The sequence below is a fragment of the Streptomyces sp. NEAU-YJ-81 genome (genome assembly GCF_017592595.1).
In the GTDB taxonomy this organism is placed as follows: domain Bacteria; phylum Actinomycetota; class Actinomycetes; order Streptomycetales; family Streptomycetaceae; genus Streptomyces; species Streptomyces hygroscopicus_B.
Window position 1 is genome coordinate 57,672 of the sequence record NZ_JAGFNO010000007.1, and the last position, 57,671, is coordinate 115,342.

Genomic DNA, 57,671 nt, shown 5'->3' on the forward strand with positions numbered 1-57,671 from the left:
ACGTAGGACGGCACCGCGATCTCCAGGGAGGTCTTGTCGTACCACGACCCGACGTCGACCAGATTCTTCTTGTATCTGTCCCAGTACTGTTTCTGGGCGACCGGTAGCCAGCCGTCGAACTCGACATCGACCTGCCCGGTGCTCATTCCGGTGAACATGGAGCCGACGTCGTACTGCTTGATCGACGGCTTGTAGCCACGCCGCTCGAGGACGTTCTTCCACAGGTAGGTGGTGGCGACGTCCTCGTCCCACGGGAAGTAGCCGATCTTCGGCGCGGCTCCGGCGTCCTTGCCCTTCTGCTCGCCGCCGGGCACCGGGGCCAGCTTGTTGACCAGGCTGGGGTTCTTCTTGAGCCAGGCGCGTACGCCCTCCTGCTCCTTGCCCTTACCGGCGTCCTGGATCGCCGCCTCCAGGCTGGTGAGCTGCTTCTCGTCCAGCTTGAAGTTCTTGATCCACTTGGCGACCTGCGGGTTGTCCTTGGAGAAGCCCTTGCGCGCGAGGGAGTCGATGCGGTCGCCCTTGCCGAAGGCGCCCTTGGGGTCCTTCAGCTTGATGAGGTTGTACTTGTTGTACGCCCAGTGCGGGGACCACAGGGTGACCGCGATCGGCTCCTGCTTGGCGTAGGAGCGGTCCAGCTGGGAGAGCATAGCCGCGGTGGAGCCCTTGACCAGGGAGAAGTTCTTGTTCAGGCCGTAGCCCGGCATGACCTTGTCCTGCATCAGCTTCATCTCACCGGCACCGGGCTCGATGCCGACGATCTTCTTCTTGAAGGTGCCGGACTTCTTCTCGAGGTCCTCCAGGGTCTTGACGCCCTTGACGTACGAGGGCACCGCGACCTCCAGGGAGGTGGGGCCGTACCAGGAGCCGAGGTTCTCCAGCTTGTCCTTGTACTTCGCCCAGTACGAGGCGTGGGTGGTGGGCAGCCAGGAGTCCGTCTCGAAGTCGATGTTGCCCGCGGCCATACCGGTGTACAGCGCGCCGACGTCGTACGACTGGACCTTGGGCTTGAAGCCGCGCTGCTCCAGGAGCTCCTTCCACAGGAAGGTGGAGGCGACGCCCTCGTCCCAGTTGATGTAACCGATGTTGACCGACTGGCCCTTGCCGACGTTGGCGGAGACCTCGGGTCCCTTTTCGTCGTCGCCGAACATGCTCATGCCGCCGGCGACGAGTGCCAGGACGACGACGCCGACCATGGCGACGGAGGTCGCGGGGCGCCAGTGCAGCACCTTGAGGCCGCTGAGCGCCTTGGCCTTCTCCTTGGCCAGCGCACGGCGGGCCAGCGGGGAGACGCGCTGGTTGAGCGCGCTGGTCATCCGGTCCAGGTACATGGCCAGGATGACCACCGCGATACCGCCCTCGAAGCCCATGGCGACGTCGACGGAGCTGATCGCCTGGAAGACGGTGGAGCCCAGGCCCTCGGCGCCGACCATGCCGGCGATGACGACCATGGACAGCGCCAGCATGATCACCTGGTTGACGCCCGCCATGATGGTGGGCAGGGCCAGCGGGAGCTGGACGCGCAGGAGGGTGCGGCGCGGATGGGTGCCGAAGGCGTCGGCCGCCTCGACCAGCTCCGCATCCACCTGCCGGATGCCCAGTTCCGTCATGCGGACGCCCGGGGGCATCGAGAAGATGACGGTGGCGACGACGCCGGGGACCACCCCGAGGCCGAAGAAGAAGATGCCGGGGATCAGGTAGACGAAGGCGGGCATCGTCTGCATGAAGTCCAGCACCGGACGGATCACGGCACTCACCGCGCGGTTGCGCGAGGCCCAGATGCCCAGCGGCACCGCGAACACGATGGTGATCACACCGGCGACCAGCACCAGTGCGAGGGTGTTCATCGCCTCGCCCCACAACTCGATCGAGTCGATGAGGGCGAATCCCAGGAAGGCGAGCACGGCGGGCAGCAGCCCGCGCAGCCACCAGGCGAGCAGCGCCAGGATGCCCGCGAACAGCAGCGGCTCGGGGCCGCTGAACACGGTGTTCAGCCCGTCGTACATGCCCTGGACGACGCTGGAGATGAAATCGAAGAGCCAGCTCAGATTGTCTCGGAGCCAGTTGACGCCGGAGTTGATCCAGTCGCCGAGCTGAAGTCTAGGCACCGGTGATCACCTTCTTGACGGCCTCGGGCGCGTCCGGGGTGTCGGTCGGCGGCTGCGCGCCGTCGGGTCCGGCGTCCGGCTCGCCGAGGACGGCGAGCAGCCGGGCACGGGTGACGACGCCGACGAGCGCACCGTCGTCGTCGGTGACGGCGACCGCGACCCCGCTGAGCGAACAGGGCCGGAACAGCTCGATGATCGGCGTGGACTCGGGGACGGTGGCGGGGGCGGCCGCCAGCACGTCCTGCTCGGTGCGGAGCGTGGTGCCGTCGTCGGTCTTGCTGCCCAGCGCCTCGCTCGGTTCGGCCATGATCGCGCCGGCGGTGAGCACCCGGCTGCGGTCGACGTCCTGGGTGAAGGAGGCGACGTAGTCGTTGGCCGGGGTGACCAGGATGTCCTCGGCGGTACCGATCTGGACGATGTGGCCGTCGCGCATCACGGCGATACGGTCGCCGAGCCGCATGGCCTCGTTCAGATCGTGGGTGATGAAGACGATCGTCTTCTTGAGCCGCTTCTGCAGCTGGAGCAGCTGGTCCTGCATATCGCGCCGGATCAGCGGGTCGAGCGCGCTGAAGGACTCGTCCATCAGCAGCATGTCGGCGTCGGTGGCCAGGGCGCGGGCGAGGCCGACGCGCTGCTGCATACCGCCGGAGAGCTCATCGGGCCAGGACTTCTCCCAGCCGGCCAGGCCCACCATCTCCAGCGCCTCGGTGGCGCGCCGGATGCGCTCCTCGCGCGGCACACCCTGCACCTCGAGGCCGTAGGCGGCGTTCTCCAGCACGCTGCGGTGCGGGAAGAGGGCGAAGTGCTGGAAGACCATGCTGATCTTGCGGGACCGCACCTCGCGCAGGTCCTTGGGGCTGAGCACGGTCAGGTCGTCGTCGTCGAAGAGCACGCGTCCCGCGGTCGGCTCCAGCAGCCCGTTCAGCATGCGCAGCAGCGTGGACTTACCGGATCCGGACAGACCCATGACGACGAAGATCTGACCCTCTTCGACGGTGAAGGAGGCATCGATGACCGCTGCTGTCGTCCCGCTCGCGCGGAGCTCTTCACGGTCCGCGCCGCTCTCGAGCTGCGCCACCGCCTCATCGGGTCGTCTGCCGAACACCTTGTATAGGCGTTCGGCTCGCAATGTGGCCACATGTACCTCTCAGATCGCACCAAAAAACGACCCGCCACCCCCGCCGGCGGGTCGTGGAGCGGCACGGCATCGGACCGCGGACCGCCGCAATAGTTGAAGTACTGAACGGGTTCGCTCCGGGGGCGCGCCTGCCCTGATCGGTTTGGCGTAAACCAAACAGTGATCCAGATCACATTATCCCAGGAATTCCGTCCGTCGGGTAGTGCATGATCGGGGGGTGACGCGACGCCTGATGCTCCTCGACACCGCCTCCCTCTACTTCCGGGCCTATTTCGGAGTGCCGGATTCGGTCCGGGCTCCCGACGGTACGCCGGTGAACGCCGTGCGCGGGCTCCTCGACTTCATCGCCCGGCTCGTCCAGGACCACCGCCCGGACGACCTGGTGGCCTGCATGGACTTCGACTGGCGCCCGGCCTGGCGGGTCGCGCTGATCCCCACGTACAAGGCCCACCGGGTCGCCGAGGAGGCCCCGGAGGGCGCCGGGGTGGACCAGGAGGAGGTGCCGGACACCCTCTCCCCGCAGGTCCCGGTGATCGACGAGGTGCTCGACGCGATCGGCATCGCGCGGGTGGGCGCCGCGGACTACGAGGCCGACGATGTGATCGGCACGCTCACGGGCCGGGCGAGCGGCCCGGTCGACATCGTCACCGGCGACCGCGATCTGTTCCAGCTGGTGGACGACGAGCGCGGAGTGCGGGTGCTCTACCCCGTCAAGGGCGTGGGCACGCTGCAGCCGATCGACGAGTCCTACGTACGCGAGAAGTACGGGGTCGACGGCCGGGGGTACGTGGATCTGGCGCTGCTGCGCGGCGACCCCAGCGACGGGCTGCCGGGGGTGCCCGGCGTCGGCGAGAAGACCGCCGCCAAGCTGCTGGCCGCCCATGGCGACCTGGCCGGGATCATGGCAGCGGTCGACGACCCCGCCGCCAAGCTGACCCCGACCCAGCGCAAGCGGCTGGACGAGGCGCGGCCGTATATCGAGGTCGCCCCGAAGGTGGTGCGGGTCGCCTCGGATGTGGCGCTGCCGACCTTCGATCCGGCGCTGCCACGGTCACCGCGCGACCCCGGGGCCGTGGAGGCGCTGGCGGAACGGTGGGGCTTGGGCGGATCTTTGCGGAGATTGCTGTCCGCTCTCGAGGGGTGAGCTGTTAGGTTAGGTATACCTAACTCTAATTGATCAGGGAGGTGCCATGGCGGACCGTCCGGCCCGTAAGACGCGCACGCCGCATCGCGCACAGGTGGTGCGCACCGACCGGCTGACCCCGCACATGGTGCGGGTCGTCCTGGGCGGCGACGGCCTCGCCGACTTCCACGTGGGCGAGTGGACCGATCACTACATCAAGCTGCTCTTCCCGACCGGGGGCGCCACCTACCCCGAGCCGTTCGACCTGGAGCGGATCCGCGCCGACTTCCCGCGCGAGCAGTGGCCGGTCACCCGGACGTACACGGTCCGGGCCTGGGATCCGGCGGCCCGCGAGCTGACGGTGGACTTCGTGACCCATGGCGACGAGGGGCTGGCCGGGCCGTGGGCCTCCCAGGTCCAGCCGGGCGAGGAGATCCACTTCATGGGGCCGGGCGGCGCCTACGCCCCGGGCGCCGAGGCCGACTGGCATCTGCTCGCGGGGGACGAGAGCGCGCTGCCCGCGATCGCCGCCGCGCTGGAGCGGCTCACCGACAGCCGGGCGGGCGGCGCGGCCGAGGTGCCGGTGCACGCGTTCATCGAGGTGGCGGACGAGACGGAGGAGCTCAAGCTCACCGTGCCCGAGGGGGCCCGGGTGAGCTGGCTGCACCGGGGCGCCGCACCGGTCGGCGAGGCGCTGGTGGCGGCCGTCCGGGGGCTGGAGTTCCCGCCCGGGCAGGTGCACGCCTTCGTCCACGGCGAGGCGGGCTTCGTGAAGGAGATCCGCCGCCATCTGCGCCTCGAGCACCAGATCCCGCGCGAGTGGCTGTCCATCTCCGGTTACTGGCGGCGCGGCCATGACGAGGACGGCTGGCAGGCGTCGAAGCGGGAGTGGAACCAGCAGGTCGAGGCGGAGCAGGAGAAGGCGGAGCCCGAGGAGGCCGCGGCGTAGGGGACGCGGCGCGTACGACCATCAGGCCCCGGCCGGGAGCATCCGGCCGGGGCCGTTGTGTATTCCGGCGCGTGTTCCGGCCCCAGCAGGCACGGCAGAGTACCGGCGTCGATCCGACGGCGGAGAGCGCACTCCGGCTCACAGGAGATGGCTGCGAAGCCTTGACATATGGTCATATGAGCTCCTCACACGCCTTTTTCACACCTTCCGCATCTATCGCTCTTTTGGTTCACTCACAACGAGCGAGAGTTCCGGCACCGCGGTAGATCTCGGCGCCGACCAGTTCTCCGCACGACTCGCCCTACTGCGGCCGGCCCCAGGCACGAGTCACTCTCAAGTCGCCAGCACCGGTCATGCCGTCTCCGCTGAACGCCGTGGCGTCCCGGGCCGTGGGGTCCGTCTCCCTGCCACCCCTCTGTACAGCGGAACCCAGTGCGGTCAACGGCCGCGTTGCCCATCCCTCCCGCTTCCGGCACACCCACACACCAGAGCAGGACGATCGAACAGGAGAAACCTCATGCCCATCACCTCCCTCACCCCCAGCCAGGGCGCGGTCGGCACCAGCGTCAGCATCAACGGCACGGCGCTGGGCACCACCGTCTCGGTGAACTTCGGCGGCGCCGTCGTCAGTCCGGCGACGGTCTCCAACACCCTGGTCACCTTCGTGGTTCCCTCCACCGCGCCGTGCTCGGGCCAGGTCTCGGTCAGCACCAACCTGTCGAACGGCACCAGGACCAACGCGGTGCCGTTCTTCGTCATCGCGAGGCCGACGACCACAGGGCTGAGCGAAACGTGCCTGCCCGCCGCCGGTGGTGCGCTCACGGTCTTCGGCACCGGCTTCGCGGCCGGCGGCACCGTCAACGTGGGCGCCCTCACACCAGTCGCGTTCGCCGCCGGCGGCAGCAACACCTCGGTCACCGTCACCGCTCCGGCTCACGCACCGGCCGGCTGCTTCGACTCCCAGGGGGTCACGGTCACCACGGCCGGCGGCACGGGCACCGCGGGCACCACGCTGGTCGACTACTACAACGCGCCGTCTCTGACCGCCGCCACGCTGGCCCCCGCCACGGGCCCGGCGGGGACCGAGACCACCATCTCCGACGCCACCTGCCTCATCGGCGTCACCGACGTCACGTTCACCGACTCGGCGGCCACCGTCTTCGCGGGCCTGCTCTTCACCCCCATCGACGACACCTCCCTCGTCACCGCGGTGCCCGCCGCGGCGGCCGCGGGCGCCGGAGCCTTCACGGTCACCACATGTGGTGGCACATCCGGCCCCGCCGCCTTCACGGTCACCTGATCCACCGACCGTGGCCGGGTAGGAACGACACCCCGCACGGTCCCCGCTCGGATCAACGCCGCACGGCACACGCTGAGCGCCGATCCCCCGCGCCCTGGCCGACAGCCGCCGGTCAGGGCGCGGTCGTCCTCATGGCACAAGAAGGAGAACGAGCATCATGGCTCCCGTAGTGAGCAGCGTGACTCCCTCTCAGGGCAGTCCATCGGGGGGCACCCCCGTCACGATCAACGGTTCCGGTTTCACCGGCGCCATCGTGGTCAGGTTCGGCTCCAACCTGGCCACCAATGTGGTCGTCGCGAGCAGTACGCAGATCACGGCCAGAACACCCGCGGGAAGCGGCACCGTGAAAGTGACGGTCACAGGACCGACGGGGACCAGCACCCAGAACGTGTTCTTCCTCTACACGACGGTCGCGGCACCGGTGCTCACCGCGCTCAGTCCGGCCTCGGGGCCTACCAGCGGCGGCAATACGGTCACCATCACCGGCACCAATCTGGCCGGGGCCACCCAAGTCCTCTTCGGCGCCAACCCCGCCACCATCCTCACCAACACCCCCACCCAAATCACCGCCACCGCCCCCGCAGGCACCGGCACCACCAACGTCACCGTCACCACCCCAGGCGGCACCAGCAACCCCCTCGCCTACACCTACACCACCATCTCCACCCCCACCATCACCAACCTCAACCCACCCAACGGCCCCACCTCCGGCGGCAACACCGTCACCATCACCGGGACCGGACTCTCAGGTGCCATCCAGGTGCTCTTCGGCGCCACCCCTGCCACCATCCTCACCAATACGGCCACCCAAATCACCGCCACCGCACCGGCGGGGCCGCCGTCCGTGGTGAACGTGACCGTCACCACGCCGGGGGGCACCAGCAATCCGCTGCCGTACGTCTATGTCGCCGCCCCGGTCGTCATCGGTGTGAGCCCACAGTTCGGTCCGGACACCGGCGGTAACACCGTCACCATCACCGGCAGCAACCTGGCCCTGGCCAGCGCCGTCAACTTCGGCCCCACCCCCGCCACCGGCTTCACCGTGATCTCCGACAATCAGCTGACGGCGACCGCTCCTTCCGGAACCGGCACGGTCGTGGTCACCGTAACCACACCGGGCGGCACCAGCACTTTGGGCCCCGGCAGCCCGTATTACACCTACCTCGGTGCTCCGGTCATCAATACGCTTGTCCCGAACCAGGGCTCGGAGTTGGGCGGCGACTCCGTCACGATCAACGGGTCCAACCTCACGTACACCGACTCCGTGACCTTCGGGGGAACCCCGGCCTCCTTCAGCGTGCTCTCGGACACCCTGGTCGTGGCGACGACGCCGACCCACGCGGCCGGAACGGTCAATGTCCAGCTCCACACCCCCGCGGGCAACAGCAACACCCTCCCCTTCACCTACGACCCGGCCTGAGCCCACCGAAGTGAGTGACAGGCTCAGCCGACCGAGGAGTACGCCACAACCCCGCGCAGCAGTTCGTCGACCGCGCGGCGGGCGTTCCGCGCCACCGTGCCCTCCGGGGCCGCCGCGGCGATCTGGCCGAGCACATCGATCAGTTGCTTGGTCCAGCGCACGAAGTCACCGGCGGGCATGTCGATTTCCCGCAGCACCTCGTCGAGCCCGTGGCCGGACGCCCAGCGGTAGGCGGCCCAGGCGAAGCCCAGATCGGGCTCGCGCTGACCGACGCCCTCCGCCTGGTTGATCTTGTGCTCCTCCTCGAGAGCGTCCAGCCGCCCCCATATGCGGACCATCTCGCCGAGCGCGTCCTTGGCCCGGCCCGGGGGCAGTTTGGGCGGCAGCGCGTCATCGGCCGTCCGCGCCTCGTAGACGAGCGCGGAGGCACAGGCCGCGAGCTCGGCGGGGGGCAGCCCCTCCCAGACGCCCTCGCGCAGACATTCGCTGGCCAGCAGGTCCAGCTCGCCGTACAGCCGCGCCAGCCGCCTCCCCACGTCCGTGACCTCGTCGCCGCGCAGATAGCCGAGCTCGCTCAGCAGGGAGCAGATCCGGTCGAAGGTGCGGGCGATGGTGTTCGTGCGGCCCTCGATGCGCCGCTCAAGCTGCCGGGTGTCGCGCAGCAGCCGCTGGTAGCGCTCGCCCCAGCGGGCGTGGTCCTCGCGGTCGCTGCAGCCGTGGCAGGGGTGGGCGCGGATGGCCGCGCGCAGCCGGGCGATCTCGGTGTCGTCGGCGGCGGCCGAGCGCTCCTTACGGCGGCGCCCCACATCGTGGTGACCGGCCTTGGTGCGCAGCGCGGACGCCAGATCGCGGCGGGACTGGGGGCTGCGCGGATTGAACGACTTGGGGATCCGCATCCGGTCCAGCGGCTCGACCGGGACGGGGAAGTCGATCGACGCCAGCCGCTTGACCTGCCGCTCGGCGGTGAGCACCAGGGGCCGCGGCCCGTCGTGGTACTCCATGCCGCGGTGGCCGCCGACCCGCCCGGCGGGCAGCCCGGGATCCAGCACCAGCGCGAGCCCGGCGAACTTGCCGGTGGGCACATGGATGACATCGCCGGGGCGGAGCTTCTCCAGGGCGACCGCGGCGGCCGCACGCCGCTGGGCCGCGCCCTGCTTGGCCAGCTCGGTCTCGCGGTCCTTGAGCTCGCGGCGCAGCCGCGCGTACTCCTCGAAGTCGCCGAGATGGCAGGTCATGGAGGCGCGATAGCCCTCCAGCCCCTCCTCGTTGCGCTGCACCTGACGGGTGATGCCGACGACCGCCTTGTCGGCCTGGAACTGCGCGAAGGAGGTCTCCAGCAGCTCGCGCGAGCGGTGCCGCCCGAACTGGGAGACGAGGTTGACCGCCATGTTGTACGACGGCTTGAAGGAGGAGCGCAGCGGATACGTCCGGGTGCCGGCCAGTCCGGCGAGCGCCGCGGGGTCCATAGTGCGCTGCCACAGCACCACCGCATGGCCCTCGACATCGATACCGCGCCGCCCGGCCCGGCCGGTCAACTGGGTGTACTCACCGGGGGTGATGTCCGCGTGCTGCTCGCCGTTCCACTTGACGAGCTTCTCCAACACCACCGAACGGGCGGGCATGTTGATGCCGAGCGCGAGGGTCTCGGTGGCGAAGACGGCCTTGACCAGGCCGCGGACGAAGAGCTCCTCGACAACTTCCTTGAAGGTGGGGAGCATTCCGGCGTGGTGGGCCGCGATGCCCCGCTCCAGCCCCTCCAGCCATTCGAAGTACCCCAGCACATGGAGGTCTTCGTCGGGGATCCCGGCGGTGCGCTCCTCGACGAGGGCCCGCACCCGGGCGCGCGCCGCCTCGTCGTTGAGCCGCAGCCCCGCGTGGAGACACTGCTGGACGGCGGCCTGGCAGCCGGCCCGGCTGAAGATGAAGGTGATGGCGGGGAGCAGCCCCTCGGAGTCGAGCCGGTCGATCACCTCGGCCCGGCCGGGGGTCCAGATCCGGCTGCGCTGACGGCGCTCGCGCTCCCGGTCGGCCTCGCGCATATTGCGGCCGCGGCGCTTGTCGCGGCCGAAGGTGGGGCGGCTGCTCTCCATCCGGGCCAGCCGGACGAGATCGGGGTTGACCTCGCGGCGCCCGCTCTGGTCGCCGTCCTGGCCGCTCTTCTCCTCGAACAGGTCGTACATCCGGCGCCCGGCCAGCACGTGCTGCCACAGCGGCACGGGGCGGTGCTCGGAGACGATGACCTCGGTGTCACCGCGGACGGTGTCGAGCCAGTCGCCGAACTCCTCGGCATTGGAAACCGTCGCGGAGAGTGACACCAGCGTCACCGACTCGGGGAGGTGGATGATGACCTCCTCCCAGACGGCGCCGCGGAACCGGTCGGAGAGATAGTGGACCTCGTCCATCACCACATGGCCGAGGCCGAGCAGCGACTGGGAACCGGCATAGAGCATGTTCCGCAGCACCTCGGTGGTCATCACGACCACCGGGGCATCGGAATTGACGCTGTTGTCCCCGGTGAGGAGACCGACCTTGTCGGCGCCGTAGCGCCTCACCAGGTCGGTGTACTTCTGGTTGGACAGCGCCTTGATGGGCGTGGTGTAGAAGCACTTGCGGCCCTGGGTCAGCGCCAGGTGGACGGCGAACTCGCCCACGATGGTCTTGCCCGAGCCGGTGGGGGCGGCGACCAGCACGCCCTTGCCGGACTCCAGGGCCTTGCACGCCTCGATCTGGAAGGGATCCAGCTCGAAGTCGTACATCTCGCGGAAGGGGGCCAGCGCGGTGGCCTGCTCGGCGGCCCGGGCGCGGGACGCCGCATAGCGCTCGGCGGGAGATAGCTCGTCGGTCATCGTATCTACGAGCCTACCGGCCACCTCCGACAGCGCACGCGATCTTTATCGGGGCTTTGTTCGGCCCGCCGCAGCTTCGTTCGGTCCGCCGGGCCGGGACGGGGCCCTGGAAGGCTGCCCTGCCCGTGCCCGGAGCGGTTACGGACGGCTAGGTGACGTCGTCGTAGCCGTTGCGCCGGGTGGTGCCGCCGGAGTCATCCCCGTCGGTGAGCTCCGGCCTGGCGCTGGGCGCGGCGACGGCCTCGGGGGTCAGATCCAGCTCGGACGCCTCGTCGTCGCTCAGGCCGAAGTCCGGGTCGGCGGCCCGGCGGCGCGCCTTGCGCCGGTCGTTGAGCAGGGAGACGCCGACGGCGCCGAAGTAGAGCACGACGACCGGTCCGGCCAGGGCGAACATGCCGATCGGATCGGTGCTGGGGGTGGCGATGGCGCCGAAGACCGTGATGCCCATGATCATGGCGCGCCACCAGCCGAGCATCCGGCGTCCGGTGAGGACGCCGGTGAAGTTCAGCAGGATCAGCAGCAGCGGAAGCTCGAAGGCGAGCCCGAAGACGACGATCATCCGGGCGAGCAGATCGAGGAAGTCGTCCAGCGGGAGGAGGTTGTTGGCCCCCTCGGGGGTGAAGCCGATGAGGACCTTGGCGCTGGTCGGAAGGATCATGTACGCGAAGTACGCGCCACAGACGAAGAGCGGTACGCCGAGCCCGACGAAGAACAGGCCGTACTTCTTCTCGTTGCGGTGCAGCCCGGGCGCGAGGAAGGCCCAGAGCTGGTAGAGCCAGATCGGGGTGGCCACCACCAGCCCGGTCGTGAAGGAGACCTTCAGCATGATCGTGAACGGCGACAGCAGACCGTTCACGGTGAAGTAGGCGCAGTCGTGCCCCTTGCTCCCCTTGCCGGAGAGATCGGACAGCGAGACCCCGCCACAGCCGACGGCGTCCAGCACCGGCTGCATCAGGAATTTGGCGATGTCCATGTAGAAGAACATCGCGACGATCGTGACCACGCAGATCGCCAGGACCGACTTGAGCAACCGGTTGCGCAGCTCACGCAGGTGCTCAGCCAGGGGCATCCGCCCCTCGGGGTCCTTCTCCTTCGTGCGGGCAGACTTGAGCAACCCACGTCCTCATCTCGTGCGTCCGGTGGCGGCCTTCCAATGCCGCCTTCAAGTGGCCCTGGGTCAGCGCTTGGTGGTGTCGCTCGGCTCCGACACCGGACGCGAGCTGGTCACGTCTCCGGGCGCGGCCTGGATCGTACGATGGGTGGACTCGTCCTGGCCGGGCTGGGGCGGGTCGGCCGGCGTGGTCTGCTGCTGCTGACCATCCGACTTCATGGCCTTCGCCTCGCTCTTGAGGATCCGGGCCGACTTGCCCAGCGAGCGGGCCATGTCCGGAAGCTTCTTGGCACCGAACAGCAGCAGCACGACGACAAGGATGAGGAGAATCTCGGGAACGCCGATCTTTCCGAACAGCATAAGCGTCTTCCTTCTCACCGAGGCGGCTGGGGGTGGGGCTGCCCGACCGGTCGGACAGGTGTCCGGCAGCCGTGCTGTCAGCGATCGTAGCGCGCAGGGGTAAACCGGAGGCAATCCCCGTGCGGACTCCGGGTTGCGACCCTCCGCCTCGCTACCAGGGCCGCGAAATCTCAGCGTACCCCGCTTGGCTGTGGCGCAGCAGAGCGCCCATCACCTGCGGTCCGTGCTCCTGGAGCGGACCGGGCTCTCACTCGCGACGCAGAGCGTCCACCGTTGATCCCAGCGGAACCGAGGCCCGCTCCAGGTCCTCGGCGGCCCGGGTGATCCGCTGCGAGCTGTCCGACACCTGCCGGGCCAGCCTGCGGACCTCCGCGTAGACCCGCACCGAGAGCACGGCGAGTACGGCGATTCCGCAGAAGGCGAGGGCGAGGGCGAGCATCGGCCAGAGCATGCGGCAGAGCCTAGACGGTGGAGTGCAGCCGCAGCGTGCGCACCCCGCCACCGGTGAGCAGCTCCACGATCCGCTCCCCCGCCGGTTTGCGCACCATGGTTCCGCAGTCGGGGCAGGTGAAGGAGTAGAAGGTGGTGCGGTCGCTGGCCCCGATGGCCAGCCGCAGCGCACCTGCGGCCAGCTCGAACCTGCCCCGGCACTCCGGACAGGCTGCCTTGAAAACCACCGAAGCGGCACTCCCCCGTGCGGTCACCGTGTGTGTCCCTTCACTCACCGTACGCCGCGAGCGCCTGCCGCGCCGCGTCCCGGGCACTGTCCGCGAGACCCTGCGGCGAGACGATCCGGCCGTCCCTGCCCAGCCGCAGCGCCAGGCGCCGCAGCGAGCCGGGGTCGGGCGCGCGCAGGGTGATCCGGAGGCCGCCGTCGGGCAGCTCCTCCGCGCTGTCGTGCGGGTAGTACTCGGCGACCCAGCGCCCGCCGGGGCCGACCTCGACGACCACCTCGGGGTCCTCGGCACCGGTCTGCACCAGCGCGGAGGACAGGTCCGACAGATCGCGCAGCTCGATGGGCGGCGGATCGGACGCCTCGTCGAGCAGCTTGATCTCGACGACCCGGTCGAGCCGGAAGGTCCGCCGCGCCTCGGAGAGGCGGCACCACGCCTCCATATAGGTGCGGCCGACGGCGAAGAGCCGGATCGGGTCGACCTCGCGCTCGGTGATCTCGTCGCGCGCGGGTGAGTAGTAGCGCAGCCACAGCCTGCGGCGCTCGGAGATGGCGCGGTCGACGTCGGCGAAGACGCCGCCCTCCGACTCGAAGATCACCGAGAGCCGGGAGCTGGCGCCCGCCACCTCGCCCGCGGCGGCCTCCAGCTTGGCGGTGGCCCGCAGCAGCGCCTCCCGGTCGCCCTCGCGCAGCCCGGGAAGGGTGGCGACGGCGCGGGCGGCGACCAGCAGCGCGGTGGCCTCGTCGGCCGCCAGCCGCAGCGGCTCGGCGACGTCGTCGGGGTTATGCCACCAGATCCGCTCCCCGTCGGTGTCGATGTCCAGCAGATCGCCGCCGCGGAAGCTGGTGCCGCACAGCGGCAGCACATCGAGGTCGGCGATCAGCTCGTCCTCGCTGATGCCGAAGGCCCGGGCGACATCGGCGACGCGGGCGCCGGGGCGCTCGCGCAGATATGTCACCAGGGAGAGCATCCGCCGGGTCTGGTCAATGGCGTTTCCGGCCATGATGAAGTGATCCGTCCCCTCAGCCCTTGGCGACCGCGCGCAGCCGGTCCACGACATCCGCCCGCAGCTCGTCGGGCCCCAATACGACGACGTCCGGACCGAACTCCACGAGCCAGGCGTCCAGGCCGTGCCCGTAGGGAATCTCCAGCTCGTCCCAGCCGTCGTCGGCCGCCCGGGTGGACAGCGCCCTCGCCCGCAGCGGATAGCCGTGGCCCGAGCGCAGCCTGATCCGGGCGGTGCCGGTGGCGGTCTCGCCCGCCCAGGTCTCCACGGTCTCCCGGACGGTGACGTGGTCGGGCACCTCGGCGGTGAACGCGTCGGACCGCAGCCGGACCCGTCCGGTGATCCGGGAGAGCCGGAAGACCCGCTCGGCGGCGCGCTCACGGTCCCATCCGGCGAGATACCAGTGGCCGCGCCAGGACTCCAGGGTCCAGGGCTCGACCTGCCGCTGCTCGGGGCGCGCGGCGTTCGACTTGCGGTAGTCGAAGAGAACGGGGCGGCGGTCGCGGCAGGCGAGCATCAGCGGCTCGAAGGCGGCCTCGTGGACCGGGATGCGCGGCTCCAGCGCGCTGTGCCCCGGCGTGTCGTACGGATCCTCGGCGACCGGCATCCCGGCGGCGCGCAGCTTCTGCAGCGCGCCGCTGGCGGCGCCCGCGAGCCGGGCCTGCTGCCAGACCTTGGCGGCGAGGCCGAGCGCGGCGGCCTCCTCGGCGTCGAGGGTGATCGGCGGGAGGCGGTTGCTGTCCCGGCGGGCGAGATAGCCGATCTCGCCGTCGAGGCCCTCCACCGTCTCGATGATCAGGCCGAGTTCGCGCAGGTCGTCCTTGTCGCGTTCGAACATGCGGTTGAACGCTTCATCGTTCGCCGCGTCGGTCTGGAGGTACGCCTCTATGGAGCCCCGCAACTCCCGTTTGGTCAGCGGACGCCGCGTTCCCAGCAGGCACAGGGCCAGGTTCATCAGCCGCTCGGCCTTGGCAATCGCCATCGACGCCCTTTCTTCGTGACCTTACGCACGTGACCGTACCGCTACGGGGACGCGCGGCAAAAGCCGAGGGCCCCTGCCCATTGGCAGGAGCCCCCGGCGCGACGGACCGCCGTCTCAGACGGAGACCAGATCGCAGACGAAGATCAGCGTCTCGCCCGGCTTGATCCGGCCACCGCCGGCGCCCCGGTCCCCGTAACCGAGGTGCGGCGGGACGATGAGCTGCCGGCGACCGCCGACCTTCATCCCCTGGAGTCCCTGGTCCCAGCCGGAGATGACCTGGCCGACCCCGAGCTGGATCCGCAGCGGGGTGCCGCGGTTGTAGCTCGCGTCGAACTCCTCACCTGTGCTGAAGGAGACGCCCACATAGTGCACGGCGATGTTGTCGCCGGCCTTGGCCGTGGGCCCGTCGCCCTCCCAGATCTCCTTGATCTCCAGCTCGGCCGGCGGCTCGCCGCCCGGGAAGTCGACCTCGGGCTTCTCGATGCTCACGAAATTGCTCCTTGTGACGTTGTGGGCAACCCGCACAGGTTACAGAACCGCCAGGATGTCCACGGAGAACACCAGCGTGGAGTTGGCGGGGATGCCCTTCTGGGCCGCCTTGCCGTAGCCCAGGTCCGGGGGCACGACGACCAGCACCCGGCTGCCCACCTTCTTGCCGGTGAGCCCCTGCGACCAGCCCTTGACGACCTGCTGCAGCGAGAACTGGGCGAGCTCACCGCGCTTGTAGGTGGAGTCGAACTCCTTGCCGCCGTCCCACAGCACGCCCTTGTACTGGACGAGCAGGGCATCGGTCTTCTTGACCTCCTGGCCGTCACCCTCGATGACGTAGTCGGAGACCAGCTTCTTCGGCGCGGCCTTCTTGGGAAGGGTGATGGTGGGCGCCTTGCCGTCGGTGTTGGCGGACACCTTGGGCAGGTCGGCGTCGGTCTGCTCCACCTTGCTGCCCTTGGCCGAGCTCTTGGCGTTGAAGGCACCCACGAGGTCGATGACGAAGACCAGCGTGTCGGTCCCCTTGATACCGGCCTGCGGCTGGCCCTGCTTGCCGTAGGCGTACGCGGGCGGGACGGCCAGCTCGAGCCGGCTGCCGAGGTTCCGGCCCAGCAGTCCCTGGTCCCAGCCCGGGAGGACCTGGCCCTTGCCGATCGGGAAGGCGGCAGTCTTCTTCTTGTCGAAGGTGTTGTCGATCGCCTTACCGGTGTCCCAGATCTGCGCCAGGTAGTTGATCTGGACCCAATCCCCCTTGACCGTCTTCCTGCCGTCCCCTTGGCTGATCGTCTTGACCGCGAGATCGTGCGGCGGCTTACCCGTGCCCTTGGCCACCTTCGGCTTCTCACCGAACTTCTTACCGGCGGTAATGGGCGGCACCGGTCCGGAGACGATCTTGCCGCTGGGGGCCGGTGAGGGACTCTGGTTCGTCGGCTCCTGTGACGGCTTGGTCTTGTCGGACCCTGATTCGTCATCACCACAGCCGGCGAGTGTCAGCAGGCCCGCGGGCACGGCAAGGAGTACGGAGCGTCGGCGCACGGAGTCCTCGTTAGGTAGATCTTGCGATGGCCAATGCGCGCCACTCTACGACGTGACTCGGGCCCCGTCCGGAGAACGCACGGGGCCCGAGGGCAAGGTAAGCCGTACGCCGGTCACATACCGGCGATGAGTTTCTCCACCCGGTCGTCGACCGAACGGAACGGGTCCTTGCACAGCACGGTGCGCTGTGCCTGGTCATTGAGCTTCAGATGTACCCAGTCGACGGTGAAATCGCGGCGCTGCTCCTGAGCCCGGCGGATGAAGTCGCCGCGCAGCCGGGCGCGGGTGGTCTGCGGTGGCACCGACTTGCCCTCGAAGATTTTCAAGTCGTTGCAGACCCGGGCCGCCTGACCGCGCTTCTCCAGCAGGTAGTAGAGGCCGCGGCGGCGATGGATGTCGTGGTAGGCGAGGTCTATCTGGGCGATCCGCGGATGGGACATGGTGATGTTGTTCTTGGCTCGGTACCGCTCGATGAGCTTGTACTTCATCACCCAGTCGATCTCGGTGCCGATCCGGTCGAGATCCTCGGTGCGGATCGCGTCCAGGGTGCGGCCCCACAGCTCGAGGACGCGCTCGACCATGCCGGTGCGGATGCCGCGGCGCTCGCAGAAGTCGACGGCCTTCTCGTAGTACTCCTGCTGCACTTCCAGGGCGGACGCCTCGCGCCCGCTGGCGAGCCGCACCTTGCGCTGCCCGGTGATGTCATGGCTGACCTCGCGGATCGCCCGGATGGGGTTCTCCAGGGTCAGGTCACGCATCACGGTGCCCGCCTCGATCATGCGGAGCACCAGATCGGTGGCGCCGACCTTGAGCAGCATGGTGGTCTCGGACATGTTGGAGTCGCCCACGATGACATGCAGCCGGCGGTAGCGCTCGGCGTCGGCGTGGGGTTCGTCGCGGGTGTTGATGATCGGCCGGGAGCGGGTCGTCGCGGAGCTGACGCCCTCCCAGATGTGCTCGGCGCGCTGGCTGACGCAGTAGACGGCGCCACGCGGGGTCTGGAGCACCTTGCCCGCACCGCACAGCAGCTGCCGCGTCACCAGGAACGGAATGAGAATGTCGGCGAGCCGGGAGAACTCGCCGTGCCGTGCCACCAGATAGTTCTCGTGGCAGCCGTAGGAGTTGCCCGCGGAGTCGGTGTTGTTCTTGAAGAGATAGACGTCGCCCGCGATTCCCTCCTCGTGCAGGCGACGCTCCGCGTCCACGAGCAGACCCTCGAGAATGCGCTCGCCTGCCTTGTCGTGGGTGACCAGCTCGGTCACGTTGTCACACTCGGGGGTTGCGTATTCCGGGTGCGAGCCCACGTCGAGATAGAGGCGGGCGCCGTTGCGCAGGAAGACATTGCTGCTGCGGCCCCAGGAGACGACACGGCGGAAGAGGTAGCGCGCCACTTCGTCAGGAGACAACCGGCGCTGTCCCCTGAATGTGCACGTGACGCCGTACTCGTTCTCCAGCCCGAAAATGCGGCGGTCCATGCCTGAACATTACGCCTGATGGCGTGCTCTGAAACCGGGTTCGACGGCACGGTTGCGATCATTTTCCGCGCAGGGTTCATCCGGAGTTGGGTGAACGGTCGGCCGGACGACGGGGCGTGGCCGGTCCAGGAGGAACCGCTGGGCGGCCAGCAGCACCGCCAGCGCGGCCACTCCACCGGCCGCGGGCACCGCGAATCCGGGGGCCACTCCGCCGAGCTGGACCGCCGGTCCCGCCACGGCGGTGCCGACCGCGTTGCCCACCACGAACGTGGTCACCAGCCAGGAGAACGCCTCGGTGACCGTGCCGGTGGGCGCGTGGCGGTCCACGACGACGAACGCGCAGGCCAGCGCCGGGGCCAGGAACACCCCCGCCACCCCGGCGAGGACGGTCATCATGACGACGCCAGGCACCAGCATCAGCGGCAGATAGCCGAGCGCCAGTGCGGCCACCAGCAGCCGCAGCCGCCGTTCGGGCGCGCCGGGCCAGGTGCGGCCGCCGTAGACGATGCCGCCGGCCAGCGCGCCCACGCCGAGGGCGGAGAGCAGCGCGCTGGAGACCGCGCCGCCGCCGTGCTCGTCGGCGTACGCCACCGCGGCCACCGCGATCGCGCCGAGGGCGAGCCCGATGAAGAAGAACGAGCCGAGCAGCACCAGCAGCCCGGGCGAGCGCAGCGCGCCCAGCCAGTGCGCCTCGCGCGGCGCCGAGCGCCACTGCCGCGACGGCCGCGAGACCACGACCCAGAGCGCGCCCGCGACCCCGATGGCGTTGATGACCAGCAGCGCGGCCGCCTCGGACCACACGGCCACGCTCAGGGTGACCAGCAGCGGGCCGACGGCGAACATCACCTCCTGGGCCACGGCGTCCAGCGCGTACGCCGCGTGCACCTGGTCCTCGCGCCGCAGCACCGAGGGCCACAGCGCCCGCAACCCGCCCTCCAGCGGCGGGGTGAACAGCCCGGCGATCAGCATCGCGGCGTACGCCACGGGCAGCGGGTCGAGCCCGACGACGGCGAACAGGACCATCCCGAGCGCGGAGGCCACGGCGGCGGGCAGCATCACCCAGGGCTGGCCGAAGCGGTCCACGGCCCGGCCCAGCAGCGGCTGGCCCACCGCGTTGGCCACGCCGTAGACGGCCGACAGCCCCCCGGCGAGGGCGTAGCTGCCGCCCTCGGCGCGGGAGAAGAGCAGCACGGCCAGGGCGGCGGTGGCGTTCGGAAGCCGTCCCAGCAGCGTGCCGATGAGCAGCCGTGCCGCGTGCGGGGTGCGCAGCAGTTCCCCGTAGCCAGCCGCCATTGCCTGCCCCTTCCTTGCCAGGTCCGCTTCAGGTCCTGCTTCAGGTCCTGCGGGTTTCTGTGGGTTGTCGCGAGTGCGTCGCGGGTGCGTCGCGGGTCGTGTGTGACGTTGTACGTATAACTGCCAGCGTCATACGTACCATGGCCGCCACCGCGGGTCCACTCGCGGGCCGAAATGAGCAGCCGGCTGCGAGACGCGTGGCGGCGGAGGGAGCGGAGGCGATGGTGGCGAGCGCGGACCGCGCCCACGCGGCGGACGGGGCCGCCGGGAAAGGTTCCCGGGGAACCGGCCGGACGGGTGAGTCCGCGCGGCGCGAGGGCCCGGGCGGCGGCGGGACGGCCGCTCGCCCGGCGGACACGGCTGCCGCTGGACCGGGGGCCGGGGCGGGCGCTGGACCGGGGGCCGGGGCGGGCGCAGGACGGCCGCTCGCGGGACGGGCGACGAGCCGGGATGTGGCACGGCTGGCGGGCGTGTCCCAGGCGACCGTGTCCCTGGTGCTCGGCGAGAAGTGGTCCGGACGGGTCTCCGAGCGCACCGTGGAGGCCGTACGGGCCGCCGCACGCGATCTCGGCTACCGCCCCAACCTCGCGGCCCGCAGCCTCCGCCTGGGCCGCACCAGGACCGTGCTCATGGTGGTGCCCGCCCTGACGACCGAGTTCTTCGCCCGTGTCTACACCGGCGCCGAGCGGGTCGCCGCCGACCATGGCTTCGGGGTGGTGCTCTATCCGTCCCCCGAGGGCGTGGGCCCGGCCCGGGACCCGTTCGACTCGGCGCGCGCCTCGCTCGACGGGGTGATCGCCTCCTCCATGGCGGCCGACGCGCTGGCCGCGGTGCGCGGCGGCGGACTGCCGCTGGTGATGCTCGACAGCGACCCGGACGACGCGGCCGCGGCGGCCACCGTCAACCTCGACATCGCGGACGGGGCGCGGCAGGCGGCGGGGCATCTGCTGGCGCTCGGGCACCGCCGGGTGGCCCATCTCGCGGCGGCGGTGGACTCCTGGACCTTCCAGGTCCGTGCCCGGGCCCTGGCGGAGGCGATGGACGAGGTCCCGGGCACCGCGTTGGGCACCGAACCGGCGGGGCTGACCGTCGAGGAGGGCCGCCGGGCCGCCGAACGCGTCCTGGCCCGCCCCGGGCCCCGGCCGACCGCGCTCGTCTGCGACGACGACATCCTGGCCGCGGGCGCCTGCAAGGCGGCCCGGCGACTGGGGCTGCGGATCCCGGACGACATCTCGGTGACCGGCTTCGACGATCTGGCGCTGGCCACGGCGGTGGAACCGGAGCTGACGACGGTGCGGCTCCCGGCGGAGGCGGTGGGTGCGGCCGGTATGCGAGCCCTGATGACGCTCATGGAGGGCGAGACGCCCCGGGACACCGTGCTGCCCGTCGAGCTGATCCCCCGGGGCTCCACGGCCCCTCCCCCACGGTCCTGACCGGCCTCGGGGCTACCGCTCCGGTCGTTGCGCGGCCTGGGTGCGGGGGCCGTGTGGGCTCGTCGCCGCCACAACGTCGCCGCCGCCCCGGGTGGGCCCGGGGCGGCGGCGACGGAGAAACGAACGGCAGCGGCTGGGTCAGTCCTCGGACTCCGAGGTGGACTCCTCGGCCCCGTCGGATTCGGCCGACTCCTCCGAGTCCGCCGCGCCCTCTCCCGACTCCAGGAGCCGGGAGAGCTGGCCGCCGAGGACGCGCTTGAACTTGCGCTTCTGGGGCCGGTTGCGGTCCAGGACCGCGACCTCGAGCTGCTCGGCGGTGAGGCTGCGCTCCCCGCCGTTGTTGTCGCGGGAGAGCGAGTCGACGGCCAGCTTGAGGGCCTCGGCGAGGGTCATGCCGTCCCGATGGCGCTGGTCGAGATAGGTGCTGATCTGGTCGGCGTTGCCACCGACGGCGACCGAGCCGTGCTCGTCCACGATGGAGCCGTCGTGTGGGAGGCGGTAGATCTGGTCGTCCTCGGGGCCCTCCCCGACCTCGGCGACGATCAGCTCGACCTCGTACGGCTTCTCAGCGGCACTGGAGAAGATCGTGCCCAGGGTCTGGGCGTAGACATTCGCCAGTCCGCGGGCCGTGACATCCTCACGGTCATAGGTATAGCCACGCAGATCGGCGTAACGGACACCGCCGATGCGCAGATTCTCGAATTCGTTGTACTTACCGACCGCCGCGAAGGCGATCCGGTCATAGATCTCGCTGACCTTGTGCAGCGCGCGGGACGGGTTCTCCGCAACGAAGACGATGCCGTCGGCGTACTGCAGCACGACCACGCTGCGGCCGCGTGCGATGCCCTTACGGGCGTATTCGGCGCGGTCGGCCATGGCCTGCTGAGGAGAAACATAGAACGGCGTCGTCACCGGCTGTCCGTCCCTTCTGTCAATGGCGAATGCATTCCGGCTGGACCGTCCTCTCAGAGAAGGGCGGCGCGGGGGCCGTCCGGCTCTTCGAGGCGCCGTTCATAGATGGCACGGGCGAGCTCGGACACCTCGTCCTCGCTGAACCTCTTGAAACCGTCCTCGGTGAGGGAGGTGATGATCGGGTAAATACGGCGGGCGAGATCCGGCCCTCCGGTGGCCGAATCGTCGTCGGCGGCGTCATAGAGCGCCTGGAGCACGGCAGTGGCGGCCTGCTCCTCGGTCAGGTCCTGGCGATAGAGCTTCTTGAGCGCGCCCCGGGCGAACATCGAGCCCGAGCCGGTGGCGGCGAAGCCGCGCTCCTCCGAACGCCCGCCGGTCACGTCGTAAGAGAAGATGCGGCCCTTCTCCCGGTCGACGTCCCACCCCGCGAAGAGCGGGACCACGGCAAGGCCCTGCATCGCCATGCCGAGGTTGCCGCGGATCATGGTCGAGAGCCTGTTCGCCTTGCCCTCGAGCGAGAGGACGGTGCCCTCGACCTTCTCGAAGTGCTCCAGCTCGAGCTGGAAGAGCTTGACCATCTCCACGGCGATACCGGCGGTCCCCGCGATCCCGACGGCCGAGTACTCGTCGGCGGGGAAGACCTTCTCGATGTCGCGCTGCGCGATGACATTGCCCATGGTGGCGCGGCGGTCACCGGCGAGCACCACGCCGCCGGGGAAGCTCACCGCCACGATGGTGGTGCCGTGGGGGGCCTCGATGGCGCCCTGCACCGGGGGCAGCGGACGGTTCCCCGGAAGCAGCTCGGGCGAGTGCTCGCCCAGGAAGTCCATGAACGACGAGGAGCCGGGCGTCAGGAAGGCAGCCGGCAGACGCCCTGTGCTACGAGTGTTGGCTTCCACACGTTTCCTTCCACCAGATCTTGAAATACTGCACGGACCATACCCCTGGCCATGGAAGTCATCCGTCCTGCGCCCCCTTCGCGGGGACGCAGGACGGAGAAGACGCGCTTTACTGCCCGCCCTTCTGGACGAACGACCTCACGAAGTCCTCCGCGTTCTCCTCGAGCACGTCGTCGATCTCGTCCAGCACGGAGTCGACGTCGTCGGAGAGCTTCTCCTGCCGCTCCTTCAGGTCGTCCGCGGCCTGCGCGTCCTGCGCCTGCTCCTCGACCTCTTCGGTCGAGCGCGACGCCTTCTGCTGACCGCCGCCGGTGTCCTTGGTCGCCATGTCCCTCACCCCGCTCGGTTCGCCCGCTGATTCGATCGGTCTCAAGATCAGACCCTACAAGCCGGGTCCGACATCGGCCTCCCACTCGCTACAACGTACGGAGGCCACCTCGATGATTCCCGGCTGGGGGGCATTTCAGCCGCCGGACAGCACCCGGACCAGGTCCTCGGCCGTGCGGCAGCGGTCCAGCAACTCCTTGACGTGGTTGCGGGTGCCGCGCAGCGGCTCCAGCGTGGGGACCCGTTGCAGAGAGTCACGACCCGGCAGATCGAAGATCACCGAGTCCCAGGAGGCCGCGGCGACGTCGTCCGCGTACTGCTCCAGGCAGCGGCCGCGGAAGTAGGCGCGGGTGTCCTCCGGGGGCTTGTTCTGGGCGCGGGCGACCTCCTGGTCGTCCAGCAGCCGCTTCATCTTGCCGCGCGCCGCCAGCCGGTTGTACAGGCCCTTGTCGGGGCGTACGTCGGCGTACTGCAGGTCCACCAGATGCAGCCGGGCCGCGTCCCACTCCAGGGTGTCGCGGCGGCGGTAGCCCTCCAGCAGCTCCCGCTTGGCGATCCAGTCCAGCTCGCCGGACAGGCTCATGGGATCGCGCTCCAGCCGGTTCAGCACGTCCTCCCAGCGGGTCAGGACGTCCCGGGTCTGCTCGTCGGCGTCCGCTCCGTAGCGGTCCTCGACGTACTTGCGGGCGAGCTCGAAGTACTCCATCTGGAGCTGCACCGCGGTCAGTGTGCGGCCGCTGCGCAGCGTGATCAGACGGCGCAGTGTCGGGTCGTGCGAGACCTGGTGCAGGGTGCGCACCGGCTGGTCCACCGCGAGGTCCACGGCGATGAAGCCGTCCTCGATCATCGACAGCACCAGGGCGGTGGTGCCCAGCTTGAGGTAGGTCGAGAGCTCGGAGAGGTTGGCGTCCCCGATGATCACGTGGAGCCGGCGGTACTTCTCGGCGTCGGCGTGCGGCTCGTCGCGGGTGTTGATGATCGGGCGCTTGAGCGTGGTCTCCAGGCCGACCTCGACCTCGAAGTAGTCGGCCCGCTGGCTGATCTGGAAGCCGTGCTCATGGCCGTCCTGGCCGATGCCGACGCGGCCGGCGCCGGTGACGACCTGGCGGGAGACGAAGAAGGGCGTCAGGTGGCGCACGATGTCCGAGAAGGCGGTCTCCCGCTTCATCAGGTAGTTCTCATGCGTGCCGTAGGAGGCGCCCTTGTTGTCGGTGTTGTTCTTGTAGAGGTGAATCGACTGTCCGCCGGGCAGCTCGGCGGCGCGGAGCGCGGCCTCGGCCATGATGCGCTCGCCCGCCTTGTCCCAGAGCACCGCGTCCCGGGGGTTGGTGACCTCGGGGGCGGAGTACTCGGGGTGGGCGTGGTCCACATAGAGCCGTGCGCCGTTGGTGAGGATCACATTGGCCAGGCCGATGTCCTCGTCCGTGAGCTGGCTGGAGTCGGCGGATTCGCGCGCGAGGTCGAAGCCGCGGGCGTCCCGCAGCGGGTTCTCCTCCTCGAAGTCCCAGCGGGCGCGACGCGCCCGGTGCATCGCCGCCGCGTAGGCGTTGACGACCTGGGATGAGGTGAGCATGGCATTGGCGTTCGGGTGCCCGGGGACGGAGATCCCGTACTCCGTCTCGATACCCATTACGCGCCGTACGGTCATGCGGCCCTCCTTGCCCGGCGCCGCCCCCGGCTGAGGTCGGCGCTCAAGTACCGCTGCGCTCCCGGTCCATATGCGGCCCCCGATCCCCCGTGCCGCGATCGTGCGGTACCGAAGAGCCTAGAACGGCCAAGCGGTGCTGCGGAGATCATTTCAGTCATTGCTCCGGTCGGGCTCGTAGGACTCATACGAAGAATGCGGTCCGAAAAGCGCATCCGGCTGCGGATGCCCCGTCCAGGACATCCGCAGCCGGACTGCGGTGTTACAGGTACTGACCGGTGTTCGCCACCGTGTCGATGGAGCGTCCGGTGTCCGCGCCCTGCTTTCCGGTGACCAGGGTGCGGATGTAGACGATCCGCTCGCCCTTCTTGCCGGAGATCCGGGCCCAGTCGTCCGGGTTCGTGGTGTTCGGCAGGTCCTCGTTCTCCTTGAACTCGTCCACGCAGGCGGCGAGCAGATGGGAGACGCGAAGGCCCTTCTGGTTGTGGTCCAGGAAGTCCTTGATCGCCATCTTCTTGGCGCGGTCCACAATGTTCTGGATCATGGCGCCGGAGTTGAAGTCCTTGAAGTAGAGGACTTCCTTGTCGCCATTGGCGTAGGTGACCTCCAGGAAGCGGTTCTCCTCGGACTCGGTGTACATCTGCTCGACCACCGACTGGATCATTCCGCCGATCGCGGCCTTGGGCGACTGGCCGTGCTCGGTGAGGTCGTCCATGTGGATCGGCAGGGACTCCGTGAGGTACTTCGAGAAGATGTCCTTGGCGGCCTCGGCGTCCGGACGCTCGATCTTGATCTTCACATCGAGGCGGCCGGGGCGCAGGATCGCCGGGTCGATCATGTCCTCACGGTTGGAGGCACCGATCACGATCACGTTCTCCAGGCCCTCCACGCCGTCGATCTCGGAGAGCAGCTGGGGGACGATGGTGTTCTCCACGTCCGAGCTGACCCCGGAGCCACGGGTGCGGAAGAGGGAGTCCATCTCGTCGAAGAAGACGATGACGGGCGTGCCCTCGCTGGCCTTCTCCCGAGCCCGCTGGAAGACCAGCCGGATGTGCCGCTCCGTCTCACCGACGTACTTGTTGAGCAGCTCGGGACCCTTGATGTTGAGGAAGAAGCTCTTCCCCGCGGGCTTGCCGGTCACCTCGGCGACCTTCTTGGCAAGGGAGTTGGCCACGGCCTTGGCGATGAGCGTCTTGCCGCAGCCGGGCGGGCCGTACAGCAGCACACCCTTGGGCGGCCGCAGTTCGTGCTCCTTGAAGAGGTCGGGGTAGAGGTAGGGGAGCTCGACCGCGTCGCGGATCAGCTCGATCTGGTTTCCCAGACCGCCGATCTTGGTGTAGTCGATGTCCGGAACCTCTTCGAGGACGAGCTCCTCGACCTCGCTCTTCGGAACGACTTCGTAGACATAGCCGGACCGGGACTCGAGCAGCAGGGCGTCACCGGGACGGATGGTGGTGTGCAGCAGCGGCTCTGCCAGCCGCACCACCCGCTCCTCGTCGGTGTGCCCGATCACCAGGGCACGCTCGCCGTCCTCAAGGATCTCCTTGAGGGTGACGATGTCCCCGGCGCGCTCGAACTCCATGGCCTCGACCACATTGAGCGCCTCGTTGAGCATGACCTCCTGGCCGCGCTTGAGGTCGTCGAGCTCGACGCTTGGGCTGACATTCACCCGGAGTTTGCGGCCCCCGGTAAAGATGTCGGCCGTACCGTCTTCGTTCGCCTGCAGAAAGGCTCCGAAACCGGCCGGCGGCTGGGCAAGCCGGTCGACCTCCTCCTTGAGGGCCACGATCTGGTCGCGGGCCTCACGGAGTGTGTTCGCGAGCCGCTCGTTCTGTGCGGAGACTCCCGCCAGATTGGTCTGCAGCTCGACGATCCGCTCTTCGAGAATCCTCGTATGACGCGGAGAGTCGGCGAGCTTGCGGCGCAGGACGGCGATTTCCTGCTCGAGATAGGCAACCTGGCCGGCAGGGTCATCAGACCCCCGCCCCGGCCGGATGCCGCGGTTGATGTCGTCGTCGTGGGCTGCCACGGTCCTCACCTCCTCCAAGGGGAGCTGGACGCTTCCTGACCCTACCTGGGCCGGTGCGGGTTGAAACCCCTAGATCACAAACCCGGTCGGCGTGTGTCCGATCTTCACCCTTGCGCACTCCCTCACACCAGCCGAATACCCACCCAACAACATCGGAAAGCGAGCGGTTGTATCGTCGACACGGTCAACACCCGTCAGGGCTGGCGATATTTAGACACTGTTGAATGGCGTATCGAAGGAACAACAGGGGGCACACCGTGCGGAACGAGGAGCTCGGCGATCTTGAAGTGTGGATTGACCAGGACCTGTGCACCGGCGACGGCATCTGCGCCCAGTACGCTCCCGAGGTCTTCGAACTCGACATCGACGGTCTAGCCTACGTCAAGAGCGCCGACGATGAGCTGCTACAGGAGAAGGGTGCCACCACTCCGGTCCCCCTGACCCTGCTCACCGAGGTCAAGGATTCCGCCAAGGAGTGCCCCGGCGACTGCATCCATGTACGCCGCGTCACGGACCGGATCGAGGTCTACGGCCCCGACGCGGAGTGACACTCCGCGAGCGACCGCTCACACACTCCCCGGAACCGGCAGCGCCTTCAGGACGAACCTGCCGCCCCGCCACCGCCAGTTGACCTTGCGCTGCTGATCCGGGCAGCACCGCGGCACCTTGGCCGACGAGTATCCGAGCAAGGTGGCCGAAACCGTCTTTCCGCGCACCGCGAAATCGCTGACGCTCATCCCTTCCTTCGGGTCCACGAACGTGGCCACCACGCGGGGCGCGGCGCCCGCGCGGGCCGGCTGGGAGAGCACATACACGCCACTGGGCGGGGTGCCGAAGGCCGTCGCGCAGCGCACCACGACGGCGGTCTCCGGCCGCCCGTCGCCGTCCAGGTCCGCCGAGGCCCGGTCGATGACGTCGGGCCTGGCCCGTCCGCAGTCCATCGGATAGTCCGCGGCGCGGGGATCGGGGGCCTTGGCCGCCGGAAGCCCCCCGGCACGCGGGGCGGAGGCGGCGGTGGACGTGGTGGCCTTGGCGTCGGAGGGCTGGAAGAACGACCCCCCGGCGATGACGGCGGCCACGGCGGCCGCGGTCGCGACCCAGTGCACCGGACGGGGATGGGTGTGCGCGAGATCCGGGCCCAGAGGCTGCACGCGGGATGACTCCATGTAAGGGCTGAGGCGGGAGATGCCCCGCATCGTGCCACATCTCACAGGGGCGCGGCCACCGCCCGCACACGGGGAATTCGGTGGCCGCGCCGAGCCGTTGTGGCGCCGGTGTCCGTCAGGCGGCCGTCAGGCGTCGCCGGACGGGGTGTCCTGGCCGCCGGAAGCGCTCCGGCCGCCTCCTCGGGCGTCGGCGGCTCCGGTGTCCTTCGCGGTGCCCCAGCCCACGTAGTCCTCGCCGTAGGCGCCCTTGGCGGGCCTGCGGCGGCGCATCGGGGGCTCCACACCGTCCGCGAGCCGGCGGGCGGTGAGCAGGAAGCCGGTGTGGCCGATCATGCGGTGGTCGGGCCGTACGGCCAGGCCCTCGACATGCCAGGTGCGGACCATGGTCTCCCAGGCCGACGGCTCGTTGAAGGTGCCGTGCTCGCGGATGCACTCCACGGTGCGGGCGAGCTGGGTGGTGGTGGCGACGTACGCACACAGGATGCCGCCGGGGACGAGCGCCTTGGACACCGGCTCCAGGCACTCCCAGGGGGCGAGCATGTCCAGGATCACGCGGTCCACCTCGGTGTCGCTGAGGTTGTCCTGGAGGTCGCCGACGGTGAGCCGCCAGGCGGGGTGCGGGGCGCCGAAGTAGCGCTCGACGTTCTGGGCGGCGATCTCGGCGAAGTCGGCCCGGCGCTCGTAGGAGTGCAGCATGCCCTGGTCGCCGATGGCCCGCAGCAGAAACATGGAGAGCGAGCCGGAGCCGACGCCCGCCTCGACGACACGTGCGCCGGGGAAGATGTCGGCCATCGCCAGGATCTGCCCCGCGTCCTTGGGGTAGACCACGGCGGCACCGCGTGGCATGGACAGGACATAGTCGGGGAGCAGGGGGCGCAGCGCGAGATACGCGACGTTTCCCGTGGTACGCACGACGGTTCCCTCAGGGGCACCGATCAGCTCGTCATGGGGGAAGGATCCCTTGTGGGTGTGGAAGTTCTTCCCGGCCTCGAGCGTGAAGGTGTAGTGGCGTCCCTTGGGGTCGGTGAGCTGGACCTGGTCCCCGACCTGGAAGGGCCCGCGACGGCGGGCGGCACCGGTCGGTTCGGACATGTGAACAGCCTACCGGGCACTTCACCCTGCCCGGACCACACCGGGGGCCTCAGGAGGGGCCCGCGGGTGTCCTGGCCATGGCCGCCACGAAGGCACGCTCGACATCGGCCGTGGAGAGCACTCCGTAGATCTGGCCGCTCTCCTCCACCACCAGGTACTCGGTGGCGGGGGTGGCCCGCAGGGTGTCCAGCAGCTCCTCGCCGGTGAGCTCGGCGGAGACCCGCATACCGTCCTTGAGATCCTGGGCGAGACCGCTGACCGCGACCCAGGGGCGGCGGTGCTCGGGGATCCCCACGATGGCGGCCTCGCGCACCACGGCGGTGGGGGTGCCGTGGCCGTCCACCACGACCAGGGCACGGGCCCCGGCCTCGTTCGCCCGCCGCAGCGCCTCGGAGAGCGGGGTGTCGGCCGCCACGGGGACGGCTCGCCGGGTGAGCGTACGGGCGCGCAGGTCCGGCAGCCGCTCCCGCAGCCGGGCCATGCGCAGGCTGTTGCCCGCGCCGGTCCAGATGATCGCGGCGAGTATGGCGGCCAGCAGCGCGTCGGTGAGCGAGTCGACGCTGCCGAAGCTCTCGGGCTCGTCGCCGAGCCCGCCCGCCTGGGTGAGCAGCGGCAGTCCGACGAGCACCGCGACGGCCAGCGCGCGGCCGCTCCAGGCGGCGGCGACGGTGCCGGTCATGGGCCTGCCGCTGATCTTCCAGACGACGGCGCGCAGCATCCGCCCGCCGTCCAGCGGCAGCCCGGGCAGCAGGTTGAACGCGGCCACGATCAGGTTGGAGATCATCAGCCCGGCGAGCAGCACCCCGGGCACCGTGCCGGGCTCCACGACCAGCATGCCCAGGTAGAACACGCCCGAGAGGACCAGGGAGAGCAGCGGGCCGACGAAGGCGAGCACGAACTCCCGGCCGGGGGTCTCGGTCTCCTTCTCGATCTCCGAGACACCGCCGAAGAACTGGAGCTGGATCCGGCGCACCGGCAGCTTGAAGCGGAGCGCGGCCACGGTGTGGGCGAGCTCGTGCACCAGCACCGAGGCGTAGAAGGCCACCGCGAAGAAGAGCGAGACCAGATAGCGGGCGGCGCCGAGCTCGGGCAGCACCCGGTCGAGCTGACCGCCGAAGACCCAGGTGATGAGGGCGGCGACCAGGAACCAGCTGGGCGAGACGTACACGGGCACGCCGAACGGGCGGCCCATGAGAATGCCGCCGCCCGTCTCGCGTGGGCGCGGCTGTTTGCCGCCCTCGGGCTCGGTCGTGCGGTCCGATTCCCCGTTGTCGGACTGCCGCTGCCCGCTGTTGTCCACGGTGTCCCCTCGTCGGATGCTCGGTCGCACCCCTCTTTTGATACGGTCCCCACGATCATGCAGTGCGAGGGGCTCGGACGTCGATGGTATGCGTCCGGCTGTCAGTGGCGGGTCGTAGGGTCTTCGCCATGGGAACCACCACGGGAACCACCACCGGGAAGGCCGAACCGCCGGACGGGCCGCCGAGGTCCGCTCCAGCCGCCTCGTTGTCACCGTCACGGGCGGCCGATTTCATGCGGTGCCCGTTGCTGTACCGCTTCCGAGTAATCGACAAATTGCCGGAGAAGCCCAGCGCGGCGGCCACCCGCGGCACGGTGGTCCACGCGGTGCTGGAGCGGCTCTTCGACACCCCGGCCGCCGAGCGCACCTCGCCGCGGGCCCGGGCGATGGTGCCGGGCGAGTGGGATCGGCTGCTGGCGGCCAAGCCGGAGCTGGCGGAGCTGTTCCAGGAGGAGGACGGCGCCCCGGCGCCGGACCGGCTGGCCGAGTGGCTGACGGGGGCTCAGACGCTGGTGGACCAGTGGTTCTCGCTGGAGGACCCGACGCGTCTGGAGCCCGCGGAGCGGGAGCTGTTCGTCGAGACGGAGCTCGAATCCGGGCTGCGGCTGCGCGGAATCATCGACCGGATCGACATCGCTCCCACGGGTGATGTGCGGATCGTGGACTACAAGACGGGAAAGGCCCCCGCGCCGCAGTACGCGGGCGAGGCCCTCTTCCAGATGAAGTTCTACGCGCTGGTGCTGTGGCGGCTGCGCGGGGTCATCCCGCGGCGGCTGCAGCTGGTCTATCTGGGCAGCGGCGACGTGCGGACGTACGACCCGGACGAGCGGGATCTGCTGGCGGTGGAGCGCAAGGTGCTGGCCCTGTGGGAGGCGATCCGGCTGGCCACGGAGACCGGTGCGTTCGTACCCCGCCAGACCAGGCTGTGCGGCTGGTGCGATCACCAGGCGCACTGTCCGGAGTTCGGGGGTACGCCGCCGCCGTATCCCCTGGCGGTCGTGCCCGTCCAGTCCGGCAGAATGGACGCGGTCTAACGAAGGAGTTCCCGTGGCGATCCGCGTCCTACTGGTCGATGACCAACCGCTGCTGCGCACCGGCTTCCGGATGATCCTCGAGGCGGAGCAGGATCTGGCGGTCGTCGGCGAGGCAGGGGACGGTCTGCAGGCCCTCGACCAGGTGCGGGCGCTGCAGCCCGATGTGGTCCTGATGGACATCCGGATGCCGCGGATGGACGGCGTGGAGGCGACCCGCCAGATCACCGGTCCGGGGCGGGACGGCCCGGCCAAGGTGCTGGTGCTGACCACCTTCGACCTGGACGAGTACGTGGTGGAGGCGCTGCGCGCCGGGGCCAGCGGCTTTCTGCTGAAGGACGCGCCCGCCACCGAGCTGGTGCAGGCCATCCGCGTGGTGGCGGCGGGCGAGGCGATGCTGGCGCCCAGCATCACCCGCAGGCTGCTCGACAAGTACGCCGGGCATCTCCCGTCGGGCGAGGAGCCGGTGCCGGACACCCTGCACACCCTGACCGAGCGCGAGGTCGAGGTGCTGAAGCTGGTGGCCCGGGGGCTGTCCAACGCGGAGATCGCCGCGGATCTGTTCGTCAGCGAGACCACGGTCAAGACGCATGTGGGCCATGTGCTGACCAAGCTGGGGCTGCGCGACCGGGTGCAGGCCGCCGTGTACGCCTACGAGAGCGGCCTGGTCCGCCCCGGCGCGCAGTAGCGGCACCCGGACGGTGGCGGTACGGCAGGAGGCCCGGGGCGCGCGCCCCGGGCCTCCTGCCGTACCGCCGTAAGGCCGCCTGTCCCCGTCAGCCGTCGGACGACTTGCCGATCTCCCAGAAGCGGAAGACCGTCGAGGAGTCGAGGGTCCACTGCAGCCCGGAGATGTCGTCCTGGGCCACCGCGTACTGCTTGCCCTGCCACAGCGGGAGCATCGGCACCTCGTCGGCGACGATGTCCTGGATCCGCTGGAAGTCGCCGACCGTGGCCTCGCGGCTGGGCTGCTCGGCGGTGGCGGGGATGAGCTGCGCGGACAGCCGCGGCGAGGTGTAGTGGTTGGCCAGGACGTTGCCGGCGCCGAAGAACGGGGCGACGAAGTTGTCCGGGTCCGGGTAGTCGGGCACCCAGCCCTTCACATAGACGCCGTACTTCCCGCCGGCGACGCCCTTCTCGTACGCGGCGACGTCCGCGCTCTTCACATCGACGTCGAACAGCCCACTGGCGTTGAGCTGCTCGGCGATCTGGCGCAGGCCCGGGACGGTGCCGGGGCCGTAGCGGATCGGGGTGCCCCACAGCGTCAGCTTGACCTTGCCGGAGATGCCCTCGTCCCGCAGCGCCTGCTTGGCCTTCTCGGGCTGCGGGCGGTCGCCGTACTTGTCGTAGAAGGCGGTGTTGTGGCCGGTGATCCCGGCCGGGACCACCGAGTACAGCGGTTCGGCGGTGCGCTTGTAGACGTCCCGCACCAGGGTGGAGCGGTCGATGAGGTACGCCATGGCCTTGCGCACGCCGAGCTTGCCCGCCACCGGGTTCTTCATGTTGAAGACCAGGTGCTGGACCTCGGCGCCGGTGCCCTCGACCACGTTCAGGCTCTTGCCGCCGCCGAGGCTCTGCGCCTGGAGGTCGGCGAGGTCCCGCATGGCCAGCCCGCGGTAGGCGAGGTCCACATCGCCCTTCTGCACGGCGGACTTCAGCCGTGCCTGCCCGCCGTGGAAGAACTTCAGGTTCAGCCCGGAGTTCTTCGGCCGGGCGGGCCCCTGGTAGCCGCCGTTGACGGAGAAGTCGGCCTCGTCCTTGGTGAAGGAGTCCAGCTTGTAGACGCCGGAGCCGACCGCCTTGTGGTCCGTGCGCAGCTTGTCGGCGGGGTATTCCCGGTGGTCGACGATGGACCCGGCGCCGGAGGCGATCTTCTGCGGGAAGGTCGCGTCGGAGTTCTTCAGATGGAAGACGACGGTCCGCTTGTCCGGGGTGTCGATGCTCCCGATGGAGGTGAGCATCAGCGCCGGACCGTTCGCGTCATTGATCCGCTTGGTGCGCTCGAAGGAGAACTTGACGTCCTCGGAGGTGAGCGGGTGGCCGCCTGAGAACGTCAGGTCGTTCTGCAGCGTGCAGGAGTAGACCCGGCTGGCGTTGTCCTTGAAGGAGCACTTCTCCGCCGCCTCCGGCTGCGGTGTGGTGCTGCCCTTCGGGAAGCTCAGCAGGGACTGGAAGACGTTGTTGAACAGCAGCCAGGAGCCCGGGTCGTAGCCGGATGCCGGGTCGGTGGCGAGCACCTCGTCCGACATCCCCATGACCACGTGCTCGCCGCTGCCCGCCGCGTCCCCGTCCTCACTGCCGCATCCGGTGAGCAGGGCGGCGGCCAGTCCCGCGCCGAGGGGAGCTGCCAGCCACTGATCACGTTTCCTCAACGGTCTTCCTCACACATTCGTCGTTCCGTGCCTGACCCCCGTGGGTCGTTCTCAGTCGCCCTTCCCGAGCTCCCACAGCTGGAGCATGGTCGAGGAGTCGAAGGCGTACTCGGCGCCGATGACGTTCTCGCGGGCGGCCACATAGGTGTTGCCCTGCCACAGCGGGAGATAGGGCACGTCGCTGGCGACAGCGTTCTGGATCGACTGGAAGTCCTTGTCGGCGAGGCTGCGCTGGGCCTCCTGCCGGGTCTTGGGGATCAGCTCGTCCTGGATGGTGCTGTTGCGGTAGGGCGAGTTGAGGAAGTTGTCCGTGGTGAGGAACGGCGCGGTGTAGCTGTCGGGGTCCGGGAAGTCGGGCAGCCAGCCCATCCCGGAGGCGGAGAACTGGCGCTTGATGAGCGCGGGGCGGAAATCCCGCCACGGGTAGCCCTTGATCGTGACGGAGAAGAGGCCGCTGCGGTTGAGCTGCTTCTTCAGCTCCTTGAACTCCCCGGCCGTCTCCGGACCGTAGTGGTCGGTGGTGTAGGTCAGCGTCAGCTTCACCGGGGTGTTGATACCGGCGTCGCGCAGCACGCTCTTGGCGACCGCGGGGTCCGGGTCGCCGTACTCGTTGTGGAACGAGTTGATATGCGAGGAGATGCTGGTGGGGATCATCGAGTAGAGCGGCTCGGCGGTCCGCTTGTACACATCGCGCACCAGCGCCTGGCGGTCCACGAGATGGGCGATGGCCTGCCGGACCGCCTTGTTCTTGACCGCCGGGTCCGAGGTGTTGAAGACCAGATAGCGGATGCCCTGCCCGGAGGACTCGAAGAGGCGCACGCCCTTGACGTCGCCCTTGTTGAGCTTGTCGATCTGATCGGGCGAGAAGCCGCGGTGGACCACGTCGATGTCGCCCTTGACCAGCGCCTTCTCCATGGTCGAGGCGGAGTCGTAGAAACGCATCTCCGCCTTGTCGGCCTTGAGCTGGACATCGCCCTTGTAGTGGGAGTTCTTGGTGAAGACGACCTTGACCAGCCGGTTGTCGCGCACCTCGGTCTTCGCGCTGTACGGGCCCGAGCCCGTCATCTCGAAGCCATCGCGCAGCGCGTCGGGCTTGTAGACCTCGCTGTCCAGGATCGCGGCGGCCGGAGTGGTGAGCTTCGACGGGAAGGTCGCGTCCGACTGCGAGAGGTGGATGACGATCTCGCGGTCGCTGGGGGTTTCGATCTTGTCCACGTTGGACAGCAGCGACTTGGTGCCGTTGGGGTCGTCGATGCGCAGCACGCGCTCGAGGGAGAACTTGACGTCCTCGGACGTCAGATCGTGACCGTTGGAGAACTTCAGCCCGCTGCGCAGCGTGCAGCGGTACTGCTCGCTCTGCCGGTCCTGGAAGCCGCACTTCTCGGCGGCGTCGGGTATCGGCTCGGTTCCGGAGCGGGGCAGTCTCATCAGCGTCTGGAAGGCGTTGTGCAGCACGCTCCAGGAGGCGAAGTCATAGGCCAGGGCCGGGTCCAGCGGAGCGGGCGCCGCCTTCGACGCCTCAATGCGGTCCGTGCTGCCCAGGACGATCGCCTCACCGTCCGACCCCGAGCCGTCGGTACCACCGCACGCGGCGAGCGTGGAGATCAGGAGGCCGGCCACAGCCGGCAGCACCAGCGACTTGCGCGTCATTGTCGGGAGTCTCCCTGCCATCGATCAACTACTCGCGACGAGATTAGTCCGCGGCGCCGACCATGCTCAGACACAACGAAGTTGAGGCGATATCACGCCCCGATAACGAGCGGCCATCGACCGATATCCGGACGCTGCCACGATTCGTACGGCATGCCACCAATCCGGACACATGGGTTCACCCAAATCGCATCAGACAGGACGTGCGACAGACAACCGTCCGATCCGCTCACCGCATGTGCAGTGATAAACATCACGTTCCCTTGTCGCCAACGGAACGTGAAAAGTGCGCCCGCGCTATTCAGTTTGCAATTTACAGAAATACGCTCGGTGCACGTTCAGTGCATTGCGGTGACCAGAGTGCGCAGAAATGAAAGATCGACTTCTTCGAGCGAACCGACGACCGTACGCCCCGCGGCGGGCTCGATCGGCACCACGGACGGCACCGCGACCACCCGGCACCCGGCCGCCTCCGCGGCCCGTACGCCCGTGTCGGTGTCCTCGATGACCACGCACCGCCCCGGCTCGGCGGCCAGTCCGGCCGCGGCGAACAGATACGGGTCCGGATGCGGCTTGGTCCGCTCGACCTCGTCGCCCGCGACCGTCAGGGCGAAGTGCTCCGGGCCGAGCGAGCGCAGGACCCGGTCCATCACCCGCCGGTGGGAGGCGGAGACCAGGGCGGTGGGGATGCCCTGCGCGGCCAGCTCGGTGAGCAGCCGGCGGGCGCCGGGCAGCATCGGCACACTGCCGTCGATCAGCTCGGTGAAGCGGCTGTTGAGCAGGCCGGTGAGCTCGGCGAGGGCGATCTCGGCGCCGGTGGCCTCGATCAGGAACTGGGCGCTGCGCGACATCGGGCCGCCGACGACGATCTGGCGGTACTCCTCGGCGAGAGCGTGACCGAGCTCGGCGAAGATTGCGACCTCCGCGTCCCACCAGATGCCCTCGGTGTCGACCAGGGTGCCGTCCATGTCGAGCAGAACGGCTTGCAGTGCCGAGCCTTCGGCCGTACGGGTATCGACGGCGGGGATGCTGCTGGTCATCCAAACACCTCCGGATAAGGGGCACGAAGGCCGGCCCCCTTCCACTGACGGGAAGGCGACCGGCCTCTACCGGATCGACCAGTCTACGTCGCGCCGCGCCGACGCGCCTCGTGAGCACCGTAAGGCGGTCACGAACAGCCGCCGGAGGACTACCGCGCGTTGAAGTACTTGGCCTCCGGGTGGTGGATCACGATGGCGTCCGTGGACTGCTCGGGGTGAAGCTGGAACTCCTCCGAGAGCTTCACCCCGATCCGCTCGGGCCGCAGCAGATCGGCGATCTTCGCGCGGTCCTCCAGATCGGGGCAGGCGCCGTAACCCAGCGAGAAGCGCGCGCCGCGGTACTTCAGCGCGAACATGTCCTCCATCTCGTTCGGGTCCTCACCGGCGAAGCCCAGCTCGGCGCGGACCCGCGCGTGCCAGTACTCGGCCAGCGCCTCCGCCAGTTGCACGGAGAGGCCGTGCAGCTCCAGATAGTCGCGGTAGGAGTCGGCGGCGAACAGCTCGGCGGTGGCCTCGCCGATCTTCGAGCCGACGGTCACCACCTGCAGCCCGACGACATCGGTCTCACCCGACTCCTCGGGCCGGAAGAAGTCGGCCAGGCACAGCCGGCGGCCCCGGCGCTGGCGCGGGAAGGTGAAGCGGGTCCGCTCGCTGCCGTCCTCGTTCAGCAGGACCAGGTCGTCGCCCTTGGAGACGCACGGGAAGTAGCCGTAGACGACGGCCGCCTCCAGCAGGTTCCCCGTGTGCAGCCGGTCCAGCCAGCCGCGCAGCCGGGGCCGCCCCTCGCTCTCCACCAGCTCCTCGTAGCCGGGCCCCTCTCCGGTGCGGGCCTGCTTGAGCCCCCACTGGCCCTTGAAGAGCGCCCCCTCGTCCAGCCAGGAGGCGTAGTCGGCCTGCTGGATGCCCTTGACGACGCGGGTGCCCCAGAAGGGCGGGGTGGGGAGGGGGTTGTCGGTGGACACGTCCGAGCGCGCGGGGCCCTCGTCCGGCTCCGGCTCCCGCACCTGGGCGGCGCGCTGGGGGACGCGGCGCTGCCGGAGCTCGGGGAGCGCGGCGCCGGGCACACCGCGCTTGACGGCGATCAGGGCGTCCATGAGCCGCAGGCCCTCGAAGGCGTCGCGGGCGTAGCGCACCTCGCCCTCGTAGATCTCGTGCAGATCCTGCTCGACGTACGCGCGGGTGAGGGCGGCGCCGCCGAGGATGACGGGGAACTGGGCGGCCAGCTTGCGCTGGTTGAGCTCCTCCAGGTTCTCCTTCATGATCACCGTGGACTTCACCAGCAGCCCGGACATGCCGATCACATCGGCGCGGTGCTCCTCGGCGGCCTCCAGGATCGCGGAGACCGGCTGCTTGATGCCCAGGTTGACCACGTTGTAGCCGTTGTTGGACAGGATGATGTCCACGAGGTTCTTACCGATGTCATGGACGTCGCCGCGGACGGTGGCGAGCACGATGGTGCCCTTGCCCTCGTCGTCCGACTTCTCCATATGCGGCTCCAGATGCGCCACCGCGGTCTTCATGACCTCTGCGGACTGGAGCACGAACGGAAGCTGCATCTGGCCGGAGCCGAAGAGCTCGCCGACCACCTTCATGCCGTCCAGCAGCGTCTCGTTGACGATCTCCAGGGCGGGGCGCTCCTGGAGCGCCTCGTCGAGGTCGGCCTCCAGGCCGTTGCGCTCACCGTCGATGATGCGCCGCTTGAGACGCTCGTCCAGGGGCAGCGCGGCCAGCTCCTCGGCCTTGCCCGCCTTGAGGGACTTGGCGGTGGCGCCCTCGAAGAGCCCCATCAGCTTCTGCAGCGGGTCATAGCCCTCGGCGCGGCGGTCGTAGATCAGGTCCAGGGCGGTCTTGACCTGCTCCTCCTCGAACCGCGCGATCGGCAGGATCTTGGAGGCGTGCACAATCGCCGAGTCCAGGCCCGCCTTGACGCATTCGTCGAGGAAGACGGAGTTGAGCACGATCCGGGCGGCCGGGTTCAGGCCGAAGGAGATGTTCGACAGGCCCAGCGTGGTCTGGACGTCCGGGTGGCGCCGCTTGAGCTCGCGGATCGCCTCGATGGTGGCGATGCCGTCCTTACGGGACTCCTCCTGACCGGTGCAGATGGTGAAGGTCAGGGTGTCGATGAGGATGTCCGACTCGTGGATGCCCCAGTTGCCGGTCAGGTCGTCGATCAGCCGCTCGGCGATCTCCACCTTGTGCTCCGGCGTGCGGGCCTGGCCCTCCTCGTCGATGGTCAGCGCGATCAGGGCGGCGCCGTGCTCCTGGGCGAGCCGGGTGACCTTGGCGAACCGCGACTCGGGGCCGTCCCCGTCCTCGTAGTTGACGGAGTTGATGACGGCGCGTCCGCCGAGCTTCTCCAGCCCGGCCCGGATGACGTCGACCTCGGTGGAGTCCAGGACGATGGGCAGGGTGGAGGCGGTGGCGAACCGCCCGGCCAGCTCCTCCATGTCCGCGACACCGTCCCGGCCGACGTAGTCGACGCACAGGTCGAGCAGATGGGCGCCCTCGCGGATCTGCTCCCGGGCGATCTCCACACAGTCGTCCCAGCGAGCCTCCAGCATGGCCTCGCGGAACTTTTTGGAGCCGTTGGCGTTGGTGCGCTCGCCGATCGCCAGATACGAGGTGTCCTGGCGGAACGGCACGGTCTGGTAGAGCGAGGCGGCGCCGGGCTCCGGGCGCGGGGAGCGCTCGGTGGGGGTCAGATCGCGGACCCGCTCGACGACCTGGCGCAGATGCTCGGGCGTGGTGCCACAGCAGCCGCCGACCAGCGAGAGCCCGTACTCGCGGACGAAGGTCTCCTGGGCGTCGGCCAGCTCGCCGGGGGTGAGGGGGTAGTGGGCGCCGTCCTTGCCCAGCACCGGAAGGCCGGCGTTGGGCATGCAGGACAGCGGGATACGGGAGTGGCGGGCGAGATGGCGCAGATGCTCGCTCATCTCGGCGGGGCCGGTGGCGCAGTTGAGGCCGATCATGTCGATGCCGAGCGGCTCGAGGGCGGTGAGCGCCGCGCCGATCTCGGAGCCGAGCAGCATGGTGCCGGTGGTCTCGACGGTGACCGAGCAGATCAGGGGGAGGTTGGCACCGGTGGCGTCCAGGGCGCGGCGGGCGCCGAGGATCGCGGCCTTGGTCTGCAGCAGGTCCTGGGTGGTCTCCACCAGGAGGGCGTCCGCGCCACCGGCGATCATGCCCTCGGCATTGGCCTGGTAGGCGTCGCGGAGGGTGACATAGGGGGCGTGGCCGAGGGTGGGCAGCTTGGTGCCGGGGCCCATGGAGCCCAGCACCCAGCGCTGGCGTCCGTCGGCGGCGAACTCGTCGGCGACCTCACGGGCGATCCGGGCGCCGGCCTCGGAGAGCTCGTGGACGCGGTCGGGGATGTCGTACTCACCGAGCGCCGCGTGGTTGGCGCCGAAGGTGTTGGTCTCGACGCAGTCCACCCCGGCGGCGTAGTACTCCTCGTGGACCGAGCGGACGATGTCCGGGCGGGTGATGTTGAGGATCTCGTTGCAGCCCTCGAGCTGCTGGAAGTCGTCGAGACTGGGGTCCTGCGCCTGGAGCATCGTCCCCATCGCGCCGTCGGCGACCACCACGCGGGTGGCCAGTGCTTCGCGGAGCGCTTCGGCTCGGGCGGCGGATGTGGGCGATGGCGTATGCGAGGCCATGGATGTGCTCCCTGGAGTGCGACGGCTGTCGGCTTTGCGCCCTCCTCTGGGGACGGCGCACCACGCCAGGGTAGCTGCCAGTGGTCATTTGACGATGGTCGTTCCATCAGCCGGGATGGGGCGCGGCCGGCCGGCCCTCGGCGGGCCCTTGATCGTCGACACATGACCTTGCGGTACCGCGGGGTCGACATGGACCGATAGTGTTCAGCATTGTCGAACCGCAGTCAGGAGGTTGGCGATGGCCCGGAACATCCAGTCGTTGGAGCGCGCCGCCGCGATGCTACGCCTGCTCGCCGGTGGTGAGCGACGTCTGGGACTGTCCGACATCGCCTCCACTCTGGGGCTGGCCAAGGGCACCGCGCACGGCATATTGCGCACGCTGCAGCAGGAGGGCTTCGTCGAGCAGGACGAGGCGTCCGGCCGCTATCAGCTCGGCGCGGAGCTGCTGCGCCTGGGCAACAGCTATCTGGACGTGCACGAGCTGCGCGCCCGGGCCCTGGTGTGGACGGACGACCTGGCCCGCTCCAGCGGCGAGAGCGTGTACCTGGGCGTGGTGCACCAGCAGGGTGTGCTGATCGTCCACCATGTCTTCCGGCCGGACGACAGCCGCCAGGTGCTGGAGGTCGGCGCGATGCACCCGCTGCACTCCACGGCCCTGGGCAAGGTGCTCTCCGCGTACGACCCGGTCGCCCACAGCGAGGTGACCGAGGCCGACCGTAAGGCGTTCACCCCCCGCACGGTGACCGGGGAGCGGGAGTTCGAGGGCGTGCTGGACCTGATCCGGGCGCGCGGCTGGGGCTCCGATGTGGAGGAGACCTGGGAGGGCGTGGCGTCGGTCGCGGCGCCCATCCACGACCGGCGCCGGCTGCCCGTGGGCGCGGTGGGGATCACGGGCGCGGTCGAGCGAGTGTGCGACGGCGGGGAGCTGCGCTCGGAGCTCGTGGCCGCCGTACGGGACTGCGCCCGCGCCGTCTCCCGGGACCTGGGCGCCCTCCGTTTCTGAATCGTGGCAACCCGCGCGGATCTGCCCCCATATCCCGGCATGACCTGCTTCATCACGGTTTCACATACGCGCGATTTTTCCTTCACACGACCCTTGACGGGGTCTTCGCCGTGAAGAAAACTGCCGTTCATCGGTCGGCATTGTCGAACACCTGACGACAATATTCGCTATGGTGGACTCGCCGCGGGCCGACCAACGCCCTCCCACGAGGGCGCGGACCACCGGTGAGAACCCGGGGGTTCGCCTTCCCCTGGACGAAGGACAAAGGAGTCGCGGGTGTCCAGCTCCGACATCTTCATCGGCGAGACCATCGGTACCGCCGTACTCACTCTGCTCGGCTGCGGTGTCGTCGCCGGCGTGATCTTGAAGCGATCCAAGGCGTTCGAGGCGGGGTGGGTCGCCATCACCCTCGGGTGGGGCTTCGCCGTGCTCACCGGCGCGTATATCTCGGCGCCTCTCTCGGGGGCCCATCTCAACCCGGCGGTGACGCTCGGCCTCGCCATCAACGGCGGCATCGAGTGGAGCGATGTGCCGGTCTACTTCCTCGGGCAGATGCTCGGCGCGGTGATCGGCGCGTCGCTGGTGTGGCTCGCCTACCTCGGCCACTTCCACGCCCATCTCACCGACCGCGAGATCGTCGGCGGCCCGGGCGCCCAGGACACGGTGGCGGCGGACAAGCAGCAGGCCACCGACGCCGGCCCGGTGCTGGGTGTCTTCTCCACCGGCCCCGAGATCCGGAACGTCGCGCAGAACCTGGCCACCGAGATCATCGCCACGGCCGTGCTGGTGCTCGCCATCCTCACCCAGGGGCTCAACGGCGACGGCAAGGGCCTGGGCGTCATCGGCGTCATGATCACCGCCTTCGTGGTGGTCGGCATCGGCCTCTCGCTCGGCGGCCCGACCGGTTACGCCATCAACCCGGCGCGTGACCTCGGCCCCCGTATCGCCCACGCCCTCCTGCCGCTGCCCAACAAGGGCGGCTCGGACTGGGGCTATGCCTGGATCCCGGTCGTCGGCCCGCTCATCGGCGGCGCCATCGCCGGCGGGATCTACGAGATCGCCTTCGCCTAGCCCACCCCACCACCCGCAGGAGAGCAGCAGATCATGACCGACACCCACACCACGAGCGCCTCGTCCCACGGCCAGGGCCCGTTCATCGCGGCCATCGACCAGGGCACCACCTCCAGCCGCTGCATCGTCTTCGACCGCGACGGCCGCATCGTCTCGGTGGACCAGAAGGAACACGAGCAGATCTTCCCCAAGCCCGGCTGGGTGGAGCACAACGCCACCGAGATCTGGGAGAACGTCAAGGAGGTCGTCGCCGGCGCCATCAGCAAGGCCGGCATCACCGCCATCGACGTCAAGGCGATCGGCATCACCAACCAGCGCGAGACCACCCTGCTGTGGGACCGCAAGACCGGTGAGCCGGTGCACAACGCCATCGTCTGGCAGGACACCCGCACCGACGCCCTCTGCCGCGAGCTCGGCCGCAACGTCGGCCAGGACCGCTTCCGCCGCGAGACCGGCCTTCCGCTGGCCTCCTACTTCGCCGGTCCCAAGATCCGCTGGCTGCTCGACAACGTCGAGGGGCTGCGGGAGCGGGCCGAGGCGGGCGACATCCTCTTCGGCACCATGGACTCCTGGGTCATCTGGAACCTGACCGGCGGCGTCAACGGCGGCGTGCACGTCACCGACGTCACCAACGCCTCGCGCACCCTCTTGATGAACCTCCACACCCTCGACTGGGACGAGAAGATCCTCACGTCGATCGACATCCCGGCCGCCCTGCTGCCGCGGATCCGCTCCTCCGCCGAGGTCTACGGCCACACGGCCGAGGGCGTCCTGGCGGGCGTGCCGGTCGCCTCGGCGCTCGGCGACCAGCAGGCGGCCCTCTTCGGCCAGACCTGCTACGCCGAGGGCGAGGCCAAGTCGACCTACGGCACCGGCACCTTCCTGCTGATGAACACCGGCGAGAAGCCGGTCAACTCCTACAACGGGCTGCTGACCACCGTCGGCTACCGGATCGGCGACGAGAAGCCGGTCTACGCCCTGGAGGGCTCCATCGCGGTCACCGGTTCGCTGGTGCAGTGGATGCGGGACCAGATGGGCCTGATCAACAGCGCCGCCGAGATCGAGACCCTCGCCAGCTCCGTCGAGGACAACGGCGGCGCGTACTTCGTGCCCGCCTTCTCCGGCCTGTTCGCCCCGTACTGGCGGGACGACGCGCGCGGTGTGATCGCGGGCCTGACCCGCTATGTCACCAAGGCGCACATCGCGCGCGCCGTGCTCGAGGCCACCGCCTGGCAGACCCGCGAGATCGTCGACGCGATGACCAAGGACTCCGGGGTCGAGCTCACCGCGCTCAAGGTCGACGGCGGCATGACCTCCAACAACCTTCTGATGCAGACCCTCTCGGACGCCCTGGACGCACCCGTGGTGCGCCCGATGGTCGCCGAGACCACCTGCCTCGGCGCGGCCTACGCCGCCGGTCTGGCCGTCGGCTTCTGGCCGGACACCGACGCCCTGCGCGCCAACTGGCGCCGGGCGGCCGAATGGACCCCCCGAATGGACGCGGACGTCCGCGACCGCGAGTACAAGAACTGGCTCAAGGCCGTGCAGCGGACCATGGGCTGGATCGAAGACGAGGAGTAATCAATGACCACCCTGCAGAGCGTTCCGTCCCTCGGAACGCACCCGGCTGCCGGTTCGAACCCGAGCCGAGCCGAAACCCGGGAACAGCTTTCCAAGGCGACGTACGACCTCCTGGTGATCGGCGGCGGCATTCTGGGCATCACCACTGCCTGGCACGCCGCGCAGTCCGGGCTGCGGGTGGCGATGGTGGATGCCGGTGACTTCGCCGGCGCCACCTCCTCCGCCTCTTCCAAGCTGCTCCACGGCGGCCTGCGCTATCTCCAGACCGGCGCGGTCAAGCTGGTCGCCGAGAACCACTTCGAGCGGCGCGCGGTCTCCCGTACCGTCGCCCCGCACCTGGCCAACCCGCTCACCTTCTATCTGCCGGTCTACAAGGGCGGCCCGCACGGCGCGGCCAAGCTGGGCGCGGGTGTCTTCGCCTACTCGGCGCTCTCCGCGTTCCGGGACGGCGTCGGCCATGTGATCGGCGCCGAGCGGGCCGCGCGCGACGTCCCGGAGCTGCGCACCGAGAACCTCAAGGCGGTCGCGGTCTACGGCGATGGCCAGATGAACGACAGCCGCATGGCCCTGATGACGGTCCGGGCGGCCGTGGAGGCGGGTGCCACCGTCCTCAACCACGCCGAGGTCATCGGCCTGCGCAAGAGCGACGGCCGGGTCACCGGCGCCGAGCTCAAGGACCGCACCGACGGCACCGAGTTCGGGGTGAACGCCCGTCTGGTGCTCAACGCCACCGGCCCCTGGGTGGACCATCTGCGCCGGATGGAGGACCCGAACGCGGCGCCGTCGATCCGGCTGTCCAAGGGCGCGCATCTGGTCCTCAAGCGCACCTCCCCCTGGCGGGCGGCGCTGGCGACCCCGATCGACAAGTACCGCATCACCTTCGCCCTCCCCTGGGAGGACATGCTGCTGCTGGGCACCACGGACGAGGAGTTCGAGGGCGACCCGGCCGATGTCGCGGTCAACGACAAGGACGTCGCCCAGATCCTGGACGAGGCGGCCTTCTCCATCCGCGACCAGCAGCTCTCCCGCGACCTGATCACCTACTCCTTCGCGGGGCTCCGGGTGCTGCCCGGCGGCCCCGGCGACACCGCCAAGGCCAAGCGCGAGACCGTGGTCACCGAGGGCAAGGGCGGAATGCTCTCCATAGCCGGCGGCAAGTGGACCACCTTCCGCCACATCGGCCGCACCGTGATGCACAAGCTGGCCGAGCTGCCGGGCCGTCCGCTCGCCGACGACATGGAGCCGGTCAAGCAGCTGCCCAAGCACATGCCGCTGCCGGGCCTGGCCAATCCGCACGCCGTCGAGCACCGGCTGCTGGTGGACGGCGGCACCCCCGGCCCGCGCATGGCCGCCGACACCGCCCGTCACCTGGCGACCCACTACGGCTCGCTCTCCTTCGACATCGCCCGGCTGGCCAGCGGCGACCCGGCGCTCGCGGAGCGCGTCCACCCGGACGCCCCGGAGATCTGGGCGCAGGTCGTCTACGCCCGGGACTACGAGTGGGCGCGCACGGCGGACGACGTACTGCGCCGCCGCACCACCCTGACCATCCGCGGCCTGGACTCCGAGGACATCCGGAGCCGGGTCGAGGACCTGCTGGCCAAGCGACCCTGACCCCCGCGGGGCCGCCTCCCCAGATCCGGGCGGCCGGGTGAGAAGAAACGTCTTCTCACCCGGCCGCCCGGACTCGGTTCAGGCCCCGGCCGGATCGCCCCGGTGGTGCGCCGGGGGGCGCCCAGCACGCCGCGGAGCTGACCTGAGACTTCCCCAAGTTCCGTCGCTTGTACGGCAGTTGGTGGTGATCCCGTGGGGCGGCCGCAGACCTACTCGCGCGTTAAAAATCTGCTGTATCGCTCTTGCCTTCTTCGGCGGTGCGCGCATCAATGACATCGCCCGTGGATGACGGGCGGGAACCCCCACACATCAGCGCACTCCCCCACTCCGGAAGGCAGTCCCATGAGACGCTTCAAGCTCGGGATCAGCACGGCAATGGGAACAGCAGCACTGGCCGCCGGCGCGCTGGCGCTGGCGCCGACCGCCTCCGCGGTCGACCCCACGACCGCGACCCTGACCGCCGATTGCGGGACCTACGGGTCGGGCCTGGCCACCCTCACGGCCACGCAGAGCGGGACGGCCGCGACCATCACCCTGTCCTCGGGAGCGATCAAGGCTCCGATCGACGTTCCGGCGGGCTCGGTGAGCTCGACGCTGACGCTGTCGAAGAACGGCTCCGGGACCACCACCTTCACCGGCAACGCCAACCCGGCCATCCCGACCGGCTCCGACGTGACCACCGGCCCGCTCAAGGGCACGGTGGCCGCGGGCGACGTCCTGGAGGCCAAGTCGCTCAAGCTGGTCATCTTCGGCCTGATCACGGTGAACTGCACGGCCACCTCGCCCCAGACCCCGGGGCCGTTCACCTTCTGAGCCATCCGATGAACCTGCTCTGAGCCCGTCTTCGGGCCCTCCCGGCAGCAGGTCCCAGCGGACCGGCGGCGTCCCCGGCAGACGCCGCCGGTTTCGCGCACGCCATAAGTCATAATGGACCTCTGATACATCGGATGTTTTGCTCCGGGGAGGTCCACCATGGCGGTCACCGACGAGGCGATCGAGAAAATCAAGGGCATGATCGTCTCGGGCGCGCTGCGCCCCGGTGACCGGCTCCCCAAGGAGAGTGAGCTGGCCGCCGATCTCGGGCTGTCCCGCAACTCGCTGCGCGAGGCCGTGCGGGCCCTGTCGCTGATCCGGATCCTCGACGTACGGCAGGGCGACGGCACCTATGTGACCAGCCTCGACCCCCAGTTGCTGCTGGAGGCGCTGAGCTTCGTCGTGGACTTCCACCGCGATGACACCGTACTGGAGTTCCTGGCGGTACGGCGGATTCTGGAGCCCGCGGCCACGGCGCTGGCCTCCACCCGGATCAGCGAGGCCGACCTGGACCGGCTCCAGGCGCAGCTGGACGCGCTCGGGCAGACGCCGTCGGTGGAGGAACTGGTCGCCTGCGACCTGGAATTCCATCGCGGCATCGTCCAGTGCTCGGGCAACTCGGTGCTCTGCTCACTGCTCGACGGGCTCTCCGGCCCCACCACCCGGGCCCGGGTGTGGCGCGGTCTGACCCAGGAGGACGCGGTCAGCCGCACCCTCCATGAGCACCGGGCGATCCTCTCCGCGCTGCGGGACCGCGACGCGGAGGCGGCACGGTCCTGGGCGACGGTGCACATCGCGAGCGTGGAGCAGTGGCTGCGCTCCACGCTGTGAGCGTCGGCAGGCGGCGCGCGTCTTACGGCTGGAGGCCGTAGGCGCGGGCCGCGTTGCCGCCGAAGACGGCGGCGCGCTCGTCCTCGCCGAGTTGGCGGGTGGCCCGCTCCGCGAGGGCCACCACCTCGTCGTAGGTCGCGGCCAGGACGCACACCGGCCAGTCGGAGCCGAACAGCACCCGGCCGGGCCCGAAGGCGTCCAGGACGTGCCGCGCGTACGGCAGCACCTGCTCCGGCTTCCAGCCATCCCAGTCGGCCTCGGTGACCAGTCCGGACAGCTTGCAGTCGACGTTGGGCAGGGCCGCGAGCGAGGTGAGCTGCCGGGCCCAGAGGTCGCGCTCGCCACTGGCCACGGGCGGTTTGGCCGCGTGGTCGAGGACGAAGCGCACCTGCGGCAGCTCGCGGACGGCGTCGATGGCCGCGGGAAGCTCGCGCGGGGTGACCAGCAGGTCGTAGACCAGCCCCGCGTCGGCCACGGCGGCGAGCCCCCGGCGGGCGTCGTCGCGGTCCAGCCAGCGCGGATCCGGCTCGTCCTGCACCTGGTGGCGCAGGCCCACCAGCCGGTCGCCGCCGGGTCCGGCGGCCAGCTCCGCGAGCACCTCGCCCACCCCGGGATCGGTGAGGTCGGCCCAGCCGACGACGCCCGCGATCCGGTCCGACCCGCCGGCCAGGGCCAGGAGTTCCCGGGTCTCCTCGACGGAGGAGCTGGACTGGACGACGACGGTGGCGTCGATCCCATGGGCGGCCAGATGCGGAATGAGGTCGTCCGGGGTGAAGGTGCGGCGGATGGGTTCGGCCCACGGGCCGTCCATCCAGGGCTGCTCGCGGCGGGTCAGGTCCCACAGATGATGGTGGGCGTCGATACGGCGAGGCAAGGTCACTCCTCGGGGGTTGGGACCGGCAGCGGGATGTCCTCGTCGAGCAGCCCGCGCGCCACCAGAGCCTGCCACAGCTCATCGGGGATGTCGTGGGTGAACAGCTCGGCGTTGTCCCGGACTTCGGCCGGGGTGACGCAGCCGACCACCGCCGCGGCCACCGCGGGATGGCCGAAGGGGAAGCGCAGCGCGGCGGCCCGCAGCGGCACCTCGTACTCGGCGCACACCTCGGCCAGCCGCCGGGCCCGCGCCAAGAGCTCGGGCGGTGCCTGCTGGTAGTTGTAGCGGGCCCCGGGGGCGGGGTCGGCGAGCAGCCCGGAGTTGTAGACCCCGCCGACCACCACGGAGGTGCCGCGCCGCTCGCACACCGGCAGCAGATCGTCGTGGGCGGTGCGGTCCAGCAGCGTCCAGCGCCCGGCGCACAGCACGACGTCCACATCGAAGTCGGCGACGAACCGGGCGAGGAGGTCGCTGTGGTTCATGCCGAAGCCGATGGCCCGGACGAGCTTCTCCTGCTTCAGCTCGGCCAGCGCCGCGAAGCCCGTCTCATAGACCTCACGGATGTGGTCTTCCGGATCGTGAACGTAGACGATGTCCAGGGCGTCGACCCCGAGCCGCTCCAGGGAGGACTCAAGGGTGGCGCGGATGCCGTCCCGGGTGAAGTCCCACTCGCGGACCCGGTCGGGGGTGTCGGCGAACCCCTCCGCCTGGACCGGCTCCCCGGGGGCGCGCGGCCGCAGCCGCCGCCCCACCTTGGTGGAGAGGGTGTACGAGGCGCGCTCGCGCCCGGCCAGCACCCGCCCCAGCCGCTCCTCGGAGAGACCGACGCCGTAGTGCGGCGCGGTGTCCATATAGGTGAGGCCGGTGTCGAACGCCGCTCTTACGGTGTCCCGCGCGCGCTCCTCCGGCACTGCCTCGTAGAGATTGCCCAGCGGCGCGCAGCCAAGGCCCAGGGGTGGTACGCGTACCCCCGAGCGCCCCAGTTCGCGCGGGCCGCTCGGCGCCCGTCCTCCGTCGTCCACCATGGCTTCCTCCCGACCGGCTCTCAGTCCTGCTTCTCGCCGCTGGCGTAGCGGGAGATGATCAGCGCGACGATGATGATCGAGCCGTTGATGAACTGGTTCCACAGGGGCGGTACCCCGCCCAGGGTCATCACATTGACGACCAGTTGCAGCGTCAGCACGCCCGTGAGCGCTCCGAAGAGCGTGCCACGGCCGCCCTTGAGGCTGATTCCGCCGATGACCGCGGCGGCGAAGACCTGGAAGATCCAGCCGTTGCCCTGGGTCGCGGCGACCGAGCCGTAGTGGCCGGTGTAGAGGATGCCCGCGAAGGCGGCGAGGAGTCCGCCGACGCTCAGCACGATCCAGGTGATCCGGTCCACCCGGATGCCCGCCGCCCTCGCGGCCTCGGGGTTGCCGCCGATCGCGTACAGCGCGCGCCCGTGCCGCAGATAGCCCAGCGCCAGGCCGCCGAGGGCGTACAGCCCCAGGCAGATCCACACGGCGGCGGGCACGCCCAGCCACTCGGCCTTGCCGAGGTAGCGGAACGACTCGGGGACGTTGACGATCGACTGGCCCTCGGCGACGCCGACCTGCAGTCCGCGCAGCATGGTGAGCATGCCCAGGGTCGCGATGAAGCCGTTGACGCGCAGCTTGAGCATCAGGAAGCCGTTGGCCGCACCGATCAGCGCCCCGACCGCCAGACACAGCGGTATGGCGGTCCACACCGGCAGCAGCCCCAGGCCCTCGAACCGCGCCCCGTGATCGGGCAGGACGAGCCACAGGGCGATCACCGGCGCCACGGCGATGGTCGACTCCAGGGAGAGGTCCATCCGCCCGCTGATCAGGATCAGCGCCTCGCCCAGCACCAGCAGCCCCAGCTCGGTGGACTGCTGGACGACGCCTATCAGGTTGTCCTCGGTGAGGAAGGCGGGCGAGACGATGAAGCCGATGACCCCGAGGACGAAGATCACGGGGACCAGTGACAGATCGCGCCAGCGCGCGATGTCGATCCGCGGCCGGCCCCGCCCCACCGGGCCGTCAGCCACCGCCTCGGCGGTCCGCTGGCGTGCCGTATCGGTCATGACTGCCTTCCTTCTGTGCGGTCTTCTGTGTCCCCCGACGTGCCGTTGGTGCCCGGCTCCGTCATGCCCTCCATGGCGGCGACGAGCTGACGGTCGCTCCAGCCGCTGTCGAACTCCGCGACCACCCGCCCGTGGAAGAACGCCAGGATCCGGTCGCAGACCCGCAGATCGTCCAGTTCGTCGGAGACGATGACCGCGCCGCTCCCGGCCGCGGCGACGTCCCGTACGACGCCGAGCAGCGCGTCCTTGGACTTCACGTCCACCCCGGCGGTCGGGCGGATCGCGACCAGGAGGCTGGGCTCACGGGCCAGCGCCCGCGCGATGACGACCTTCTGCTGATTTCCGCCGGACAAACCCGAAACGGGCTGCGAGGGGCCCGAGGTCTTGATGTCCAGGGAGGTGATCATCCGCTGGGCGAAGGCGCGGGTCCGGGAGGGCAGCACCGTGCCGTAGGGCCCCAGTTGGTCGGTGACGGTCAAGGTGGCGTTCTCGGCGACGCTGCGGCCCAGGACCAGGCCCTGGTCGTGCCGGTCCTCCGGGACGTAGCCGATGCCCGCGTCGATGGCGTGCGGCACGCTGCCCGGGCGCACCGGGCGGCCGCGCACCGACAGCTGCCCGCCGGCCGGTTTGCGCAAACCCACCAGGGTCTCGCCGACCGCCGTGTTGCCGCTGGCCGTGGCCCCGGCCAGGCCGAGCACCTCGCCGGGGCGCACCACCAGGTCCAGCGGGTCGAACTCGCCCTCCAGGGTGAGCCCTTCGGTGCGCAGCACCGGCTCCCCGCCCGGGTCGGCCGCCTTACGGGCGACGGGGGCGCGGACGGCCGCCCGGGAGTCGCCCCCGGGCGCCGTGCCGTCGTCCCCGGTCATCGCCGCCACCAGCTCCTCCTTGGGGAGGTCGGCGACCGGGGCGGTGAGCACATGCCGGGCGTCGCGGAAGACGGTGACGGTGTCGCAGAGTTCGTAGACCTCCTGCAGATGGTGCGAGATGAACAGGAAGGCGACCCCCTGCCGGCGCAGCTCGAGCAGCTTGGCGAAGAGCCGGTCGATACCACCCGCGTCGAGCTGGGCGGTGGGCTCGTCGAGGATGATCAGCCGGGCGCCGAAGGAGAGGGCGCGGGCGATCTCCACGAACTGCCGCTGTTCGACGCTGAGGTCCTTCGCGCGCGTCTGCGGATCCACTTCCACGCCGTACTCGGCCAGCAGCGCGCGGGCGTCCTCGCGCAGGGCGCGCCAGCGGATGTGGCGCGCCCCCGGGAAGCGGTTGAGGTAGAGGTTCTCGGCGACCGTCAGGTCCGGGACCACCATCGACTTCTGGTAGACACAGGCCACCCTGCGCTGCCAGGCGGCGGTGTCGCCGTAGCCGGGGGCGGGCTCGTCCCCGAAGGTCACCTCGCCCTCGTCCGGGCGCTCCATCCCGGTCAGGACGGACACCAGCGTGGACTTGCCCGCCCCGTTGCGTCCGACGAGCGCATGGGCCTCCCCGGGCCGGACGGCCAGCCGGGCGTGGTCCAGGGCGACGGTGGGCCCGAACCGTTTGACGATGCCCTGGGCCCGCACCACGGCGGGCTGCTCGACCGCGCCCATGGTCACTTCTTCTCGAGCTGGTTGGCCCACAGCTTCTTGTCGTCGACGTTCTCCTTGGTGACCAGCGGCGCCGGGAGCTGGTCCTCCAGGCCGTTCTCGATCTTGACGATGTTGGAGCCGTGATCGGTGGGGCCGGGTTTGAACGTCTTGCCGTCCAGAGCGGCCTTCGCGTAGTTCAGGGCCCACTGGGCGTAGAGGTCGGCGGGCTGGGAGAGCGTGGCGTCGATCTTCCCGGAGCGGATCGCGTCCAGCTCCTCGGGTATCCCGTCGTTGGAGATGATCGTGATGTGCTTGTCCGAACCGGCCGGCTTCAGCAGCCTCTTCTGCTCCAGCAGCGCGAGCGTGGGCTGCAGGAAGACGCCGCCCGCCTGCATGTAGATGCCGTTGATGTCCTTGTGCTGGGCCAGCAGGCTCTGCAGCTTGGCGGAGGCCACATCGCCCTTCCAGTCGGTGGGCAGCTCATGCACCTTGATGCCGGGGTACTTCTTCTTCATGCAGGAGGCGAACGCCTGCGAGCGGTCCCGGCCGTTGATGGAGCTGAGGTCGCCCTGGAGCTCGGCGACCCGGCCCTTGCCGCCCAGCTTCTCGCCGAGGTACTCGCACGCCTTGGTGCCGTACGCCCGGTTGTCGGCCCGTACCACCATGTAAATCTTGCCGGAGTCGGGCCGGGTGTCCACGCTCACCACGGGGATCTTCTTCTCCTCCAGCTGTTCCAGGGTGGAGGAGATGGCGCCGGTGTCCTGCGGGGCCATGACGATCGCCTTGGCGCCCTGGTCGGTGAACGCCTGGACGTTGGCGACCAGCTTGGAGATGTCGTTCTGCGAGTTGGACAGCGGCAGCGCGGAGACGGTGCCCTTGTCGACACCCTTCTCCAGGTACTGCTGGTAGGAGTTCCAGAAGTCGGTGTCCGTCCGCGGCATGTCGATGCCGACCTTGCCGCCGCCGGCGCCATTGCTCTCGCGGTTGCAGCCGGTGAGCGCTGCGACGGCCAGCAGCACGGCGCAGGCGGCGGTGCCAGTGGTGCGGAGTCTCGTCATCGAGTCCCGTCCTTGGTCGTTCTGGGTCGAGTGGTGCGGGTGGTGCTGGTCTCGGGCGTAGCGTCGGGCGAAGCCGTTGTCCAGAGTTGCGGCGTTGTCCGGGGTGGAGGCGGCGTCTCAGGAGGATGCGGGGCGCAGCCGCAGTCCCTGCATCCCTCCGTCGACGGCCAGCGCGGTGCCGGTGACGGCCGCGGCGGCGGGGCTGGCGAGATACGCGACGGCGGCGGCCACCTCGTCGGCGGAGACCAGCCGTCCGGTGGGCTGACGGGCCTCCAGGGCGGCGCGCTCGGCCGCCGGATCGGGGGCCTGGTCGAGCAGCCGGCCGACCCACGGGGTGTCCGCGGTGCCGGGGTTGACGCAGTTGACGCGGACCCCCTCGCGGATGTGGTCCGCGGCCATGGCGAGGGTCAGCGACAGCACCGCGCCCTTGCTGGCGCTGTAGGCGGCGCGCTGCGGCAGTCCGGCGGTGGCGGCGATCGAGCAGGTGTGGGTGATGGAGACGGCGCCGGGCCGGTCGGCCGCGGCGGCGCGCAGATGGGGCAGCGCGGCCCGCGCGGTGCGGACCAGGCCCAGCACATTGATGTCCAGCAGCCGGTGCCACTCCTCGTCGGAGTTGTCCTCGACGCTGCCGATCGCGCCGATGCCCGCGTTGCCGACGAGGGTGTGCAGGGCGCCGAACTCGGTCACCGCCGCGTCCACCGCGGTCCTGATCGCCTCGTCGGAGGTGACGTCGGCCTTCAGCGGCAGCGTGCCGTCCGGGGCGCCCGACGGATCGCGGTCGAGCACGGCGACCCGCGCTCCCCGGTCGCGCAGCGTGGCGGCGATCGCGGCGCCGATACCGGAGGCGCCCCCGGTGACGAGCGCGGCCAGCCCTTCGAAGTCGCCGGTGGTCACTGGTTGTCCTCCTGTCGTACGGGCTGTGCGGGTGCGGGCGTTGCCGGTGCGGGCGGTGCCGGTTCGGGCCCTGCGAGGCGGGCCCGCCATTCGGGCCCGTCCGGATAGCGGTAGGCGGCGATCGACTCGGGGTACATACGGGCGGAGAAGCCCGGCGCGGTCGGGGCGCGGTAGCGGCCCGACTCGATGACCACGGGATCGGCGAAGTGCTCGTGGAGGTGGTCGACATACTCGATGACCCGGTCGTCCCAGCTGCCCGATACGGCCACGAAGTCGAACATGGCCAGATGCTGGACGAGTTCGCACAGCCCGACGCCGCCCGCGTGCGGGCACACCGGAAGTCCGTACTTGGCGGCGAGCAGCAGGATCGTGAGGTTCTCGTTGACCCCGGCGACCCGTGCCGCGTCGATCTGGACGAAGTCGACCGCCTCGGCCTGGAGCAGCTGCTTGAAGACCACACGGTTGGCGACATGCTCACCGGTGGCGACCTTGACCGGCTGTCCGGCGCGGATGGCGGCGTGGGCGAGGACGTCGTCCGGGCTGGTGGGCTCCTCGATCCAGTGCGGATCGTACGGCGCCAGGGCGCTCATCCAGCGCACCGCCTCCGCCACGTCCCAGCGCTGGTTGGCGTCCACGGCGATGCGCACATCGGGGCCGACCGCCTCGCGCGCGAGCCGCATGCGCCTGAGGTCCTCGTCGAGATCGGCGCCGACCTTGAGCTTGATCTGGCCGAAGCCGTCGGCGACGGCCTCCTGCGCCAGCTTGATCATTTTCTCGTCGGAGTAGCCGAGCCAGCCGGGCGAGGTGGTGTAGGCGGGGTAGCCCCGCTCGCGCAACAGCGCGGCGCGCTCGGCGCGGCCGGGCTCGGCGGCGCGCAGGATGGCGAGCGCCTCGTCACGGGTGAGCGCGTCGGTGAGGTAGCGGAAGTCGACCAGCTCGACCAGCTCCTCGGGCGACATCTCGGCGAGGAACTGCCACAGCGGCCGGCCGGCCTGCCGGGCGGCGAGGTCCCAGGCGGCGTTGACCACCGCGCCCGCCGCCATATGCATGACGCCCTTCTCCGGCCCGAGCCAGCGCAGCTGCGAGTCATGGGTCAGCTCACGGTGCAGGGCGGCCAGATCGGCCGCCGTCAGCGGCGCGGGGCGGCCCACCACATGGGGGCGGAGCGAGCGGATGGCGGCCGCGGTGACATCGTTGCCGCGGCCAATGGTGAAGACGAAGCCGTGTCCCTCGGACGCCGCCCCCTCCTCCGCGTCCGTGCGCAGCACGACGTAGGCGGCGGAGTAGTCGGGGTCCGGGTTCATGGCGTCCGAGCCGTCGAGCTGCTCCGAGGTGGGAAACCGGATGTCATGGACCTCGAGCTCGGTGACGGATGGACGCAGACTCAATGGGTGCTCCCTGAAACGATGCGCGAGAGAGAACATCGGACCTTTCGCGGTGATCCGATGTATAGCGCTGCTCCACGGGTTTCGTCCAGAGGTACGTCGGAACTTTCGGAGGACAGATCGGATGAATCTCTTAGTGCCCCTGGACGGGGGCTGCGGCCGGAGCACCGGAAAGCCGTAGGCTTGGGTGGCACGCAATGGGAACTGCAGCTGGTGGCGGCACCGATCCGTCCGCCCCGGTCGGAAGGAGGCGCTGGGTGATCGAGCTTGAGGGGGTTCCCGAGCTGATCGACCCGGTCATGATCTGTGCCTTCGAGGGCTGGAACGACGCCGGAGACGCCGCCTCGACCGCGGTCGGGCACCTGGACCGGGAGTGGAAGGGCGAGGTCTTCGCCTCGCTCGACGCCGAGGACTACTACGACTTCCAGGTGAACCGGCCCACCGTGGCCCTGGAGGGCGGCGTGCGCAAGATCACTTGGCCGACGACCCGGCTCTCGGTGGTCCGGGCGGACACCGGGGAGAAGTCCCGGGACCTGGTGCTGGTGCGCGGCATCGAGCCGAGCATGCGCTGGCGGTCGTTCTGCAACGAGATCCTCGGCTACGCCCATGAGTTGGGCGTGGAGATGGTCGTCATCCTCGGCGCACTGCTCGGTGACACCCCGCACACCCGGCCGGTGCCGGTCAGCGGGGTCACCTCCGATCCGGACCTGGCCCGCAGCCTCGATCTGGAGGAGACCCGCTACGAGGGCCCGACCGGGATCGTCGGAGTTCTCCAGGAGGCCTGCGCCCACGCCGGCGTCCCGGCGGTGAGCCTGTGGGCGGCCGTGCCGCACTACGTCTCGCAACCGCCGAACCCGAAGGCCACCCTGGCGCTGCTCAACCGCCTCGAGGACCTCATCTCGGTGCGTATCCCCCTCGGCGAGCTGACCGAGGACTCACGGGCCTGGCAGCTTGGCGTGGACCAGCTGGCCGCCGAGGACAGCGAGGTCGCCGAGTACGTCCAGTCGCTGGAGGAGGCGCGGGACACCGCCGAGCTGCCGGAGGCGTCGGGCGAGGCCATCGCCCGCGAATTCGAGCGCTATCTGCGGCGGCGCGACGGCCAGCCCGGCCCCGGCGGCCACGCGACCGAGAGCGGCGGCCTCGCGGAGGGCCGGGAGGGCGGCACAGGCGGCCCGGGCGCGCCCTATCTACGGGATCCCGCCACCGGCCATGGGCGGCCGCGCAGGCCGTCCCCCAAGGACGAGGTGACCAAGGACGAGGTGACCAAGGACGAGGTGGCCAAGGACGAGGTGGCCAAGGACGAGGTGGCCAACGACGGCGAGGACACTGGCGGCGCCGAGGACGACGCCAAGGATCCGGACGGCGCCCAGGGCGCTCAGGGTGGCGAGGGCCAGGACGTCTCCCGCCGCGACGAGAGCGGCACGGAGCGGGGCGGCGACGGGGACGAGGGGTCCGGCTCCGGCCGGTAGGCCGGTAGACCGGTAACCCACAACCGCGCCGCCGCGCGCGTACGCCACGCTCCACGGGGCCGCACGCCCCCACGTCAGCCGCGTGGCACGGCACACGGGAAGCAGCGACGAGCCCGCGCCGGGAGGACCCCGGCGCGGGCTCATGCGTTCACCGTCATCACGGTGCGGCGATACGACGCCGCGTCAGAGGGCCACGCCCAGCAGCGCGTCCACGGTGCGCGAGACCAGCCCGGGCGCCCCCTCGTCCGTACCGCCGGTGGCCGTCTGCGCGGCCGCCCAGCGGTCGACGGCGGCCAGGGCGGCCGGGGAGTCCAGGTCGTTCGCGAGCGCCTCGCGGACCTCCTCCACCAGCGCGGCGGCCGAGGGCCCGTCCGGCCGCGAGACGGCCGCACGCCAGCGTCCGAGGCGCTCCTCGGCCTCCCGCAGCACCCCGTCCGTCCACTCCCAGTCCGAGCGGTAGTGGTGGGCCAGCAGCGCGAGCCGTATGGCGGCCGGGTCCACACCGTCGCGGCGCAGCGCCGAGACGAAGACCAGGTTGCCCTTGGACTTGGACATCTTCTCGCCGTCCAGAGCCACCATTCCGGCGTGCACATACGTTTTGGCGAACGGCCGCTCACCGGTGAGGACCTGGGCGTGCGAGGCACCCATCTCATGGTGCGGGAAGGCGAGATCGGATCCGCCGCCCTGCACATCGAAGCCCATGCCGAGGTGGTCCAGGGCGATGGCCACGCACTCGATGTGCCAGCCGGGGCGGCCGGAGCCGAGCGATCCGCCGTCCCAACTCGGCTCGCCGTCACGGGCGGCCATCCACAGCATCGGGTCGAGGGGGTTCTTCTTGCCGGGGCGCTCCGGGTCGCCGCCGCGCTCGGCGGACAGCAGCCGCATGGCCTCGGCGTCGAGCCGGCTGACGGACCCGAAGGAGGGGTCGGACTCCACGGAAAAGTAGATGTCGCCTTCGAGTTCATAGGCGGCGCCCAGGTCGCGCAGCCGCTCCACGAGCGGCACGATGCCCGGTATCGACTCGACGGCGCCGATGTAGTGGCGCGGGGGCAGCATCCGCAGGGCCGTCATGTCCTCGCGGAAGAGGGCGGTCTCGCGCTCGGCGAGGGCCGTCCAGTCGTCGCCGTTCCGCTGGGCCCGCTCCAGCAGGGGGTCGTCGACATCCGTGACGTTCTGGACGTAGTGAACCTGGCGCTTGGTGTCGAGCCATACGCGCTGAACGAGGTCGAACGCGTTGTAGGTCGCGGCATGACCCATGTGGGTCGCGTCGTACGGGGTGATCCCGCAGACGTAGATGCGCGCGACGGGACCGGGGGTCAGAGTGATCCGTCCCCCGGTCGCGGTGTCGTGAATGCTCAGGTCCCGGCCACTGCCGGGCAGGGCGGGAACCTCAGAAGCGGGCCAGGCATACATGCAATGAGCGTAACCGGATGCAGCGTCCGCATACGAACCGGACCAGCGGTGTTGGCCGGATGGGCGGTCTTGTGGATGCGCCCGTGAGCTGCATGAGCCCTCTGAGCTGCGTTCCACGGCTGCCGGGCGGGGACGCGGCGGAGCGCCGCCCGGAGACGGAAC

48 protein-coding genes (1 of these 48 only partly in view) are annotated in these 57,671 nt (G+C 69.9%); 15 read left to right on the forward strand and 33 right to left on the reverse strand.

Going from position 1 to position 57,671, the window contains the following annotated elements; translation table 11 throughout:
• On the reverse strand, positions 1–2,105 hold the 5' portion of the coding sequence (locus tag J5X86_RS18100) for an ABC transporter permease/substrate binding protein (RefSeq protein WP_208517827.1). The gene continues 514 nt to the left of window position 1, outside the view; 2,105 of the gene's 2,619 nt are visible here — the first part of the coding sequence; its start codon is at positions 2,103–2,105; its stop codon lies beyond the left edge, outside the window.
• A complete protein-coding gene (locus J5X86_RS18105) occupies positions 2,098–3,243 on the reverse strand; it encodes a glycine betaine/L-proline ABC transporter ATP-binding protein (RefSeq protein WP_208517828.1) in 1,146 nt (381 codons plus the stop codon). The genes J5X86_RS18100 and J5X86_RS18105 overlap by 8 nt, the downstream gene beginning before the upstream one ends.
• Positions 3,244–3,475: 232 nt before the next feature.
• Between J5X86_RS18105 and J5X86_RS18110 the strand changes: the two genes are divergently transcribed.
• The 4 genes from J5X86_RS18110 to J5X86_RS51980 all read left to right on the forward strand — a co-directional run bounded on the left by J5X86_RS18110 (position 3,476) and on the right by J5X86_RS51980 (position 8,035).
• Complete coding sequence (locus J5X86_RS18110) at positions 3,476–4,387, forward strand: 5'-3' exonuclease (RefSeq protein WP_208518026.1); 912 nt, start codon at positions 3,476–3,478, stop codon at positions 4,385–4,387.
• A gap of 46 nt (positions 4,388–4,433) precedes the next feature.
• Positions 4,434–5,315, forward strand: a complete 882-nt coding sequence (locus J5X86_RS18115; RefSeq protein ID WP_208517829.1) for a siderophore-interacting protein — start codon at positions 4,434–4,436, stop codon at positions 5,313–5,315.
• A 517-nt stretch (positions 5,316–5,832) separates the two neighbouring features.
• Positions 5,833–6,615 (forward strand): IPT/TIG domain-containing protein, encoded by a 783-nt coding sequence (locus J5X86_RS18120; RefSeq protein WP_208517830.1) that lies wholly within the window; start codon positions 5,833–5,835, stop codon positions 6,613–6,615.
• A 157-nt stretch (positions 6,616–6,772) separates the two neighbouring features.
• On the forward strand, positions 6,773–8,035 hold the full coding sequence (locus tag J5X86_RS51980; protein WP_208517831.1) for an IPT/TIG domain-containing protein: 1,263 nt from the start codon (positions 6,773–6,775) through the stop codon (positions 8,033–8,035).
• Positions 8,036–8,058: 23 nt separating this feature from the next.
• On the opposite strand, the gene J5X86_RS18130 is transcribed toward J5X86_RS51980, so the two are convergent.
• The 11 genes from J5X86_RS18130 to J5X86_RS18180 all read right to left on the reverse strand — a co-directional run bounded on the left by J5X86_RS18130 (position 8,059) and on the right by J5X86_RS18180 (position 19,306).
• Complete coding sequence (locus J5X86_RS18130) at positions 8,059–10,881, reverse strand: RNA helicase (RefSeq protein WP_208517832.1); 2,823 nt, start codon at positions 10,879–10,881, stop codon at positions 8,059–8,061.
• A gap of 148 nt (positions 10,882–11,029) precedes the next feature.
• Entirely contained in the window at positions 11,030–11,995 is a 966-nt protein-coding gene (gene tatC, locus J5X86_RS18135) for a twin-arginine translocase subunit TatC (RefSeq protein ID WP_208517833.1), read from the reverse strand.
• 63 nt (positions 11,996–12,058) lie between these two features.
• A complete protein-coding gene (tatA, locus tag J5X86_RS18140) occupies positions 12,059–12,349 on the reverse strand; it encodes a Sec-independent protein translocase subunit TatA (RefSeq protein WP_119994357.1) in 291 nt (96 codons plus the stop codon).
• A 250-nt stretch (positions 12,350–12,599) separates the two neighbouring features.
• Positions 12,600–12,803 carry a hypothetical protein gene (locus tag J5X86_RS18145; protein ID WP_208517834.1) on the reverse strand — a complete coding sequence of 68 codons (204 nt, stop codon included), beginning with the start codon at positions 12,801–12,803 and terminating at the stop codon, positions 12,600–12,602.
• Between the two features lie 10 nt (positions 12,804–12,813).
• The gene (locus tag J5X86_RS18150; protein ID WP_050993798.1) at positions 12,814–13,077 is read right to left on the reverse strand and encodes a hypothetical protein; all 264 of its coding nucleotides are present in this window, start codon (positions 13,075–13,077) and stop codon (positions 12,814–12,816) included.
• Positions 13,070–14,029: a YafY family protein gene (locus J5X86_RS18155; RefSeq protein ID WP_119986468.1), complete on the reverse strand. Its 960-nt coding sequence runs from the start codon at positions 14,027–14,029 to the stop codon at positions 13,070–13,072. Before J5X86_RS18155 ends, J5X86_RS18150 begins: the two co-directional genes overlap by 8 nt.
• 19 nt (positions 14,030–14,048) lie before the next feature.
• Entirely contained in the window at positions 14,049–15,014 is a 966-nt protein-coding gene (locus tag J5X86_RS18160; protein ID WP_208517835.1) for a YafY family protein, read from the reverse strand.
• 114 nt (positions 15,015–15,128) lie between these two features.
• A complete protein-coding gene (locus J5X86_RS18165; protein WP_078640496.1) occupies positions 15,129–15,503 on the reverse strand; it encodes an FKBP-type peptidyl-prolyl cis-trans isomerase in 375 nt (124 codons plus the stop codon).
• A gap of 39 nt (positions 15,504–15,542) precedes the next feature.
• On the reverse strand, positions 15,543–16,538 hold the full coding sequence (locus J5X86_RS18170) for an FKBP-type peptidyl-prolyl cis-trans isomerase (protein ID WP_208517836.1): 996 nt from the start codon (positions 16,536–16,538) through the stop codon (positions 15,543–15,545).
• A 113-nt stretch (positions 16,539–16,651) separates the two neighbouring features.
• Positions 16,652–18,013, reverse strand: coding sequence for a Pup--protein ligase (pafA, locus tag J5X86_RS18175; RefSeq protein ID WP_078640498.1), 1,362 nt, complete (start codon positions 18,011–18,013; stop codon positions 16,652–16,654).
• Positions 18,014–18,022: 9 nt separating this feature from the next.
• Positions 18,023–19,306, reverse strand: coding sequence for an MFS transporter (locus J5X86_RS18180; RefSeq protein ID WP_208517837.1), 1,284 nt, complete (start codon positions 19,304–19,306; stop codon positions 18,023–18,025).
• A gap of 452 nt (positions 19,307–19,758) precedes the next feature.
• Between J5X86_RS18180 and J5X86_RS18185 the strand changes: the two genes are divergently transcribed.
• The gene (locus tag J5X86_RS18185; protein WP_208517838.1) at positions 19,759–20,739 is read left to right on the forward strand and encodes a LacI family DNA-binding transcriptional regulator; all 981 of its coding nucleotides are present in this window, start codon (positions 19,759–19,761) and stop codon (positions 20,737–20,739) included.
• 138 nt (positions 20,740–20,877) lie between these two features.
• Here the strand turns inward: J5X86_RS18185 and prcA are convergent, their stop codons facing one another.
• The 5 genes from prcA to arc all read right to left on the reverse strand — a co-directional run bounded on the left by prcA (position 20,878) and on the right by arc (position 26,551).
• Positions 20,878–21,651 (reverse strand): proteasome subunit alpha, encoded by a 774-nt coding sequence (gene prcA, locus J5X86_RS18190; protein WP_208517839.1) that lies wholly within the window; start codon positions 21,649–21,651, stop codon positions 20,878–20,880.
• A 53-nt stretch (positions 21,652–21,704) separates the two neighbouring features.
• On the reverse strand, positions 21,705–22,550 hold the full coding sequence (gene prcB / locus J5X86_RS18195) for a proteasome subunit beta (protein WP_208517840.1): 846 nt from the start codon (positions 22,548–22,550) through the stop codon (positions 21,705–21,707).
• Positions 22,551–22,659: 109 nt separating this feature from the next.
• Positions 22,660–22,878 carry a ubiquitin-like protein Pup gene (locus J5X86_RS18200; protein ID WP_078640503.1) on the reverse strand — a complete coding sequence of 73 codons (219 nt, stop codon included), beginning with the start codon at positions 22,876–22,878 and terminating at the stop codon, positions 22,660–22,662.
• 135 nt (positions 22,879–23,013) lie between these two features.
• On the reverse strand, positions 23,014–24,525 hold the full coding sequence (gene dop / locus J5X86_RS18205) for a depupylase/deamidase Dop (protein ID WP_208517841.1): 1,512 nt from the start codon (positions 24,523–24,525) through the stop codon (positions 23,014–23,016).
• A 259-nt stretch (positions 24,526–24,784) separates the two neighbouring features.
• Positions 24,785–26,551, reverse strand: a complete 1,767-nt coding sequence (gene arc / locus J5X86_RS18210; protein WP_208517842.1) for a proteasome ATPase — start codon at positions 26,549–26,551, stop codon at positions 24,785–24,787.
• A 224-nt stretch (positions 26,552–26,775) separates the two neighbouring features.
• Here arc and J5X86_RS18215 point away from each other — a divergent pair, with 224 nt between their 5' ends.
• Complete coding sequence (locus J5X86_RS18215; protein ID WP_208517843.1) at positions 26,776–27,099, forward strand: ferredoxin; 324 nt, start codon at positions 26,776–26,778, stop codon at positions 27,097–27,099.
• A gap of 18 nt (positions 27,100–27,117) precedes the next feature.
• On the opposite strand, the gene J5X86_RS18220 is transcribed toward J5X86_RS18215, so the two are convergent.
• The 3 genes from J5X86_RS18220 to J5X86_RS18230 all read right to left on the reverse strand — a co-directional run bounded on the left by J5X86_RS18220 (position 27,118) and on the right by J5X86_RS18230 (position 30,109).
• On the reverse strand, positions 27,118–27,747 hold the full coding sequence (locus J5X86_RS18220) for a hypothetical protein (RefSeq protein WP_374229262.1): 630 nt from the start codon (positions 27,745–27,747) through the stop codon (positions 27,118–27,120).
• A 96-nt stretch (positions 27,748–27,843) separates the two neighbouring features.
• The gene (locus tag J5X86_RS18225) at positions 27,844–28,809 is read right to left on the reverse strand and encodes a tRNA (adenine-N1)-methyltransferase (RefSeq protein ID WP_208517845.1); all 966 of its coding nucleotides are present in this window, start codon (positions 28,807–28,809) and stop codon (positions 27,844–27,846) included.
• Positions 28,810–28,858: 49 nt separating this feature from the next.
• Positions 28,859–30,109 carry a site-2 protease family protein gene (locus J5X86_RS18230; protein WP_208518028.1) on the reverse strand — a complete coding sequence of 417 codons (1,251 nt, stop codon included), beginning with the start codon at positions 30,107–30,109 and terminating at the stop codon, positions 28,859–28,861.
• A gap of 128 nt (positions 30,110–30,237) precedes the next feature.
• Between J5X86_RS18230 and J5X86_RS18235 the strand changes: the two genes are divergently transcribed.
• Together J5X86_RS18235 and J5X86_RS18240 are read left to right on the forward strand one after the other, a co-directional pair.
• A complete protein-coding gene (locus tag J5X86_RS18235; protein ID WP_374229263.1) occupies positions 30,238–31,143 on the forward strand; it encodes a RecB family exonuclease in 906 nt (301 codons plus the stop codon).
• 13 nt (positions 31,144–31,156) lie between these two features.
• Positions 31,157–31,828 (forward strand): response regulator transcription factor, encoded by a 672-nt coding sequence (locus J5X86_RS18240; RefSeq protein WP_009719179.1) that lies wholly within the window; start codon positions 31,157–31,159, stop codon positions 31,826–31,828.
• 88 nt (positions 31,829–31,916) lie between these two features.
• Here the strand turns inward: J5X86_RS18240 and J5X86_RS18245 are convergent, their stop codons facing one another.
• The 4 genes from J5X86_RS18245 to metH all read right to left on the reverse strand — a co-directional run bounded on the left by J5X86_RS18245 (position 31,917) and on the right by metH (position 39,858).
• Complete coding sequence (locus J5X86_RS18245; protein WP_208517846.1) at positions 31,917–33,512, reverse strand: ABC transporter substrate-binding protein; 1,596 nt, start codon at positions 33,510–33,512, stop codon at positions 31,917–31,919.
• 51 nt (positions 33,513–33,563) lie between these two features.
• A complete protein-coding gene (locus J5X86_RS18250) occupies positions 33,564–35,162 on the reverse strand; it encodes an ABC transporter substrate-binding protein (protein ID WP_208517847.1) in 1,599 nt (532 codons plus the stop codon).
• A 338-nt stretch (positions 35,163–35,500) separates the two neighbouring features.
• Positions 35,501–36,202 (reverse strand): HAD family phosphatase, encoded by a 702-nt coding sequence (locus J5X86_RS18255; protein WP_208517848.1) that lies wholly within the window; start codon positions 36,200–36,202, stop codon positions 35,501–35,503.
• Positions 36,203–36,351: 149 nt separating this feature from the next.
• Positions 36,352–39,858: a methionine synthase gene (metH, locus tag J5X86_RS18260; protein ID WP_208517849.1), complete on the reverse strand. Its 3,507-nt coding sequence runs from the start codon at positions 39,856–39,858 to the stop codon at positions 36,352–36,354.
• Between the two features lie 238 nt (positions 39,859–40,096).
• Between metH and J5X86_RS18265 the strand changes: the two genes are divergently transcribed.
• The 6 genes from J5X86_RS18265 to J5X86_RS18290 all read left to right on the forward strand — a co-directional run bounded on the left by J5X86_RS18265 (position 40,097) and on the right by J5X86_RS18290 (position 46,771).
• The gene (locus tag J5X86_RS18265; protein ID WP_208517850.1) at positions 40,097–40,861 is read left to right on the forward strand and encodes an IclR family transcriptional regulator; all 765 of its coding nucleotides are present in this window, start codon (positions 40,097–40,099) and stop codon (positions 40,859–40,861) included.
• A gap of 276 nt (positions 40,862–41,137) precedes the next feature.
• Positions 41,138–41,932 carry an MIP/aquaporin family protein gene (locus J5X86_RS18270; RefSeq protein ID WP_208517851.1) on the forward strand — a complete coding sequence of 265 codons (795 nt, stop codon included), beginning with the start codon at positions 41,138–41,140 and terminating at the stop codon, positions 41,930–41,932.
• A gap of 33 nt (positions 41,933–41,965) precedes the next feature.
• A complete protein-coding gene (glpK, locus tag J5X86_RS18275; RefSeq protein ID WP_208517852.1) occupies positions 41,966–43,513 on the forward strand; it encodes a glycerol kinase GlpK in 1,548 nt (515 codons plus the stop codon).
• A 3-nt stretch (positions 43,514–43,516) separates the two neighbouring features.
• Positions 43,517–45,127 carry a glycerol-3-phosphate dehydrogenase/oxidase gene (locus J5X86_RS18280; RefSeq protein WP_208517853.1) on the forward strand — a complete coding sequence of 537 codons (1,611 nt, stop codon included), beginning with the start codon at positions 43,517–43,519 and terminating at the stop codon, positions 45,125–45,127.
• Between the two features lie 342 nt (positions 45,128–45,469).
• Positions 45,470–45,940, forward strand: a complete 471-nt coding sequence (locus tag J5X86_RS18285) for a hypothetical protein (RefSeq protein ID WP_014059527.1) — start codon at positions 45,470–45,472, stop codon at positions 45,938–45,940.
• A 159-nt stretch (positions 45,941–46,099) separates the two neighbouring features.
• Positions 46,100–46,771, forward strand: coding sequence for a FadR/GntR family transcriptional regulator (locus J5X86_RS18290; protein WP_078640519.1), 672 nt, complete (start codon positions 46,100–46,102; stop codon positions 46,769–46,771).
• Positions 46,772–46,793: 22 nt separating this feature from the next.
• Here the strand turns inward: J5X86_RS18290 and J5X86_RS18295 are convergent, their stop codons facing one another.
• The 7 genes from J5X86_RS18295 to J5X86_RS18325 form a co-directional block, all read right to left on the reverse strand.
• Complete coding sequence (locus J5X86_RS18295; protein ID WP_208517854.1) at positions 46,794–47,645, reverse strand: amidohydrolase; 852 nt, start codon at positions 47,643–47,645, stop codon at positions 46,794–46,796.
• A gap of 2 nt (positions 47,646–47,647) precedes the next feature.
• On the reverse strand, positions 47,648–48,670 hold the full coding sequence (locus J5X86_RS18300) for an aldo/keto reductase (RefSeq protein WP_208517855.1): 1,023 nt from the start codon (positions 48,668–48,670) through the stop codon (positions 47,648–47,650).
• Between the two features lie 20 nt (positions 48,671–48,690).
• Positions 48,691–49,728: an ABC transporter permease gene (locus J5X86_RS18305; RefSeq protein WP_208517856.1), complete on the reverse strand. Its 1,038-nt coding sequence runs from the start codon at positions 49,726–49,728 to the stop codon at positions 48,691–48,693.
• The gene (locus tag J5X86_RS18310) at positions 49,725–51,311 is read right to left on the reverse strand and encodes a sugar ABC transporter ATP-binding protein (RefSeq protein WP_208517857.1); all 1,587 of its coding nucleotides are present in this window, start codon (positions 51,309–51,311) and stop codon (positions 49,725–49,727) included. Before J5X86_RS18310 ends, J5X86_RS18305 begins: the two co-directional genes overlap by 4 nt.
• Positions 51,312–51,313: 2 nt before the next feature.
• The gene (locus J5X86_RS18315) at positions 51,314–52,348 is read right to left on the reverse strand and encodes a sugar ABC transporter substrate-binding protein (RefSeq protein WP_208517858.1); all 1,035 of its coding nucleotides are present in this window, start codon (positions 52,346–52,348) and stop codon (positions 51,314–51,316) included.
• 117 nt (positions 52,349–52,465) lie between these two features.
• Entirely contained in the window at positions 52,466–53,242 is a 777-nt protein-coding gene (locus tag J5X86_RS18320; protein WP_208517859.1) for an SDR family NAD(P)-dependent oxidoreductase, read from the reverse strand.
• Positions 53,239–54,666 (reverse strand): enolase C-terminal domain-like protein, encoded by a 1,428-nt coding sequence (locus tag J5X86_RS18325; RefSeq protein ID WP_208517860.1) that lies wholly within the window; start codon positions 54,664–54,666, stop codon positions 53,239–53,241. Before J5X86_RS18325 ends, J5X86_RS18320 begins: the two co-directional genes overlap by 4 nt.
• Positions 54,667–54,884: 218 nt before the next feature.
• Here J5X86_RS18325 and J5X86_RS18330 point away from each other — a divergent pair, with 218 nt between their 5' ends.
• A complete protein-coding gene (locus J5X86_RS18330; RefSeq protein WP_208517861.1) occupies positions 54,885–56,096 on the forward strand; it encodes a PAC2 family protein in 1,212 nt (403 codons plus the stop codon).
• Between the two features lie 183 nt (positions 56,097–56,279).
• Here J5X86_RS18330 and mshC read toward each other — a convergent pair whose 3' ends face one another.
• The gene (gene mshC, locus J5X86_RS18335) at positions 56,280–57,509 is read right to left on the reverse strand and encodes a cysteine--1-D-myo-inosityl 2-amino-2-deoxy-alpha-D-glucopyranoside ligase (protein ID WP_208517862.1); all 1,230 of its coding nucleotides are present in this window, start codon (positions 57,507–57,509) and stop codon (positions 56,280–56,282) included.
• Positions 57,510–57,671 lie beyond the last annotated feature (162 nt).

What these genes read in the sequence shown, in the direction of transcription:
- J5X86_RS18110 (WP_208518026.1), top strand. Translation starts at nt 3,476, where the DNA reads ATGCTCCTCGACACCGCCTCCCTCTACTTCCGGGCCTATTTCGGAGTG.
- J5X86_RS18115 (WP_208517829.1), top strand. Translation starts at nt 4,434, where the DNA reads ATGGCGGACCGTCCGGCCCGTAAGACGCGCACGCCGCATCGCGCACAG.
- J5X86_RS18120 (WP_208517830.1), top strand. Translation starts at nt 5,833, where the DNA reads ATGCCCATCACCTCCCTCACCCCCAGCCAGGGCGCGGTCGGCACCAGC.
- J5X86_RS51980 (WP_208517831.1), top strand. Translation starts at nt 6,773, where the DNA reads ATGGCTCCCGTAGTGAGCAGCGTGACTCCCTCTCAGGGCAGTCCATCG.
- J5X86_RS18130 (WP_208517832.1), bottom strand. Translation starts at nt 10,881, where the DNA reads ATGACCGACGAGCTATCTCCCGCCGAGCGCTATGCGGCGTCCCGCGCC.
- J5X86_RS18145 (WP_208517834.1), bottom strand. Translation starts at nt 12,803, where the DNA reads ATGCTCTGGCCGATGCTCGCCCTCGCCCTCGCCTTCTGCGGAATCGCC.
- J5X86_RS18155 (WP_119986468.1), bottom strand. Translation starts at nt 14,029, where the DNA reads ATGGCCGGAAACGCCATTGACCAGACCCGGCGGATGCTCTCCCTGGTG.
- J5X86_RS18160 (WP_208517835.1), bottom strand. Translation starts at nt 15,014, where the DNA reads ATGGCGATTGCCAAGGCCGAGCGGCTGATGAACCTGGCCCTGTGCCTG.
- pafA (WP_078640498.1), bottom strand. Translation starts at nt 18,013, where the DNA reads ATGGACCGCCGCATTTTCGGGCTGGAGAACGAGTACGGCGTCACGTGC.
- J5X86_RS18180 (WP_208517837.1), bottom strand. Translation starts at nt 19,306, where the DNA reads ATGGCGGCTGGCTACGGGGAACTGCTGCGCACCCCGCACGCGGCACGG.
- J5X86_RS18200 (WP_078640503.1), bottom strand. Translation starts at nt 22,878, where the DNA reads ATGGCGACCAAGGACACCGGCGGCGGTCAGCAGAAGGCGTCGCGCTCG.
- dop (WP_208517841.1), bottom strand. Translation starts at nt 24,525, where the DNA reads ATGACCGTACGGCGCGTAATGGGTATCGAGACGGAGTACGGGATCTCC.
- J5X86_RS18215 (WP_208517843.1), top strand. Translation starts at nt 26,776, where the DNA reads ATGGCGTATCGAAGGAACAACAGGGGGCACACCGTGCGGAACGAGGAG.
- J5X86_RS18220 (WP_374229262.1), bottom strand. Translation starts at nt 27,747, where the DNA reads ATGCGGGGCATCTCCCGCCTCAGCCCTTACATGGAGTCATCCCGCGTG.
- J5X86_RS18225 (WP_208517845.1), bottom strand. Translation starts at nt 28,809, where the DNA reads ATGTCCGAACCGACCGGTGCCGCCCGCCGTCGCGGGCCCTTCCAGGTC.
- J5X86_RS18235 (WP_374229263.1), top strand. Translation starts at nt 30,238, where the DNA reads ATGGGAACCACCACGGGAACCACCACCGGGAAGGCCGAACCGCCGGAC.
- J5X86_RS18250 (WP_208517847.1), bottom strand. Translation starts at nt 35,162, where the DNA reads ATGACGCGCAAGTCGCTGGTGCTGCCGGCTGTGGCCGGCCTCCTGATC.
- J5X86_RS18255 (WP_208517848.1), bottom strand. Translation starts at nt 36,202, where the DNA reads ATGACCAGCAGCATCCCCGCCGTCGATACCCGTACGGCCGAAGGCTCG.
- metH (WP_208517849.1), bottom strand. Translation starts at nt 39,858, where the DNA reads ATGGCCTCGCATACGCCATCGCCCACATCCGCCGCCCGAGCCGAAGCG.
- J5X86_RS18265 (WP_208517850.1), top strand. Translation starts at nt 40,097, where the DNA reads ATGGCCCGGAACATCCAGTCGTTGGAGCGCGCCGCCGCGATGCTACGC.
- glpK (WP_208517852.1), top strand. Translation starts at nt 41,966, where the DNA reads ATGACCGACACCCACACCACGAGCGCCTCGTCCCACGGCCAGGGCCCG.
- J5X86_RS18280 (WP_208517853.1), top strand. Translation starts at nt 43,517, where the DNA reads ATGACCACCCTGCAGAGCGTTCCGTCCCTCGGAACGCACCCGGCTGCC.
- J5X86_RS18285 (WP_014059527.1), top strand. Translation starts at nt 45,470, where the DNA reads ATGAGACGCTTCAAGCTCGGGATCAGCACGGCAATGGGAACAGCAGCA.
- J5X86_RS18290 (WP_078640519.1), top strand. Translation starts at nt 46,100, where the DNA reads ATGGCGGTCACCGACGAGGCGATCGAGAAAATCAAGGGCATGATCGTC.
- J5X86_RS18300 (WP_208517855.1), bottom strand. Translation starts at nt 48,670, where the DNA reads ATGGTGGACGACGGAGGACGGGCGCCGAGCGGCCCGCGCGAACTGGGG.
- J5X86_RS18305 (WP_208517856.1), bottom strand. Translation starts at nt 49,728, where the DNA reads ATGACCGATACGGCACGCCAGCGGACCGCCGAGGCGGTGGCTGACGGC.
- J5X86_RS18310 (WP_208517857.1), bottom strand. Translation starts at nt 51,311, where the DNA reads ATGGGCGCGGTCGAGCAGCCCGCCGTGGTGCGGGCCCAGGGCATCGTC.
- J5X86_RS18315 (WP_208517858.1), bottom strand. Translation starts at nt 52,348, where the DNA reads ATGACGAGACTCCGCACCACTGGCACCGCCGCCTGCGCCGTGCTGCTG.
- J5X86_RS18325 (WP_208517860.1), bottom strand. Translation starts at nt 54,666, where the DNA reads ATGTTCTCTCTCGCGCATCGTTTCAGGGAGCACCCATTGAGTCTGCGT.
- mshC (WP_208517862.1), bottom strand. Translation starts at nt 57,509, where the DNA reads ATGTATGCCTGGCCCGCTTCTGAGGTTCCCGCCCTGCCCGGCAGTGGC.